Source organism: Noviherbaspirillum humi (assembly GCF_900188095.1).
GTDB classification, from domain to species: Bacteria; Pseudomonadota; Gammaproteobacteria; order Burkholderiales; family Burkholderiaceae_D; genus Noviherbaspirillum; species Noviherbaspirillum humi.
Window position 1 is genome coordinate 55,718 of sequence record NZ_FZOT01000017.1, and the last position, 56,825, is coordinate 112,542.

Annotated in this window: 54 protein-coding genes and 2 tRNA genes (2 of these 56 running past the window's edge); 49 read left to right on the plus strand and 7 right to left on the minus strand. The window is 60.3% G+C overall.

Annotation, left to right across the window (positions count from 1 at the left end):
- The 22 genes from rpsO to CHB88_RS19800 all read left to right on the plus strand — a co-directional run.
- Window positions 1-33, plus strand: the 3' end of a protein-coding gene (gene rpsO, locus CHB88_RS19695) for a 30S ribosomal protein S15 (protein WP_089401052.1). The gene continues 237 nt to the left of window position 1, outside the view; the window shows 33 of its 270 coding nt (coding positions 238-270); its start codon lies beyond the left edge, outside the window; the stop codon is at window positions 31-33.
- 184 nt (window positions 34-217) lie between these two features.
- Complete coding sequence (pnp, locus tag CHB88_RS19700) at window positions 218-2,341, plus strand: polyribonucleotide nucleotidyltransferase (protein ID WP_089401053.1); 2,124 nt, start codon at window positions 218-220, stop codon at window positions 2,339-2,341.
- Window positions 2,342-2,455: 114 nt separating this feature from the next.
- A complete protein-coding gene (locus CHB88_RS19705; protein WP_089401054.1) occupies window positions 2,456-3,439 on the plus strand; it encodes an NAD(P)H-quinone oxidoreductase in 984 nt (327 codons plus the stop codon).
- Between the two features lie 110 nt (window positions 3,440-3,549).
- Complete coding sequence (gene tpiA, locus CHB88_RS19710; protein WP_089401055.1) at window positions 3,550-4,299, plus strand: triose-phosphate isomerase; 750 nt, start codon at window positions 3,550-3,552, stop codon at window positions 4,297-4,299.
- Window positions 4,300-4,346: 47 nt separating this feature from the next.
- A complete protein-coding gene (gene secG, locus CHB88_RS19715; protein WP_089401056.1) occupies window positions 4,347-4,736 on the plus strand; it encodes a preprotein translocase subunit SecG in 390 nt (129 codons plus the stop codon).
- 86 nt (window positions 4,737-4,822) lie between these two features.
- Window positions 4,823-4,907: transfer RNA gene (locus CHB88_RS19720), tRNA-Leu, on the plus strand.
- Between the two features lie 118 nt (window positions 4,908-5,025).
- Entirely contained in the window at window positions 5,026-5,385 is a 360-nt protein-coding gene (locus CHB88_RS19725) for an NADH-quinone oxidoreductase subunit A (RefSeq protein ID WP_089401057.1), read from the plus strand.
- 3 nt (window positions 5,386-5,388) lie between these two features.
- Window positions 5,389-5,865: a NuoB/complex I 20 kDa subunit family protein gene (locus tag CHB88_RS19730; protein WP_089401058.1), complete on the plus strand. Its 477-nt coding sequence runs from the start codon at window positions 5,389-5,391 to the stop codon at window positions 5,863-5,865.
- A gap of 17 nt (window positions 5,866-5,882) precedes the next feature.
- Window positions 5,883-6,479, plus strand: a complete 597-nt coding sequence (locus CHB88_RS19735; RefSeq protein ID WP_089401059.1) for an NADH-quinone oxidoreductase subunit C — start codon at window positions 5,883-5,885, stop codon at window positions 6,477-6,479.
- Window positions 6,479-7,732, plus strand: a complete 1,254-nt coding sequence (locus tag CHB88_RS19740; RefSeq protein ID WP_089401060.1) for an NADH-quinone oxidoreductase subunit D — start codon at window positions 6,479-6,481, stop codon at window positions 7,730-7,732. The genes CHB88_RS19735 and CHB88_RS19740 overlap by 1 nt, the downstream gene beginning before the upstream one ends.
- A 26-nt stretch (window positions 7,733-7,758) precedes the next feature.
- Window positions 7,759-8,238, plus strand: coding sequence for an NADH-quinone oxidoreductase subunit NuoE (nuoE, locus tag CHB88_RS19745; protein WP_089401061.1), 480 nt, complete (start codon window positions 7,759-7,761; stop codon window positions 8,236-8,238).
- A complete protein-coding gene (nuoF, locus tag CHB88_RS19750; RefSeq protein WP_089401062.1) occupies window positions 8,235-9,530 on the plus strand; it encodes an NADH-quinone oxidoreductase subunit NuoF in 1,296 nt (431 codons plus the stop codon). The genes nuoE and nuoF overlap by 4 nt, the downstream gene beginning before the upstream one ends.
- A 106-nt stretch (window positions 9,531-9,636) precedes the next feature.
- The gene (gene nuoG / locus CHB88_RS19755; RefSeq protein WP_089401063.1) at window positions 9,637-11,970 is read left to right on the plus strand and encodes an NADH-quinone oxidoreductase subunit NuoG; all 2,334 of its coding nucleotides are present in this window, start codon (window positions 9,637-9,639) and stop codon (window positions 11,968-11,970) included.
- A complete protein-coding gene (gene nuoH / locus CHB88_RS19760; RefSeq protein WP_089401064.1) occupies window positions 11,970-13,037 on the plus strand; it encodes an NADH-quinone oxidoreductase subunit NuoH in 1,068 nt (355 codons plus the stop codon). Before nuoG ends, nuoH begins: the two co-directional genes overlap by 1 nt.
- Window positions 13,038-13,054: 17 nt before the next feature.
- Window positions 13,055-13,543, plus strand: coding sequence for an NADH-quinone oxidoreductase subunit NuoI (nuoI, locus tag CHB88_RS19765; RefSeq protein WP_089401065.1), 489 nt, complete (start codon window positions 13,055-13,057; stop codon window positions 13,541-13,543).
- Between the two features lie 68 nt (window positions 13,544-13,611).
- On the plus strand, window positions 13,612-14,253 hold the full coding sequence (locus tag CHB88_RS19770) for an NADH-quinone oxidoreductase subunit J (RefSeq protein WP_089401066.1): 642 nt from the start codon (window positions 13,612-13,614) through the stop codon (window positions 14,251-14,253).
- A gap of 7 nt (window positions 14,254-14,260) precedes the next feature.
- A complete protein-coding gene (gene nuoK, locus CHB88_RS19775) occupies window positions 14,261-14,572 on the plus strand; it encodes an NADH-quinone oxidoreductase subunit NuoK (RefSeq protein ID WP_176442568.1) in 312 nt (103 codons plus the stop codon).
- A gap of 35 nt (window positions 14,573-14,607) precedes the next feature.
- Window positions 14,608-16,659 (plus strand): NADH-quinone oxidoreductase subunit L, encoded by a 2,052-nt coding sequence (nuoL, locus tag CHB88_RS19780; RefSeq protein ID WP_089401068.1) that lies wholly within the window; start codon window positions 14,608-14,610, stop codon window positions 16,657-16,659.
- Window positions 16,660-16,685: 26 nt separating this feature from the next.
- On the plus strand, window positions 16,686-18,173 hold the full coding sequence (locus CHB88_RS19785) for an NADH-quinone oxidoreductase subunit M (protein WP_089401069.1): 1,488 nt from the start codon (window positions 16,686-16,688) through the stop codon (window positions 18,171-18,173).
- A gap of 43 nt (window positions 18,174-18,216) precedes the next feature.
- Window positions 18,217-19,701 (plus strand): NADH-quinone oxidoreductase subunit NuoN, encoded by a 1,485-nt coding sequence (gene nuoN, locus CHB88_RS19790; RefSeq protein WP_089401070.1) that lies wholly within the window; start codon window positions 18,217-18,219, stop codon window positions 19,699-19,701.
- A 24-nt stretch (window positions 19,702-19,725) separates the two neighbouring features.
- The gene (locus CHB88_RS19795; RefSeq protein WP_089401071.1) at window positions 19,726-20,037 is read left to right on the plus strand and encodes a DUF2818 family protein; all 312 of its coding nucleotides are present in this window, start codon (window positions 19,726-19,728) and stop codon (window positions 20,035-20,037) included.
- A gap of 72 nt (window positions 20,038-20,109) precedes the next feature.
- Window positions 20,110-20,670 carry an NUDIX domain-containing protein gene (locus CHB88_RS19800; protein WP_089401072.1) on the plus strand — a complete coding sequence of 187 codons (561 nt, stop codon included), beginning with the start codon at window positions 20,110-20,112 and terminating at the stop codon, window positions 20,668-20,670.
- A 90-nt stretch (window positions 20,671-20,760) separates the two neighbouring features.
- Here CHB88_RS19800 and CHB88_RS19805 read toward each other — a convergent pair whose 3' ends face one another.
- Window positions 20,761-22,443, minus strand: coding sequence for an electron transfer flavoprotein-ubiquinone oxidoreductase (locus CHB88_RS19805; protein ID WP_089401073.1), 1,683 nt, complete (start codon window positions 22,441-22,443; stop codon window positions 20,761-20,763).
- A gap of 180 nt (window positions 22,444-22,623) precedes the next feature.
- On the opposite strand from CHB88_RS19805, the gene CHB88_RS19810 reads away from it, so the two are divergent.
- Together CHB88_RS19810 and CHB88_RS19815 are read left to right on the plus strand one after the other, a co-directional pair.
- Complete coding sequence (locus tag CHB88_RS19810; protein WP_089401074.1) at window positions 22,624-23,400, plus strand: SDR family oxidoreductase; 777 nt, start codon at window positions 22,624-22,626, stop codon at window positions 23,398-23,400.
- Window positions 23,397-23,831: an acyl-CoA thioesterase gene (locus CHB88_RS19815; RefSeq protein WP_245845091.1), complete on the plus strand. Its 435-nt coding sequence runs from the start codon at window positions 23,397-23,399 to the stop codon at window positions 23,829-23,831. The genes CHB88_RS19810 and CHB88_RS19815 overlap by 4 nt, the downstream gene beginning before the upstream one ends.
- A gap of 9 nt (window positions 23,832-23,840) precedes the next feature.
- Here CHB88_RS19815 and CHB88_RS19820 read toward each other — a convergent pair whose 3' ends face one another.
- Window positions 23,841-24,404, minus strand: a complete 564-nt coding sequence (locus CHB88_RS19820; protein WP_089401075.1) for a PAS and helix-turn-helix domain-containing protein — start codon at window positions 24,402-24,404, stop codon at window positions 23,841-23,843.
- Between the two features lie 129 nt (window positions 24,405-24,533).
- On the opposite strand from CHB88_RS19820, the gene CHB88_RS19825 reads away from it, so the two are divergent.
- Both CHB88_RS19825 and CHB88_RS19830 read left to right on the plus strand, forming a co-directional pair.
- Window positions 24,534-25,232 carry a CoA transferase subunit A gene (locus CHB88_RS19825; protein ID WP_089401076.1) on the plus strand — a complete coding sequence of 233 codons (699 nt, stop codon included), beginning with the start codon at window positions 24,534-24,536 and terminating at the stop codon, window positions 25,230-25,232.
- A gap of 13 nt (window positions 25,233-25,245) precedes the next feature.
- The gene (locus CHB88_RS19830; protein ID WP_089401077.1) at window positions 25,246-25,899 is read left to right on the plus strand and encodes a CoA transferase subunit B; all 654 of its coding nucleotides are present in this window, start codon (window positions 25,246-25,248) and stop codon (window positions 25,897-25,899) included.
- A gap of 99 nt (window positions 25,900-25,998) precedes the next feature.
- On the opposite strand, the gene CHB88_RS19835 is transcribed toward CHB88_RS19830, so the two are convergent.
- Window positions 25,999-26,781, minus strand: a complete 783-nt coding sequence (locus CHB88_RS19835) for a 3-hydroxybutyrate dehydrogenase (protein ID WP_089401078.1) — start codon at window positions 26,779-26,781, stop codon at window positions 25,999-26,001.
- A gap of 104 nt (window positions 26,782-26,885) precedes the next feature.
- On the opposite strand from CHB88_RS19835, the gene CHB88_RS19840 reads away from it, so the two are divergent.
- The 12 genes from CHB88_RS19840 to CHB88_RS19895 all read left to right on the plus strand — a co-directional run bounded on the left by CHB88_RS19840 (window position 26,886) and on the right by CHB88_RS19895 (window position 38,653).
- Window positions 26,886-27,770, plus strand: coding sequence for an alpha/beta fold hydrolase (locus CHB88_RS19840; protein WP_089401079.1), 885 nt, complete (start codon window positions 26,886-26,888; stop codon window positions 27,768-27,770).
- Window positions 27,771-27,794: 24 nt separating this feature from the next.
- Window positions 27,795-28,145, plus strand: coding sequence for a RidA family protein (locus CHB88_RS19845; RefSeq protein ID WP_089401080.1), 351 nt, complete (start codon window positions 27,795-27,797; stop codon window positions 28,143-28,145).
- 15 nt (window positions 28,146-28,160) lie between these two features.
- Window positions 28,161-30,422: a RelA/SpoT family protein gene (locus CHB88_RS19850; protein ID WP_089401081.1), complete on the plus strand. Its 2,262-nt coding sequence runs from the start codon at window positions 28,161-28,163 to the stop codon at window positions 30,420-30,422.
- A 177-nt stretch (window positions 30,423-30,599) separates the two neighbouring features.
- Window positions 30,600-30,676: transfer RNA gene (locus CHB88_RS19855), tRNA-Val, on the plus strand.
- 225 nt (window positions 30,677-30,901) lie between these two features.
- Window positions 30,902-32,809, plus strand: a complete 1,908-nt coding sequence (gene thrS / locus CHB88_RS19860; protein ID WP_089401082.1) for a threonine--tRNA ligase — start codon at window positions 30,902-30,904, stop codon at window positions 32,807-32,809.
- A 3-nt stretch (window positions 32,810-32,812) separates the two neighbouring features.
- On the plus strand, window positions 32,813-33,409 hold the full coding sequence (gene infC / locus CHB88_RS19865) for a translation initiation factor IF-3 (RefSeq protein WP_089401083.1): 597 nt from the start codon (window positions 32,813-32,815) through the stop codon (window positions 33,407-33,409).
- A gap of 171 nt (window positions 33,410-33,580) precedes the next feature.
- Complete coding sequence (gene rpmI, locus CHB88_RS19870) at window positions 33,581-33,778, plus strand: 50S ribosomal protein L35 (protein WP_019141325.1); 198 nt, start codon at window positions 33,581-33,583, stop codon at window positions 33,776-33,778.
- A 20-nt stretch (window positions 33,779-33,798) separates the two neighbouring features.
- Window positions 33,799-34,158 carry a 50S ribosomal protein L20 gene (rplT, locus tag CHB88_RS19875; protein WP_089401084.1) on the plus strand — a complete coding sequence of 120 codons (360 nt, stop codon included), beginning with the start codon at window positions 33,799-33,801 and terminating at the stop codon, window positions 34,156-34,158.
- A 130-nt stretch (window positions 34,159-34,288) separates the two neighbouring features.
- A complete protein-coding gene (gene pheS, locus CHB88_RS19880; protein ID WP_089401085.1) occupies window positions 34,289-35,305 on the plus strand; it encodes a phenylalanine--tRNA ligase subunit alpha in 1,017 nt (338 codons plus the stop codon).
- Between the two features lie 71 nt (window positions 35,306-35,376).
- Window positions 35,377-37,803: a phenylalanine--tRNA ligase subunit beta gene (gene pheT / locus CHB88_RS19885; protein ID WP_089401086.1), complete on the plus strand. Its 2,427-nt coding sequence runs from the start codon at window positions 35,377-35,379 to the stop codon at window positions 37,801-37,803.
- A 99-nt stretch (window positions 37,804-37,902) separates the two neighbouring features.
- On the plus strand, window positions 37,903-38,268 hold the full coding sequence (locus CHB88_RS19890) for an integration host factor subunit alpha (RefSeq protein ID WP_483869947.1): 366 nt from the start codon (window positions 37,903-37,905) through the stop codon (window positions 38,266-38,268).
- Entirely contained in the window at window positions 38,261-38,653 is a 393-nt protein-coding gene (locus tag CHB88_RS19895) for a MerR family transcriptional regulator (RefSeq protein ID WP_089401088.1), read from the plus strand. Before CHB88_RS19890 ends, CHB88_RS19895 begins: the two co-directional genes overlap by 8 nt.
- Window positions 38,654-38,762: 109 nt before the next feature.
- Here CHB88_RS19895 and CHB88_RS19900 read toward each other — a convergent pair whose 3' ends face one another.
- A complete protein-coding gene (locus tag CHB88_RS19900) occupies window positions 38,763-39,755 on the minus strand; it encodes a response regulator (RefSeq protein ID WP_176442564.1) in 993 nt (330 codons plus the stop codon).
- Window positions 39,756-39,856: 101 nt separating this feature from the next.
- Window positions 39,857-41,227, minus strand: coding sequence for a nucleotide 5'-monophosphate nucleosidase PpnN (gene ppnN, locus CHB88_RS19905; RefSeq protein ID WP_089401090.1), 1,371 nt, complete (start codon window positions 41,225-41,227; stop codon window positions 39,857-39,859).
- 396 nt (window positions 41,228-41,623) lie between these two features.
- Here ppnN and CHB88_RS19910 point away from each other — a divergent pair, with 396 nt between their 5' ends.
- The 4 genes from CHB88_RS19910 (at window position 41,624) to CHB88_RS19925 (ending at window position 47,715) form a co-directional block, all read left to right on the plus strand.
- Entirely contained in the window at window positions 41,624-42,070 is a 447-nt protein-coding gene (locus CHB88_RS19910; protein ID WP_089401091.1) for a hypothetical protein, read from the plus strand.
- 316 nt (window positions 42,071-42,386) lie between these two features.
- Window positions 42,387-43,115, plus strand: a complete 729-nt coding sequence (imuA, locus tag CHB88_RS19915; protein WP_089401119.1) for a translesion DNA synthesis-associated protein ImuA — start codon at window positions 42,387-42,389, stop codon at window positions 43,113-43,115.
- Window positions 43,051-44,565 carry a Y-family DNA polymerase gene (locus CHB88_RS19920; RefSeq protein ID WP_089401092.1) on the plus strand — a complete coding sequence of 505 codons (1,515 nt, stop codon included), beginning with the start codon at window positions 43,051-43,053 and terminating at the stop codon, window positions 44,563-44,565. The genes imuA and CHB88_RS19920 overlap by 65 nt, the downstream gene beginning before the upstream one ends.
- A 12-nt stretch (window positions 44,566-44,577) precedes the next feature.
- Complete coding sequence (locus CHB88_RS19925) at window positions 44,578-47,715, plus strand: error-prone DNA polymerase (RefSeq protein WP_089401093.1); 3,138 nt, start codon at window positions 44,578-44,580, stop codon at window positions 47,713-47,715.
- A 55-nt stretch (window positions 47,716-47,770) separates the two neighbouring features.
- Here the strand turns inward: CHB88_RS19925 and CHB88_RS25260 are convergent, their stop codons facing one another.
- Window positions 47,771-47,935: a hypothetical protein gene (locus tag CHB88_RS25260; RefSeq protein ID WP_176442565.1), complete on the minus strand. Its 165-nt coding sequence runs from the start codon at window positions 47,933-47,935 to the stop codon at window positions 47,771-47,773.
- Window positions 47,936-48,297: 362 nt separating this feature from the next.
- Here CHB88_RS25260 and CHB88_RS19930 point away from each other — a divergent pair, with 362 nt between their 5' ends.
- The 7 genes from CHB88_RS19930 (at window position 48,298) to CHB88_RS19955 (ending at window position 56,440) form a co-directional block, all read left to right on the plus strand.
- A complete protein-coding gene (locus tag CHB88_RS19930; protein WP_089401094.1) occupies window positions 48,298-50,070 on the plus strand; it encodes a GspE/PulE family protein in 1,773 nt (590 codons plus the stop codon).
- Complete coding sequence (locus tag CHB88_RS19935) at window positions 50,070-51,134, plus strand: type II secretion system F family protein (protein WP_089401095.1); 1,065 nt, start codon at window positions 50,070-50,072, stop codon at window positions 51,132-51,134. The genes CHB88_RS19930 and CHB88_RS19935 overlap by 1 nt, the downstream gene beginning before the upstream one ends.
- A 44-nt stretch (window positions 51,135-51,178) precedes the next feature.
- Window positions 51,179-51,820, plus strand: coding sequence for a hypothetical protein (locus tag CHB88_RS24800; protein ID WP_143131382.1), 642 nt, complete (start codon window positions 51,179-51,181; stop codon window positions 51,818-51,820).
- A 209-nt stretch (window positions 51,821-52,029) separates the two neighbouring features.
- Complete coding sequence (locus CHB88_RS19940) at window positions 52,030-52,758, plus strand: toxin co-regulated pilus biosynthesis Q family protein (RefSeq protein WP_089401096.1); 729 nt, start codon at window positions 52,030-52,032, stop codon at window positions 52,756-52,758.
- On the plus strand, window positions 52,755-54,587 hold the full coding sequence (locus CHB88_RS19945) for a secretin N-terminal domain-containing protein (protein ID WP_089401097.1): 1,833 nt from the start codon (window positions 52,755-52,757) through the stop codon (window positions 54,585-54,587). Before CHB88_RS19940 ends, CHB88_RS19945 begins: the two co-directional genes overlap by 4 nt.
- 2 nt (window positions 54,588-54,589) lie before the next feature.
- Window positions 54,590-55,951, plus strand: a complete 1,362-nt coding sequence (locus CHB88_RS19950) for a type IV pilus inner membrane component PilO (protein WP_176442566.1) — start codon at window positions 54,590-54,592, stop codon at window positions 55,949-55,951.
- Between the two features lie 33 nt (window positions 55,952-55,984).
- Window positions 55,985-56,440, plus strand: a complete 456-nt coding sequence (locus CHB88_RS19955) for a hypothetical protein (protein WP_089401099.1) — start codon at window positions 55,985-55,987, stop codon at window positions 56,438-56,440.
- A gap of 205 nt (window positions 56,441-56,645) precedes the next feature.
- On the opposite strand, the gene CHB88_RS19960 is transcribed toward CHB88_RS19955, so the two are convergent.
- A protein-coding gene (locus CHB88_RS19960) for an ABC transporter permease (protein WP_089401100.1) crosses the window boundary here: on the minus strand, window positions 56,646-56,825 show its final stretch. Its footprint extends 588 nt past the window's final position; 180 of the gene's 768 nt are visible here — the last part of the coding sequence; its start codon lies beyond the right edge, outside the window; the stop codon is at window positions 56,646-56,648.

The following is a 56,825-nucleotide window of genomic DNA, read 5'->3' on the forward strand; positions in this document are numbered from 1 at the left end:
GCCCTGATCGAAAAGCTCGGCCTGCGCAAGTAAGTTTTGCGTTATCAGCCTTCAACGGTATAGCTGGATGCCTGCTTCAGTTCGCTGATGCAGGCATTTTATTTTTTATCGTTTGCAATTTGAAAATGTAAGACGGCAAGCCGTGAGCGGCGAGCCGTCAGTGGTGAGGTGAACGACAGCGCCTGAAATTCTGTCGGCAAAAAAGAAAGGAAACACCGTGTTTAACAAAGTTACCAAAACCTTCCAGTATGGCCAGCATCAGGTCACGCTGGAAACCGGCGAGATCGCCCGTCAGGCATCCGGCGCCGTGGTCGTCTCGGTGGAAGATACCGTCGTGCTGGCTACCGTAGTGGCTCGCAAGGAAGCCAAAGCAGGCCAGGATTTCTTCCCCCTGACGGTCGATTACGTTGAAAAGAGTTATGCGGCCGGCCGCATTCCCGGCGGTTTCTTCAAGCGCGAAGGCCGTCCGTCCGAGAAGGAGACGCTGACCTCCCGTTTGATCGACCGTCCGATACGCCCGCTGTTTCCCGAAGGCTATTTGAACGAAGTCCAGGTCATCGTCCATGTGTTGTCGGTGAACCCGGAAATCGATCCCGACATCCCGTCCATGATCGGCACCTCGGCCGCGCTGTGCGTCGCCGGCATCCCGTTCAACGGCCCGATCGGCGCCGCCCGCGTAGGTTATGTCGATGGCCAGTATGTCCTGAATCCGACCACCAGCCAGCTCGCCAAAACCGAACTCGACCTGGTTGTTGCAGGTACCGAGCAGGCCGTGCTGATGGTGGAATCCGAAGCCAACCAGCTGTCCGAGGAAGTCATGCTCGGCGCCGTTGTCTACGGCCATGAGCAGATGAAAGTCGTGATCGACGCCATCCATGAGCTGGTGCGCGACGGCGGCAAGCCGGAAGTGCAGTGGGCTCCGCCGGCGAAGAATGAAACCCTGATCGCCCGCGTGACCGAACTGGCCGAAGGCAAGCTGCGCGAAGCCTATCAGACCAAGGACAAGCAGGCTCGTACCGCCAAGCTGAAAGACGTCAGTGCCGAAGTCAACGCCACCCTGGCAGCCGAAGCCGCTGGTACCGGCGCGCCGGATTCCGCCGAAGTCGGTTCCATCCTGTTCGATCTCGAAGCGAAGATCGTCCGCTCCCAGATTCTGGAAGGCGAGCCGCGCATCGACGGCCGCGACACCCGCACCGTGCGCCCGATCAGCATCCGCAACAGCGTTCTGCCGCGTACCCACGGCTCCGCGCTGTTCACCCGCGGCGAAACCCAGGCGCTGGTCATCGCTACGCTCGGCACCGCACGCGACGAGCAGAAGATCGACGCGCTGATGGGCGAGTACTCTGACCGCTTCATGCTTCACTACAACATGCCTCCGTTCGCCACCGGCGAAACCGGCCGCGTTGGTTCGCCGAAGCGCCGCGAGATCGGCCACGGCCGTCTGGCCAAGCGCGCGCTGCAGGCCGCGCTGCCGGCGCCGAGCGAGTTCAGCTACTCGATCCGCCTGGTGTCCGAGATTACCGAGTCGAACGGTTCCTCTTCCATGGCATCGGTTTGCGGCGGCTGCCTGGCGCTGATGGATGCCGGCGTGCCGATGAAGGCGCACGTCGCCGGCATCGCCATGGGTCTGATCAAGGAAGGCAACAAGTTCGCCGTCCTGACCGACATCCTGGGCGACGAAGACCACCTCGGCGACATGGACTTCAAGGTTGCGGGTACCGCGAATGGCATCACCGCGCTGCAGATGGACATCAAGATCCAGGGCATCACCAAGGAAATCATGCAGGTCGCGCTGGCCCAGGCCAAGGAAGGCCGCATGCACATCCTGGCGAAGATGCAGGAAGCCATGCCTGTGGGTAACGTCGAGCTGTCGGACTTCGCGCCGCGCCTGATCACCATGAAGATCAATCCCGAGAAGATCCGTGACGTGATCGGCAAGGGCGGCGCCGTGATTCGCGCGCTGACCGAGGAAACCGGCACCCAGATCGACATCACCGACGAAGGCGTGGTCACCATCGCTTCTGTTGATGCCGCTGCCGGCCAGGAAGCCAAGCGCCGCATCGAAGAGTTGACCGCGACTGTCGAAGTGGGCAAGACCTATGACGGCACCGTGCTCAAGCTGCTCGACTTCGGCGCCATTGTCCAGGTGATCCCGGGCAAGGATGGTCTGCTGCACATCAGCCAGATCGCCAATGAGCGCGTCAACGCGGTGGCCGACTACCTGAAGGAAGGCCAGCAAGTGCGCGTCAAGGTCATCGAGACCGACGAACGCGGTCGCCTGAAGTTGTCGATGAAGGCGGCTGCGAACGAAGCTGCGGCCGAAGCTTCCTCGCAGCAGTAAGCAGCCTCCTTCCGCCTTTGATGAAAACGCCGGGTTCGCCCGGCGTTTTTTTTGGGCTCCTGCAGGGTCGCGTGCACCGGCATACAATGCGGGTTTTCATTCTTACATCGAGCCATGCGAGCCATTGAAATCAAGCAGCCCGGCGGTCCGGAGATGCTGCAGCCATGTAATCGTCCCATGCCGGAATTCAAGGCGGGCGAAGTGTTGATCAAGGTGCATGCCGCCGGCATCAACCGGCCCGATGTATTCCAGCGGCTGGGCAATTACCCGGTCCCGCCGGGTGCTTCCGATATTCCGGGCCTGGAAGTGGCCGGAGAAATCGTCTCCGGCGATCTCGCCGGATCGTCACTGAAGATCGGCGACCGGGTCTGCGCCTTGGTGCAGGGCGGCGGATATGCCGAATACTGCACTGCGCCCACGGCGCAGTGCCTCCCGGTGCCGGCGGGTCTGAGCATGGTCGAGGCGGCGTCGCTGCCCGAAACCTTTTTCACCGTGTGGAGCAATGTATTCGACCGCGGCGGGCTCGCGAAAGGCGAGACTCTGCTGGTCCAAGGCGGAACCTCCGGCATCGGCGTAACGGCGATACAAATGGCGCGGGCGATGGGACATCGGGTCTTCGCCACCGCAGGGTCCGATGAGAAGTGCCGGGCCTGTGAAGCCCTGGGTGCGGAGCGGGGCATCAATTACCGAACCGAGGATTTCGCCGACGTGGCGAAGCAACTGACCGGCGGCAAGGGTGTGGATGTCATCCTGGACATGGTGGCCGGCGATTATCTGCCGAAGGAAATCGGCTGCCTGGCTGACGATGGCCGCATCGTCATCATCGCGCTGCTCGGCGGCGCCAAGGCGCAGATCGATGCCAGCCAAGTGCTTCGCCGTCGACTGACCATTACCGGCTCCACGCTGCGGCCGCGACCGGTCCCGTTCAAGGCGGCGATCGCCGATAACCTGCGGCAGAAGGTCTGGCCGCTGCTCGAATCCGGGGCCATCAAGCCAGTGATCCATCGTGTTTTCAAGCTGGAAGAAGCGGCGGAGGCCCATGCGCTCATGGAGAGTAGTGCCCATGTCGGAAAGATAATGCTTTCGGTTGCCGACTGAGCATCGACATCCGGTTTCATCCGCAGCGCCTCATGGTTGGCACGACCTTGCGGTTTGACCGCGTATAGGGCGACGCGCTAGAATCGAGGGTTATTTAATTCTAGGCTCCTATGCGACGCAAACTCATCGCCGGCAATTGGAAAATGAATGGCAGCCTGTCTGGAAACCAGGCGCTGCTCAACGGCATCAAAGAAGAAATCGGACAGGCGAACTGCGACGTGGCAGTTTGTGTTCCCGCCCCTTATCTCGCTCAATGTCGCGACAGCCTGTCGGCCACGCTGATCGGCTGGGGCGGACAGGATCTGTCGGTGCATGAGTCCGGAGCCTATACCGGCGAAGTATCGGCGTCGATGCTGCGCGATTTCGGCGCGAAGTATGTGATCGTCGGTCACTCCGAGCGCCGCAGCTATCACGGCGAAAGCGATGACGCCGTGGCCGCCAAAACGGCGCGCGCGTTGCGCTCGGGCCTCGTGCCGATCGTCTGCGTCGGGGAACTGTTGTCCGAGCGCGAGGCAGGCCAGACGGCCGCAGTCGTCGGCCGCCAGCTCGATGCGGTGATGGCGGTCCTGAGCGCCGACGATCTCGCGAACATCGTCATTGCGTATGAGCCGGTATGGGCCATCGGCACCGGCAAGACCGCAACGCCGGACATGGCGCAAGAAGTGCATGCCTTGCTGCGCAAGCGCCTCGCCGCAAAGAGCCCGGCCGCGGCGGAAAAGGTGCAGATCCTGTACGGCGGCAGCATGAAGCCCGACAACGCGGCAGACCTGCTGCGCATGGCGGACATTGATGGCGGACTGATCGGCGGTGCTGCCCTCAAGGCATCCGACTTCCTGGCCATCATCAGGGCCGCGTCCTAACATCCGGCAGCAGCGCGCTTGCCATCAACCAGAAACGGATCATTTTCATGAACGCCATGTTCACCATCATCGTCATCGTTCAAGTCATCTCGGCGCTGGCCATCATCGGCCTGGTGCTGCTTCAGCACGGCAAGGGCGCCGACATGGGCGCCGCCTTCGGCTCCGGCGCCTCCGGCAGCCTCTTTGGCGCCAGCGGTTCCTCGAATTTCCTCTCGAAGTCGACCGCCATCGCCGCCGCTGTTTTCTTCGCCGCGACGCTGGCGCTGGCTTTCATCGGCAACCGTCCCTCGGGTTCGGGAGCCGGTGTCATGGACAATCTGAAAGCCGCTCCGACGCCCGCCGCACAGACGCCTGCAGCACCGGCGAAGCAGGGCGACGTTCCCGCTCCGGCCCCTGGTGCAGGCGCAAACGAACCGGCCAACCAGATCCCGAAATAAGCGCTTTTTCCCTCTGAAACACCCCTGGATGATTGCAATTGTGCATTGAACAAATTCAGGGAAACGGAGTACAATAACGGGCTATTGCCGACGTGGTGAAATTGGTAGACACGCTATCTTGAGGGGGTAGTGGCGCAAGCTGTGCGAGTTCGAGTCTCGCCGTCGGCACCAATCTGACGAAGCCAGCAAGGGGATACCTGAGCTGGCTTTTTGTCGAGGATGCGTTGCTTGTTGGGCAATCCCGTTGCGCTCTCCTGCAACTGAATCTTGAACTTATCTGCTTCCGGCCGTGAACCTCGAAAACTATTTCCCCATTCTTCTCTTCATCCTGGTAGGGATCGGCGTCGGCGTCGTTCCTCAAGTTCTCGGTCGCGTGCTCGCTCCGCACAAGCCGGATACGGCAAAGCTGTCGCCGTACGAGTGCGGCTTCGAGGCCTTCGAGGACGCGCGCATGAAGTTCGACGTGCGCTACTACCTGGTTGCCATTCTTTTCATCCTGTTCGATCTGGAGACCGCATTCTTCTTCCCCTGGGGCGTGGCGATGCGAGACCTTGGTTGGCAAGGTTTCGTCACCATGTTGGTATTCATCGTCGAGTTCATCGTCGGCTTCTGGTACATCTGGAAAAAGGGTGCCCTGGATTGGGAGTAAGTCATGTCTATTGAAGGCGTATTAAACGAAGGTTTCATCACTACCACTGCGGACAAGCTGATCAACTGGACCCGCACTGGTTCTCTCTGGCCGATGACGTTCGGCTTGGCTTGCTGCGCGGTCGAGATGATGCATGCAGGCGCGTCGCGCTATGACCTCGACCGTTTCGGCATCGTGTTCCGTCCGTCGCCGCGCCAGTCCGACGTAATGATCGTTGCCGGCACGCTGTGCAACAAGATGGCGCCCGCGCTGCGCAAGGTGTACGACCAGATGGCTGAGCCGCGCTGGGTCATTTCCATGGGATCCTGCGCCAATGGCGGCGGCTATTACCACTACTCGTATTCGGTGGTGCGCGGCTGCGACCGCATCGTTCCGGTCGACGTCTACGTTCCGGGCTGCCCGCCGACTGCCGAGGCTTTGCTGTACGGCATCATGCAGCTGCAGAACAAGATCCGTCGCACCAACACGATCGCGCGCTAAAGACGGTTTTGCAGAATATGACAACGAAACTTGAAACGCTTGAATCCGTCCTGCGCAACACGCTTGGCGATCATGTCCAAAGCCTCGAATCGGCGTTCGGCGAGCTGACGCTGGTCGTGAAGGCGGCGGATTATCTGTCCGTGATGCGCACCCTGCGGGACGACGCCGGCTTGCGCTTCGACGAGCTGATCGACCTGTGCGGCGTCGACTACTCAACCTACGCCGATGGCGCCTGGGACGGCCCGCGCTTCGCCGTGGTGAATCACTTGCTTTCCGTTGAGCACAACTGGCGCCTGCGGGTGCGCGTGTTCGCGCCGGATGACGACATGCCCGTGGTGTCCTCTCTGGTGGACATATGGCCGACCGCCAACTGGTACGAGCGCGAGGCGTTCGACTTGTTTGGCATCCTGTTCGAAGGCCACACCGACCTGCGTCGCATCCTGACCGACTACGGCTTCATCGGCCATCCCTTCCGCAAGGACTTCCCGGTGTCGGGCTACGTCGAAATGCGCTATGACCCCGAGCAGAAGCGGGTGATCTATCAGCCGGTGACGATCGAGCCGCGCGAGAACATCCCGAGGGTCATCCGCGAAGACAAGTACGGAATGAAATAATGGCAGAGATCAAGAATTACACCCTGAACTTCGGTCCGCAGCATCCGGCAGCGCACGGCGTGTTGCGCCTGGTGCTGGAGCTGGACGGCGAGGTCATCCAGCGCGCCGACCCGCACATCGGTCTGCTGCATCGGGCGACCGAAAAGCTGGCCGAGCACAAGTCCTACATCCAGGCCTTGCCCTACATGGACCGTCTCGACTACGTCTCCATGATGTGCAACGAGCACGCCTACGTGCTCGCGATCGAGAAGCTGCTCAATCTCGAAGTGCCGCTGCGCGCCCAGTACATCCGCGTCATGTTCGACGAGATCACCCGCCTGCTGAACCACCTCCTGTGGATCGGCGCGCACGCGCTAGACGTCGGTGCAATGGCGGTGTTCCTGTACGCCTTCCGCGAGCGCGAAGATCTGATGGATTGCTACGAGGCCGTTTCCGGCGCCCGCATGCATGCAGCCTATTATCGTCCGGGCGGCGTCTATCGCGACCTGCCAGACGCCATGCCGCAGTACAAGCCGTCGTCTGTGCGCAGCGAGAAAGCCATCCGCGAGCTCAACGAAACGCGTCAGGGTTCGCTGCTGGACTTCATCGAAGACTTCACCAACCGCTTCCCGGGCTACGTCGACGAGTATGAAACCCTGCTGACCGACAACCGGATCTGGAAGCAGCGCCTGGTTGGCGTCGGCGTCGTTTCGCCTGAGCGCGCCAAGGCGATGGGCTTCACCGGCCCTATGCTGCGCGGCTCCGGCATCCCCTGGGATCTGCGCAAGAAGCAGCCCTATGAGGTCTACGACCTGCTCGACTTCGACATCCCGGTGGGCGTGAACGGCGACTGCTACGACCGCTACCTCGTCCGCGTGGAAGAGATGCGCCAGTCGAACCGCATTATCAAGCAGTGCATCGAATGGCTGCGCAACAACCCCGGCCCGGTGATCACCGACAACCACAAGGTGGCGCCGCCGGATCGCGTCGGCATGAAATCGAACATGGAAGAGCTGATCCACCACTTCAAGCTGTTCAGCGAAGGCTTCCACATTCCGCCCGGCGAGGCTTATGCCGCGGTCGAGCATCCGAAGGGCGAGTTCGGCATCTACATGGTGTCCGACGGCGCCAACAAGCCGTACCGCATCAAGATCCGCGCGCCTGGCTTCGCTCACCTCCAGGGGCTGGACGAAATGGCGAAAGGCCACATGATCGCCGATGCCGTCACCATCATCGGCACGCAGGACATCGTTTTTGGCGAAATCGACCGCTGATGCGGTCGAGCATAGAGGCATAAAGAATGCTGTTATCAGAGCAGGCTTACAGAAAAATCGATCGCGAGCTCGCGAAATTTCCGGCGGACCAGCGGCAGTCGGCGGTCATGGCCGCGCTCGCCATCGCCCAGGATGAAAAGGGCTGGCTGGCGCCGGAAGTCATGGAAGACGTCGCACGCTACATCGGCATGCCACCGATCGCGGTGCAGGAAGTCGCCACCTTCTACAACATGTTCGATACCAAGCCGGTCGGCAAGGTGAAGATTTCGGTCTGCACCAACCTGCCGTGCGCGCTGTCGGGCGGTGAAAAGGCGGCTGCCTATCTCAAGGAAAAGCTCGGCATCGACTACAAGGAAACCACGCCGGACGGCCAAATCACACTTGTCGAAGGTGAGTGCATGGGCGCCTGCGGCGATGCGCCGGTCATGCTGGTAAACAACAAGCGCATGTGCAGCTTCATGACCGATGAACGCATCGATGCGCTGCTGGAGGAAGTGAAGAAATGACCAGTCTGCACAACCGTCACATCAAGCCGCTGATTCTGGCGGACCTGGACGGGTCCAACTGGCACCTGTCTGACTACGTCAAGCGCGGCGGCTACGAAGCGCTGAAGCGCATCCTGGACGAAAAGATTCCGCCGGAGCAGGTGATTGCCGAGCTGAAGGCTTCTTCGCTGCGCGGCCGTGGCGGAGCCGGCTTTCCCACCGGCCTGAAGTGGAGCTTCATGCCGCGCCAGTTCCCGGGCCAGAAATACCTCGTCTGCAATACCGACGAAGGCGAGCCGGGCACCTTCAAGGACCGCGACATCATCCGCTACAACCCGCATGCGCTGATCGAGGGCATGGCCATCGGTGCGTACGCCATGGGGATCACCGTCGGCTACAACTACATCCACGGCGAAATCTGGGCCGAGTACCAGCGCTTCGAGGAAGCGATCGACGAGGCGCGCGCCGCCGGTTATCTGGGCGACCGCATCATGGGCAGCGATTTCAGCTTCCAGCTGCATGCCTTCCATGGCTACGGCGCCTATATCTGTGGCGAGGAAACCGCGCTGCTGGAGTCGATCGAGGGCAAGAAGGGACAGCCGCGCTTCAAGCCACCTTTCCCAGCCAGCTTCGGACTTTACGGCAAGCCCACCACCATCAACAACACCGAGACCTTTGCAGCGGTACCGTTCGTGCTGCGCATGGGCGGTGAAGCCTATGCCGCGCTCGGCAAGCCGAACAACGGCGGCACCAAGATCTTCTCGATGTCCGGCGACGTCGCCCGACCCGGTAATTATGAAGTGCCGCTCGGCACGCCGTTCGCGACGCTGCTGGAGCTCGCCGGCGGCATGCGTGACGGCAAGAAGATCAAGGCGGTGATTCCCGGTGGATCCTCCATGCCGGTGCTGACCGGCGACGTGATGATGCAGACCGACATGGACTATGACTCCATCGCCAAGGCCGGCTCCATGCTTGGTTCCGGCGCAGTGATCGTCATGGACGAGACTCGCTGCATGGTGAAATCGCTGCTGCGCCTGTCCTACTTTTATTACGAGGAATCGTGCGGCCAGTGCACCCCGTGCCGCGAAGGCACCGGCTGGCTGTACCGGATGGTTCACCGCATCGAGCACGGCCAGGGCAGGGCGGATGACCTGGACATGCTGAATTCCATCGCCGACAACATTCAGGGTCGCACGATTTGCGCGCTGGGCGATGCAGCAGCGATGCCGGTCCGCGCGATGATCAAGAATTTCCGCGACGAGTTCGAGTACCACATCGAGAACAAGCGCTGCCTCGTACCGGCTTACGTTTAATGTCATTCCTCTTGCGAGAGGGAAGGCGAGGAGAGGGGCCAGGTTGTATCGAGAACCCTTTCCTCGGATATTCCCGATCGGGAGAGAGTGAAACGAGATCCAAGACATGATTGAAATCGAAATAGACGGCAAGAAAGTGGACGTGCAGGAAGGCAGCATGGTGATGGACGCTGCCAACAAGCTCGGCACGTACATTCCGCATTTCTGCTATCACAAGAAGCTGTCCATCGCGGCCAACTGCCGCATGTGCCTGGTCGAGGTCGAGAAGGCCCCGAAGCCGCTGCCTGCCTGCGCCACGCCGGTCACCAACGGCATGATCGTGCGCACTGCGAGCGACAAGGCGATCAAGGCCCAGAAGGGCGTGATGGAGTTCCTGCTCATCAACCACCCGCTGGATTGCCCGATCTGCGACCAGGGCGGCGAATGCCAGCTGCAAGACCTGGCCGTCGGCTACGGTCCTTCTTCTTCCCGTTATGCGGAAGAGAAGCGCGTGGTGGCGCCCAAGGATGCCGGTCCGCTGATCTCCATGCGCGAAATGGCTCGCTGCATTCACTGCACCCGCTGCGTCCGCTTCGGCCAGGAACTGGCAGGCGTGATGGAATTCGGCATGCTGAATCGCGGCGAGCACTCCGAGATCACCACCTTCGTCAACAAGACGGTCAGCTCCGAGCTGTCGGGCAACATGATCGACCTGTGTCCGGTCGGTGCGCTCACCTCCAAGCCGTTCCGCTACACCGCGCGCCAGTGGGAACTGTCCCGCCGCAAGTCGGTGAGCCCGCACGACAGCCTCGGCACCAACCTCATCGTTCAGGTCAAGAACAACAAGGTCATGCGCGTGCTGCCCTTCGAAAACGAAGAGGTCAACGAATGCTGGCTGTCTGACCGCGACAGATTCTCCTACGAAGGTCTCAACACCGACGACCGCCTGACCCGGCCGATGATCAAGCAGGGCGGCCAATGGCACGAAACCGATTGGCAGACCGCGCTCGAATACGTCGCTCACGGCCTGCGCAACATCCGCCACGAGCATGGCGCCGATTCCATCGCCGCCCTGGCTGCGCCGTATGCGACGCTTGAAGAACTCGGTCTGCTGCAGAAAGTCATGCGCGGCATCGGTTCCGACAACGTCGACTTCCGCCTGCGCCAGTCCGACTTCGCCATGGATGGCAAGATCGTTCCGTGGCTCGGCATGTCGATCGCCGACTTCTCGGCGCTGAAGCGCGTCTTCATCATCGGCTCGAACCTGCGCAAGGATCATCCGCTGCTGGCGCTGCGCCTGCGCCAGTCGATCAAACGCGGCACCAAGGTCAGCGCCCTCGTCAGCAACGACGACGACTGGCTGATGCCGATGGCGAGCAAGATGGTGCATGCACCATCCGGCTGGCTAAACGTGCTGCAGGAAGTGGTCGTCGCCGTTGCCCAGACGAAGAACATCGGCATTCCGGCCGGTTTCGAAAGCGTTCAGCCGTCCCAGCAATCCCGGGCCCTGGCCGACAATCTGCTGTCGGGCGAGCCGCGCGGCATCCTGCTCGGCAACGCCGCCGCATCTCATCCACAGGCTTCACAGATCCATGCCGCCGCACAATGGATCGCCGACAACACCGGCGCCAAGTTCGGTTACCTCACCGAGGCAGCCAACACCGTCGGCGGCTATATCGCCAATGCCGTGCCGGGCAAGGGCGCCAACGCGCAGCAAGCCTTCGCCCAGCCGCGCAAGGCCTATGTGCTGATGCACCTGGAGCCGGAACTCGACACCGCCAATCCGCAAGCGGCCCGTGCAGCCCTGGCCCAGGCTGAGATGGTGGTCGTCATGTCGCCGTACCAGCATGGTGCCGAGCACGCCGACGTGCTGCTGCCGATCGCGCCGTTCTCCGAAACCGCCGGTACGTTCGTCAGCGCAGAGGGCAGGGTGCAGAGCTTCAACGGCGCCACCAAGCCGCTCGGGGATACCCGTCCGGGCTGGAAGGTGCTGCGCGTGCTCGGCAACCTGCTGGGCCTCGACGGCTTCGAATACGAGACCTCGGAGCAGGTCCGCGCCGACATCCTCGGCACGAAGAACCTGGCAGAAGTCGACCTGACTTCCCGCCTGAACAATCGCGTCGAAGGCGGCTTGAAGCATGTCTCCACCCAGGAGGCGGATCTCGAGCGCGTTGCCGATGTCCCGATCTACTTCTCGGACGCCATCGTGCGCCGCGCGAACGCACTTCAGCAGACTGCAGATGCGCTGGCGCCGAAGGCCTGGATTGCACCGCTGCTGGCGCAAAAGCTGGGCGTTGCCGAAGGCGACATGGTGACGGTGAAGCAGGGCGGCGGTGTGGCGCGTCTTCCTGCCGGCGTCGATGCCGGCTTGCCGGTCAATGTCGTGCGCGTCGCGGCCGGCCATCCGAGCACCGCATCGCTGGGCGCGATGTTCGGCCCGATCACTGTGGAGAAAGCATAATGGATCAGCTGTTTACGACCATTCAGGCCGGCGGCCAGAGTGTGTTCGGCTTCTTCTGGCCAGCGCTGTGGAACCTGATCAAGATCGTCGCCATCGTCCTGCCGCTGATGGGGTGCGTCGCGTACCTGACGCTGTGGGAACGGAAGATGATCGGCTGGATGCACATCCGCCTCGGCCCGAATCGCGTCGGCCCGGCCGGCCTGCTGCAGCCGATCGCCGATGCGCTCAAGCTGCTGCTCAAGGAAATCGTGGTCCCGGCACGCGCCAACAAGGCGCTGTTCGTGATCGCACCTATCATGACCATCATGCCGGCGCTGGCTGCCTGGGCCGTGGTGCCGTTCGGCCCGGACCACGTGCTGGCCAACGTCAATGCCGGTCTGCTGTTCGTCATGGCCATCACCTCGATGGAAGTGTACGGCGTGATCATTGCCGGCTGGGCTTCCAACTCGAAGTACGCTTTCCTCGGCGCGATGCGTGCATCGGCGCAGATGGTGTCCTATGAAATCGCGATGGGTTTCGCCCTGGTGATCGTGTTGATGGTATCGGGCAGCCTGAACCTGACCGACATTGTCAATATCCAGAACCGCGGCTTTTTCGCCGACAAGGGCCTTACCTTCCTGTCGTGGAACTGGCTGCCGCTGCTGCCGATCTTCGTGATCTACGTGATCTCCGGCATCGCCGAGACCAACCGGCACCCGTTCGACGTGGTGGAAGGGGAGTCGGAAATCGTGGCCGGCCACATGGTGGAGTACTCCGGCATGTCGTTTGCCATGTTCTTCCTGGCCGAATACGCCAACATGATCCTGATTTCAACCCTGGCGTCGATCATGTTCCTCGGCGGCTGGGCGGCGCCTTTCAGCTTCCTGGATTTCATCCCGGGCTGGATCTGGCTCGGCATCAAGGCGTTCTTCGTGGTGTCGCTGTTCATCTGGGCGCGCGCTTCGTTTCCGCGTTACCGCTATGACCAGATCATGCGTCTCGGCTGGAAGGTGTTCATTCCGCTGACCCTCGCCTATCTGCTCATCGTCGCAGGCTGGATTCAGTCTCCTTGGAATATCTGGAAGTAAGAGAAGAGGCTAAGCAAATGCAAGCCATTAAAGAGTTTTTCGGCAGCCTGATGCTGCGCGAGCTGGTCAAGGGCCTGGCCCTGACCGGCCGCTACATGTTCGCCCGCAAGATCACCGTGCAATTCCCGGAAGAGAAGACCCCGCTGTCTCCGCGCTTCCGCGGCCTGCATGCGCTGCGCCGCTATCCGAACGGCGAGGAACGCTGCATCGCGTGCAAGCTGTGCGAAGCGGTTTGCCCGGCGCTGGCGATCTCGATCGATTCCGAAGAGCGCGAGGACGGCACCCGCCGCACCACGCGCTATGACATCGACCTTACCAAGTGCATCTTCTGCGGCTTTTGCGAAGAATCATGCCCGGTCGATTCCATCGTCGAGACCAATACGCTGGAGTACCACGGCGAGAAGCGCGGCGACCTGTACTACACCAAGGAAATGCTGCTGGCCATTGGCGACCGCTATGAAAAAGAGATCGCTGCCGCTCGTGCCGCGGATGCCCCGTATCGATAAACCGGCCGAGCGCGCCCGACAAGAGCCTGCCCCAAGAGCCACAAGACGAAGCGCCAAACTGAACCATCATGGAATTTAAAACTGCCCTGTTCTACGCGCTGTCGGCGATCCTCGTGCTCGCCGCCACACGCGTCATCACCGACCGGAACCCGGTTCACGCCGCGCTGTTCCTGGTGCTGTCCTTCTTTTCCGCCGCCGGCATCTGGCTGCTGCTGAAAGCCGAGTTCCTCGCCATCGTGCTGGTGCTCGTCTATGTCGGCGCCGTCATGGTGCTGTTCTTGTTCGTGGTGATGATGCTCGATATCAACCTCGACAAGCTGAGGGAAGGGTTCTGGGGCTACTTCCCATTGGCGGCGACGATCGGCGTGGTCATCGTGCTTGAAATGGCCGCCGTTCTTCTGCACGGCTTCTGGGCGCCGGAAGCGCAGGTCCCGGCCGCATCGAACACCATCGGCAACACCAAGGAACTGGGCAAGCAGATCTACACCAACTACATCTTCGGTTTCGAAATCGCCGCCGTGATTCTGCTGGTGGCCATCATCGCCGCCGTGGCGCTCACCATGCGCCGACGCAAGGACAGCAAGTACTTCGATCCGGCGGATGCGGTCAAGGTTCGCCGCAACGATCGCATCCGCATCGTCAGCATGAAGGCGGAATCCACGCGACCGAACGGCGATCAGCCGGCTGCGGCATCGGCGGAAAAACAGTAAAGGAAGCATCTTGGCCTTATCTCTCGCACATTACCTGATCCTTGGCGCCATCCTGTTCGCCATTTCGATCGTCGGCATCTTCCTCAACCGGAAGAACGTCATCGTCCTGCTGATGGCGGTGGAGCTGATGCTGCTCGCCGTGAACATGAATTTCATCGCCTTCTCGTATTACCTCGGTGATGCGGCTGGCCAGATCTTCGTTTTCTTCATTCTTACCGTGGCAGCTGCTGAGTCGGCGATCGGTCTGGCGATCCTGGTGGTCTTGTTCCGAAATCTGGACACCATCAATGTCGAAGACCTGGACGCTCTCAAGGGCTAATTACAAAACAAGCACAAACACGCATAAGGTTCACTATGGCGGGGCAACTTAACCCTAACCTCCTTCTGGTCGTACCGCTGGCGCCGCTCGCCGGCTCGGCCATCGCCGGTCTGTTCGGTACCAAGTTCTTCGGCAACCTGATCGGCCGCAAGGCGTCCCATTCGGTCACGATTCTTGGCGTGCTGGTGGCATTCGTCATCTCCTTCATGACGCTGCTGGATGTCATGAACGGCGCCACCTACAACGGCACCATCTACAACTGGATGACCGTGGGCGGGGTTAAGCTTGAGATCGGTTTCCTGGTCGACAGCCTGACAGCCATGATGATGTGCGTGGTGACCTTCGTGTCGCTGATGGTGCACATCTACACCATCGGCTACATGGAGGAGGATGAGGGATACAACCGCTTCTTCTCCTACATTTCGCTGTTCACCTTCTCGATGCTGATGCTCGTCATGAGCAACAACTTCCTGCAGCTGTTCTTCGGCTGGGAAGCGGTAGGTCTGGTGTCCTATCTGCTGATCGGCTTCTGGTACACCAAGCAGACCGCCGTGTTCGCCAACATGAAAGCTTTCCTGGTGAACCGGGTTGGTGACTTCGGCTTCATCCTTGGCATCGGCCTGCTGCTGGCCTATGCCGGTTCCATGAACTATGCCGAAGTCTTCGCCAAGCGCACCGAACTCGCCGGCCTGACTCTGGCGGGCAGCGATTGGATGCTGCTGACCGTCGCCTGCATCTGCCTGTTCATCGGCGCGATGGGCAAATCCGCTCAGTTCCCGCTGCATGTCTGGCTGCCCGACTCGATGGAAGGTCCGACCCCGATCTCCGCGCTGATCCACGCCGCCACCATGGTGACCGCCGGCATCTTCATGGTCACTCGCATGTCGCCGCTGTTCGAGCTGTCCGATACCGCGCTGTCCTTCATGCTGATCATCGGTTCCATCACCGCACTGTTCATGGGCTTCCTCGGCATCATCCAGAACGATATCAAGCGGGTGGTGGCCTATTCAACGCTGTCCCAGCTCGGCTACATGACGGTCGCGCTCGGCGCTTCCGCCTACCAGGTGGCGGTGTTCCACCTGATGACCCACGCCTTCTTCAAGGCGCTGCTGTTCCTCGGCGCAGGCTCCGTCATCATCGGCATGCACCATGATCAGGACATTCGCAACATGGGCGGCCTGCGCAAGTACATGCCGATTACGTGGCTGACGTCGCTGCTCGGTTCGCTGGCCCTGATCGGCACGCCGTTCTTTTCCGGCTTCTATTCCAAGGACAGCATTATCGAGGCGGTGCACAACACCCATATCGTCGGTGCCGGCTTCGCCAACTTCGCTGTCCTGGCCGGCGTATTCGTTACTGCTTTCTACTCGTTCCGGATGTATTTCCTGGTCTTCCATGGCAAGGAGCGCTTCGGACATGCCCATGCCCATGGCCACGACGAGCATCACGGCGACGACCCGCACGACGACCATGCCCATCACGGACTTGCTCCCGGCGAGAAGCCGCACGAGACGCCGCTGGTAGTGACGCTGCCGCTGATCCTGCTGGCTATTCCATCGGTCGTCATCGGCTATCTCGCGATCGAGCCGATGCTCTATGGCGATTTCTTCAACAACGTCGTTTTCGTCGGTGAAAACCATCACGCCATGGCGGAGATGAAGGAAGAGTTTCACGGCGCGCTGGCGATGGCCCTGCACGGATTCACCTCGATTCCGTTCTTCCTCGCGCTGGCCGGTGTGGTGTTGTCCTATTACTGCTATATGGTCAATCCGAAGGTGCCGGCCTGGTTCTATGCCCGCTTCCACGGCATCCATACGCTGCTGGACAACAAGTACTACATGGACAAGTTCAACGACGTCGTCATCGCCCGCGGCGCGCGCCTGCTCGGCCGCACCTTCTGGACAATAGGCGACCGCGCGCTTATCGATGGCCTGTTCGTCAATGGCAGCGCCAAGCTGGTAGGCTGGTTTTCCACTATCGTGCGCCATCTGCAATCCGGCTATATCTATCACTATGCGTTCGTGATGATCCTCGGCGTGCTGGCGTTCCTGGTCTATTTCATGCCGTTCCCCTCGTTTGCCAGGTAAGCAGGCGGGTTAAAACTACTACAACCATGATGCAGTCAACTATTCCTTACTTGAGCCTGGCGATTTGGTCGCCCATCTTTTTCGGCTTGCTGGTACTGGCGCTGGGGCGTGACAACAATCCCGGTCTGACGCGCTGGCTGTCGCTGATCGGGGCTGTCGTCAGCTTCGTGATCACGATTCCGCTCTACACCAACTTCGACCCCTCGACGCACGCCATGCAATTCGTCGAAAAGTCGGCGTGGATCGAGCGCTTCAACATCAATTACTACCTCGGCATCGACGGCATCTCGCTCTGGTTCGTGTTGCTGACCGCCTTCATCACCATCTTCGTGGTAATCGCCGGCTGGGAAGTGATCGAGAAGCGGGTGGCGCAGTATATGGGCGCCTTCCTCATCCTCTCAGGCGTCATGGTCGGCGTGTTCTGCGCGCTCGACGGCATGCTGTTCTACGTTTTCTTCGAAGCGACCCTGATCCCGATGTTCATCATCATCGGCGTCTGGGGCGGCGCCAACCGGGTGTACGCGGCGATCAAGTTCTTCCTCTACACGCTGCTTGGTTCGTTGCTGTCGCTGGTCGCGTTGCTCTATCTGTACTTCCAGTCGGGCGGCAGCTTCGAGATCCTGGCATGGCACAAGCTGCCGCTGCCGATGAATGCCCAGGTCCTGATCTTCCTGGCTTTCTTCATGGCCTTCGCCGTCAAGGTGCCGATGTTCCCGGTGCATACATGGCTGCCGGATGCCCACGTTGAGGCGCCGACCGGCGGTTCCGTGGTGCTGGCTGCCATCATGCTGAAGCTCGGCGCCTACGGCTTCCTGCGCTTCTCGCTGCCGATCGCGCCCGACGCGAGCCACTCGCTCTCCGGATTCATCATCACCCTTTCGCTGATCGCGGTGATCTACGTCGGCCTCGTCGCCATGGTACAGGCGGACATGAAGAAGCTGGTCGCCTATTCATCGATCGCGCACATGGGCTTCGTTACCCTCGGCTTCTTCGTCTTCAACGACATGGCAGTGCAGGGCGGCATCATGCAGATGATCTCCCACGGTTTCGTCTCCGGCGCCATGTTCCTTTGCATCGGTGTCCTGTATGACCGCATGCATACCCGCGAGATCGCGAGCTATGGCGGCGTCATCAACACCATGCCGCGCTTTGCCGCCTTCTTCGTGCTGTTCTCCATGGCCAATTGCGGCCTGCCGGCCACCTCCGGCTTCATCGGCGAATTCATGGTCATCCTGGGCGCGGTGAAATTCAATTTCTGGATCGGCCTGCTGGCCGCCACCGCCCTGATCTTCGGCGCCGCCTATTCCCTGTGGCTGGTCAAGCGCGTGATCTTCGGTACCGTGGGCAACCAGCATGTCGCCGAGCTGACCGACATCAGCTCCCGTGAGTTCTTCATGCTCGGCATGCTGGCCATCGCCGTGCTCGCAATGGGCGTTTATCCCGCGCCGTTCACCGACGTCATGCAGACCTCGGTGGCCGACCTGCTCAAGCACGTGGCGGTCTCGAAACTGTAATCCCTCTCCATGCGCCCCCGGGGGCGCGATCGAGTGAAACGACATGAACAATACGAATCTGGTCCCCCTTTATGCCGAGATCTTCCTGCTGGTCTCGGCGTCAGCGCTGCTGCTGATCGACATGTTCCTCAGCGATGCGAAGCGCAACCTGACCTATCTGCTGTCTCTGGTGATCCTTGCCGGCTGCGCCGCATTCAGTTTCGGCGACCTTGCCGCCGGCACGACGGCCTACACCTTCAACAACATGTTCATCTCGGATCCGATGTCCAACCTGTTGAAGCTGTTTTCCTATCTCGCCGTTGGCCTGACCCTCGTCTACTCCCGCCGCTACTCCGATGACCGCGGCATGATCACCGGCACCCTGGGTGGCGAGATGTACGTGCTGGCGCTGCTGTCGCTGCTCGGACAGATGATCATGATCTCCGGCAACAACTTCCTGGTGATCTATCTCGGCCTGGAGCTGATGTCGCTGGCCACCTATGCGCTGGTTGCCCTGCGCCGCAACTACGCGGTCTCCACCGAAGCGGCGATGAAGTACTTCATCCTCGGCGCCTTGTCCTCCGGTTTTCTGCTGTACGGTATTTCAATGCTCTACGGCGCCACTGGTTCGCTCGATTTGAACACCGTCGCCAAGGTGACCGCTTCCGGTACCGTCAACAAGACCGTGCTGGTGTTCGGCGTCGTCTTCGTTGTTGCCGGTCTCGCATTCAAGCTGGGCGCGGCGCCGTTCCACATGTGGGTGCCTGACGTCTACCAGGGCGCGCCAACCTCGATCACGCTCCTGCTGGGCGGTGCGCCCAAGCTGGCCACCTTTGCCATCTGCATCCGTCTGCTGGTGGAAGGCTTGCTGCCGCTGGCGGTCGACTGGCAGCAGATGCTGACCATCCTGGCGGTGCTGTCCATGGCGGTCGGCAACATCACGGCGATCGTGCAGACCAACATCAAGCGCATGCTGGCGTACTCGACGATCGCGCAGATGGGATTCATGCTGCTCGGCCTGCTTTCCGGCGTCGTCAACGGTAACCAGCTCTCTGCGGTCAATGCCTACAGCTCCTCGCTGTTCTACGCCATTGCCTATGTTCTGACGACGCTCGCATCCTTCGGCATGATCCTGCTGCTGGCTCGCTCCGGGTTTGAAGCTGAAAACATTGAGGACTTCAAGGGCCTGAATCAGCGCAGTCCGTGGTTCGCCTTCATCATGCTGATCCTGATGTTCTCGCTGACCGGCATTCCGCCGACGGTGGGCTTCTACGCGAAGCTGTCCGTGCTGCAGGCGGTGCTGGCGACCGGCCAGGTGTGGCTGGCGGTGGTGGCGGTGCTGCTGTCACTGATCGGCGCCTTTTACTACCTGCGAATCGTCAAGGCCATGTATTTTGACGAGCCGGTAGACAATTCACAGATCTTCGCCAATCGCGACATGAGCGTGGCGCTGAGCGCCAACGGCCTTGCTGTTCTGGTCCTTGGCGTGCTGCCGGGTCCGCTGATGAGCATCTGCGCTACCGCGATGCTCAAGACGCTCTCGTCCTGATCTGCCGCTGAGAATCGATCCACAGTGGATGTTTCGCTCTCAAGCTGGTTCGTGATCCTGTTGGCGGCGCTTGCCGCCAACCTTCCTTTCCTCAACGAGCGTCTTTTCGGCGTAGTTCCAACCGGACGTCCGTTGAAGCCGACCTGGATGAGGCTCCTTGAGCTGGCGCTTCTCTATGCCGTCGTGCGTGGCATTGCCTATGGGTTGGAGGCCAGCGCCGGCAATGCGTTTGTGCAGGGTTGGGAGTTTTACGCCATCACCCTCTGTCTGTTCCTGGTGCTGGCCTATCCCGGATTCGTCTATCGCTATCTGCGCCGTCGGCGCGACAAGGCTTGACGCTGCGCCTCTCGCCGCTTGGCGGCGAACGGTATCATGTCACCTTCATTTCCATTTTCTTAAGGCTTGTCCATGGATGCCCATCTTAGGGAAACCCATGTCAGCGGAGAGCTGGCGTTCGAAGGCAATTTCATCAAGGTCCAGCGTGACGTAGTGCGCCTGCCCGACGGCAAGGAGACCGAGCGCGAGTACATCCGCCATCCGGGCGCGGTGGTGATCATGCCGGTATTCGATGATGGCAGGGTGCTGATGGAACGCCAGTACCGCTATCCCCTCGATCGCGTCTTCATTGAATTCCCGGCCGGGAAGATCGATCCGAACGAAGCCTCTCTGGATTGCGCCAGGCGTGAACTGGAAGAGGAAACCGGCTACACCGCAACGCAATGGGATTTCGTCTGCACCATCCACAACGCCATTGCGTATTCGGATGAGCACCTGGACATTTTCATTGCCCGCGGCCTGAAGGCGGGCGACAGCAAGCTCGACGACGGGGAGTTTCTGGAAACCTTCACCACCACAGTGCCCGAAATGCTGCAAATGGTGAGGGAAGGGAAGATCACCGACGTGAAAACCGTGATCGGCACCTTCTGGCTGGAGAAGATCCTTGCCGGGCATTGGCAGCCCGGTTCCTGATTCGCAGGCGCCGTCCGCTTCGCGGCGATACAAATCAAAACGGCCTGGCTTCGCAGCCAGGCCGTTTTTCCTTGTGAAGATAATCCCGCGTTACATGTTCGGATAATTGGGACCGCCGCCGCCTTCAGGCGTCACCCAGACGATGTTCTGCGTCGGATCCTTGATGTCGCAGGTCTTGCAGTGCACGCAGTTCTGGGCATTGATCTGCAAGCGCTCGGCGCCTTCGTCATTCGTCACGTACTCGTACACGCCGGCAGGGCAATAGCGCTGCTCGGGGCCGGCATAGGTGCGCAGGTTGATATTGACCGGCACGCTTGGATCTTTCAGCGTCAGGTGCGCCGGCTGGTCCTCGCCATGGTTGGTGTTGGAAATGAATACCGAAGAAAGGCGGTCGAAGGTCAGCTTGCCGTCCGGCTTGGGATAGACGATGGGCTGAAACTCCGACGCCGGACGCAGGTACTCGTGGTCGGCGCGCTTGTGGCGCAGCGTCCAGGGCGCCTTGCCGCCGAACAGCATCTGATCCACGCCGACCAGGAAGGCGCCGGAATACAAGCCCCGGCCCATGAAGGGCTTGAAATTGCGGGCCTTGTGCAATTCCTCATGCAGCCAGGATTTCTCGAAGGCCTGCGGGAAGGCGGTGAGTTCATCCTGCTGGCGGCCGGCGCCGAGCGCTTCGAAGGCGGCTTCGGCGGCTAGCATGCCGGTCTTGATGGCGGCATGGCTGCCTTTGATGCGGCTGGCATTGAGGAAGCCGGCATCGCAGCCGATCAGCGCGCCGCCCGGGAAGGTCAGTTTGGGCAGCGACTGCAGACCGCCGGCGGTGATCGCCCGCGCGCCGTAGGAAATGCGCTTGCCGCCTTCGAAGAACTTGCGGATCTCCGGATGGGTCTTGTAGCGCTGGAATTCCTCGTAGGGCGAGAGATAGGGGTTTTCGTAGGCCAGGCCAACCACATAGCCCACGGCCACCTGGTTGTTATCCAGGTGATAGAGGAAGGAGCCGCCGTAGGTCGTGGAATCGAGCGGCCAGCCGGCGGTATGGATCACCAGGCCGGGTTGATGCATCTTCGGATCGATCTCCCACAGCTCCTTGATGCCGATGGCATAGGTCTGGGGATCGCGGCCGTCGTTGAGGTTGTACTTCGCCATCAGCTGGCGGCCGAGGTGGCCGCGCGAGCCTTCGGCAAAGAAGGTGTATTTCGCGTGCAGTTCCATGCCGAGCTGAAAGGCGTCGGTGGGATTGCCTTCACGGTCGATGCCCATGTTGCCGGTGGCGACGCCCTTGACCGAGCCATTCTTGTTATAGAGCACTTCGGCGGCCGGAAAGCCGGGGAAGATTTCCACGCCGAGCGCTTCGGCCTGCTGGCCCAGCCAGCGCACCACGTTGGCGAGGGAAATGACGTAATTGCCATGGTTCTGGAAACATTTAGGCAGTGCCCAGCCGGGGGTCTTGTAAGCCTTGCTTTCCGTCAGGAACAGAAAGCGGTCTTCGCTGACTTCCACCTCCAGCGGCGCGCCCATTTCCTTCCAGTTCGGGAAGAGCTCGTTCATGGCGATCGGGTCCATCACCGCGCCCGAAAGAATATGCGCGCCGACCTCGCTGCCTTTCTCGAGCACGCAGACCGATACCTCGCTGCCTTTTTCCGCCGCCAGCTGCTTCAGGCGTATCGCCGCCGACAGGCCGGCCGGACCGCCGCCGACGATCACGACGTCGTACTCCATCGCCTCGCGCGGACCGTATTGTTCAATCAGGCTCTGGGTCTGGCTTTGCGTCATAGTCTCACCATAGAATAATTATCGAACGAGTGTGCTAATTGTCCCGGATTTCAGTCTGGATTGCCAGCCTGCTTTTAGATGAACCGCTCGGCAATCCGGGCGGCATCATACGTGGGTTTGCGCTTTCGTGTAATCATATTGCTCATCACATCGACGTTATAACAAGGATAAGGAGATAGTGTGGGTACGGAATTCAATTTCGAAGGCAAGATCGCGCTGGTGACCGGCGCTTCCAGCGGCCTCGGCAATCGCTTCGCCAAGGTGCTGGCGCAGAACGGCGCCCAGGTGGTGCTGGCTTCCCGCCGCACGGAACGGCTGAAGGAGCTGCGGGCCGAAATCGAGGCGGACGGCGGCGCGGCCCACGTGGTGTCGCTCGACGTCACCGACTATGCCAGCATCAAGGCCGCCATCGCCCACGCCGAGACCGAGGCCGGTCCGATCGACATCCTGGTCAACAACTCCGGCGTGTCCACTACCCAGCGGCTGGTCGACGTCACCCCGGAAGACTATGCCTACGTCATGGATACCAACCAGCGCGGCGCCTTCTTCGTCGCGCAGGAAGCGGCCAAGCGCATGATCGCCCGCGCCAAGGGCGATCCGAAGAAGCAGCACCGCATCATCAACATCGCCTCCGTCGCCGGCCTGCGGGTGCTGCCGCAGATCGGCATCTACTGCATGAGCAAGGCGGCGGTGGTGCATATGACAAAGTCGATGGCGGTGGAGTGGGGCCGTTACGGCATCAACGTCAATGCCATCTGTCCGGGCTACATCGGCACCGAGATCAATGCCGAACATTTCGGCACGGAAAAAGGTCAGGCGCTGATCAACATGCTGCCGCGCCGCAGGCTGGGCGCGCCGGAAGACCTGGATGGCCTGCTGCTCCTGCTGGCGGCCGAAGAATCCCACTTCATCAACGGCGCCATCATCGCCGCCGACGACGGCATGAACGCCCAATGAGCTTTCCATCGAACGCGTCTCGCGAAGGCATGAAGCTGGTGCACGCGATGCGCATGCCGATCCGCTGGGGCGACATGGATGCCATGGGCCATGTCAACAACACCGTCTATTTCCGGTATTTCGAGACCGCCCGCATCGACTGGTTCCGCGAGATCGGCTGTGAACCGGTGCCCCGCGGCGAGGGGCCGGTGATCGTCAATGCGCACTGCACCTTCATCAGGCAGCTGCGCTATCCGGGCGAGATCGAGGTGCGCACCTATGCCGGCGCGCCGGGCCGTTCCAGTTTCGACACGGTGCAGGAAATCCTGCGGATGGACCAGCCTGAGGTGGTGAGCGCTTCCGGCGGGGCCCGGGTGGTGTGGATCGATTACGCGGCCGAGAAGTCGGCGCCCATCCCGGGCTGGCTGCGCGAGCTGCTGCCGGCGGAGTAGAGCGTGAGATCAGGCGCCGCCACCAATCAGGCGATGTACCAGTTCGCTGGAGGTGGAAGCGCTGAACTTCTTCATCAGCTTGGCGCGATGCATCTCCACCGTGCGCGGGCTCAGGCCCATCTGGCGGGCGATCACCTTGCTAGTCTTGCCTTCCACCAGCAGGGCGGCAATTTCCCGCTCGCGCGGGGTGAGGTCGGCGGTGACCGGCCGCTTGGCGCTCAGGTCCTCGAAGGTCCAGATGCCGGCGGCATGCGGGTCTTCATGCACCAGGCCGCGTCCGCTGACATGGCACCAGAACAGTTCGCCGCTGGCGCGCTTCATGATGCGCTCGTCGGAATAGTGGCCCTTGGCGTTCATGATCGGCACGATGCGGGCGCCGGTGCGCTCGAACTCGTCGTTGGTGGGGTAAAGCACGCGGAAGGACTGCCCGACCAGCTGCTCCGGACGATAGCCGAACATTTCCGCCAGCGCCCGGTTGCAGGCATGGATCACGCGGTGGCGCGAGACGCACATGCCGACCGGCGCCTGGTTGAAGATCAGCTCGTAATCGATGGACGACTGGACGTCGCTCATGGGGACGGGTTGCGGCATGACTGAGTTTTATCGCTTCGTATTTTTACGGTATTGTTCTCTGCAGGCCGTCATCTTATGCTGGGCCGGCAATTAAAACCATCATCAGAGCAATTCGAGAGAGGGATTGGTATGAATAAAGTGTACCCCGATGCGGCCGCTGCCCTGGCTGGCATCGTCAAGGATGGCCAGACCATCGCGGTCGGCGGCTTCGGCCTGTGCGGCATCCCGGAAGCGCTGATCGCCGCATTGCGCGATTCCGGCGTGACCAACCTGACCGCCATCTCCAACAATGCCGGCGTCGACGGTTTCGGCCTCGGCCAGCTGCTCAACACCCGCCAGATCAAGAAGATGATCGCGTCCTACGTCGGCGAGAACAAGGAGTTCGAACGCCAGTACCTCGCCGGCGAACTCGAGCTGGAGTTTACGCCCCAGGGCACGCTCGCCGAAAAGCTGCGCGCCGGCGGCTCCGGCATCCCGGCCTTCTTCACCAAGACCGGCGTCGGCACCATCGTCGCCGAGGGCAAGGAAGTGCGCGAGTTCGACGGCGAGCGCTATGTGATGGAGCGCTCCCTGGTGGCCGACGTGTCGCTGGTGAAGGCCTACATGGCCGACAAGGCTGGCAACCTGGTCTATCGCAAGACCGCCCGCAACTTCAACCCGAACGTCGCCATGGCGGGCAAGATCACCGTGGTCGAAGTGGAAAAGCTGGTCGAGATCGGCGAGATCGATCCGGACTTGATCCACACCCCCGGCATTTTCGTGCACCGGATTGTGGTCAACGCCACTCCGGAGAAGCGCATCGAACAACGCACCGTGCGTGCACAGTAAGGCGGAGACAACCATGGCATGGAATCGTGATGAAATGGCCGCGCGCGCGGCGAAGGAACTGCAGGACGGCTTCTATGTGAACCTCGGCATCGGCCTGCCAACCCTGGTGGCCAACCATGTGCCGAAGGATATCGAAGTCTGGCTGCAATCGGAAAACGGTCTGCTCGGCATCGGTCCTTTCCCGACAGAAAACGATGTCGACGCCGACCTGATCAACGCCGGCAAGCAAACGGTGACGATGCTGCCCGGTTCATCCCTGTTCAGCTCCGCCGACTCGTTCGCCATGATCCGCGGCGGCAAGATCAACATCGCTATCCTCGGCGCCATGCAGGTGAGCGAAAAGGGTGATCTCGCCAACTGGATGATCCCCGGCAAGATGGTCAAGGGCATGGGTGGCGCGATGGACCTGGTGGCCGGCGTCGGGCGCGTGGTGGTGCTGATGGAGCATGTGGCCAAGGCCAAGGATGGCACGGTTTCCCACAAGATCCTGAAAGAGTGCAACCTGCCGCTGACCGGCGTTGGCGTGGTCGACCGCATCATCACCGACCTCGGCGTGATCGATGTTACGCCGGAGGGATTGAAACTGATCGAATTGGCGCCGGGCGTGACGGTGGAGGAAGTCAAGGAAAAGACGGGCGCGCCGCTGGATGTGTCGGCTGTGCAGTAATCAGCTAATTCGCAGAGGGTAAAAGGCGCTTCACGAAGCGCCTTTTTTGATTGGATTAGTGGAACGAAGTCGTTCCGATCTTTACTTAATCAACTGAAGTTACTGCGCTACCCAGCCGCCATCCATATTCCAAGCCACGCCACGCACCTGGCTCGCAGCATCGCTGCACATGAAGACCGCCAGTTCGCCTAGCTGATCGGGCGTGACGAACTCACCCGACGGCTGCTTCTCGGCCAGCAATCCCTTCTTCGCTTCCTCGATGGAAACGCCGTGCTGCGCGGCGCGCGCATCGACCTGCTTTTGCACCAGCGGCGTCAGCACCCAGCCCGGGCAGATTGCGTTGCAAGTCACGCCGGTCTGAGCGGTTTCCAGCGCGGTCACCTTGGTCAGGCCGACGATGCCATGCTTGGCGGCGACATAGGCCGACTTCTGCGCCGATGCCACCAGGCCGTGGGCCGAGGCAATGTTGATGATGCGGCCCCAATTGCGCGACTTCATGGCCGGCAGCGCGAGACGGGTGGTATGGAAGGCGGAGGTCAGGTTGATGGCGATCACCGCATCCCATTTCTCGACGGGGAAATCCTCGATGTTGGCCACATGCTGAATGCCGGCATTGTTCACCAGGATGTCGACCGCGCCGAAACGCTCGGCGGCGAAGCGCATCATGGCTTCGATCTCCTGCGGCTTGGACATGTCGGCATTGTGATAGGCGGTCTGGACACCGTGCTGCTTGGCGACTTCCGCCTGCAGCGCCTCGATTTCCTTGGCGTCGCCGAAGCCGTTGAAGACGATGTTGGCGCCTTGCGCGGCGAGCTTGCGTGCGATGCCGAGACCGATGCCGGACGTGGATCCGGTCACCAGCGCTGTCTTGTTCTTGAGCATGTTGTCCTCCTCGGTGGTTTCTTGGTTATGGGCTCCAAGATTTTAAGCGCATCCACCAGTAAAATGTGAACACTTGTCCAACCCGAAAGCCGATCCGCTCAACCATGCGCGAACCCATCCTGAAGCAGGTCCAATGCCTTTCCCCGTCCGGACTGCACCACATGGCTTACAAGGAGTGGGGCGATGCGGACAATCCCGACGTGGTGGTGTGCGTGCATGGCGTGAGCCGGGTGGCGGATGACTTCGATGATCTGGCGCGCGATCTCAGCACCGACTTCCGGGTGGTCTGCCCCGACGTGGTCGGACGCGGTCGTTCCGGCTGGCTGCGCGATCCTCAGCATTACCAGTTGCCGCAGTACGTGAGCGACATGGTGACGCTGCTGGCGCGGCTCGATGCCGGCTCGGTGTGCTGGGTCGGCACCTCGATGGGCGGGCTGATCGGCTTGGGGCTGGCGTCGCTCGAAGGCAGCCCGGTGCGCAAGCTGGTGCTCAACGATGTCGGCCCCAGCATCAATGGCGCGGCCCTGGCGCGCATCGGCGCCTACCTCGGCGAGGATGTGCGCTTCGGCAGTTTCGACGAGGCGGCGGCTTACATCCGCTCCATCTCACAACCCTTCGGCCCGCACAGCGATGCGGAATGGCGCAAGCTGGCCGCCGATGTGCTGCGACAGGATGAGAAAGGCCAGTGGAAGCGGCACTACGACCTGCGGCTGGCCCAGCCGATCAAGGCCACGACGCCGGAAGCGGCAAAAGCGGGCGAGGCCTTTTTATGGGCATCCTACGATCGCATCTCCTGTCCGACGCTCCTGCTGCGCGGCGCCGAGTCCGATCTGCTGACGCCGGAAGTGGCGCGTGAGATGACGCAGCGCGGGCCGCACGCACGCTTGGTGGAGTTTCCCGGCGTGGGCCATGCGCCGACGCTGATGCATGCCGACCAGATTGAAACGGTGTGCGCATTCCTGATGGAAAGCCCACGATCCGGCCAATGAACCAATAAGGAAGACCGCACAATTATGGACATTCAGCGAATGCACGTCGGCAAGACGCTCTCCGAAGCCGCCATCTGCAATGGCGTGGTGTACCTTGCCGGCCAGATTGCCGAGGACGCTACCCAGAACATCGAAGGCCAGACGCGCGAAGTTCTCGGTCACATCGACCGTCTGCTGGCCGAGGCCGGCAGTGACAAGAGCCGCATTCTGATGTGCCAGATATATCTGGCCCACATGGGCGATTTCGCGGGCATGAACGCGGTCTGGAATGAATGGGTGGCCGATGGACACGCGCCGCCGCGCGCCACGGTCGAGGCGCGGCTGGCGAAGCCGGAGTGGCTGGTCGAAATGGTCGTGACCGCCGCGCAGAAATGAAGAAGCGATGAAGCCATGGTTTCAGTAGCAAGCAGCCAGGACGACGGCGTCAGCCAACTGGCATCGGGATTGAGCGAAGAGGACAGCCGCCGCGTGCTCGCCGCGCTGGACTTCGTTCGTCCTCTGTATGAGAACGAGCAGGTGGTCACCGGCCAGAATGCGCTCGTCTTCGCGCAGGGGGCGGCATCGGTGCTGGCCATGCTCAACAGCGATGCCGACACCCGCATCGCCGCCTTGCTGTGCGAGCTGCCGGTGATCGCGCCGGCGGCGGCCGAGGGCATGGAGCCGCGCTTCGGCAAGGACATCACCGACCTCGTCACCAATACCCGCCAGCTGATGCGGCTGCATGGCCAGACCTTCGGCCAGCAAGCTGCGGAAAAGGGGAAGAATGCCAGCCAGCAGGCGGCGGAGCAGCTGGAAGCGGTGCGCAAGATGTTGCTGGCGATGGCATCCGACATGCGGGTGGTCGTGGTGCGGCTGGCCTCGCGCGTGACCACGCTGCGCTATTTCGCCGAACAGAAGCTGGAGACGGATACCACCTTCCGCTATGCCCGCGAGACGCTCGATCTCTATGCGCCGCTGGCCAACCGGCTCGGCATCTGGCAGCTGAAATGGGAACTGGAAGATCTGGCTTTCCGCTTCCTGGAGCCCGAGACCTACAAGCGCATCGCCCGCATGCTGGAAGAGAAGCGGCTGGAGCGGGAAGGCTTCGTCAATGCGGCGATAGACCGGCTCAAGGCTGAACTGGCGGCCGCCGGCATCCAGGCGGAGGTGTTCGGCCGGCCCAAGCACATTTACAGCATCTGGAACAAGATGCGCGGCAAGTCGCTGGATTTCTCCGAGCTCTACGACGTGCGCGCCTTTCGCGTGATCGTCGACGATATCAAGACCTGCTACTCGGTGCTCAGCCTGGTGCACGACATCTGGACGCCGGTGCCGAAAGAGTTCGACGATTACATTTCCCGGCCGAAGCCGAACGGCTACCAGTCTCTGCATACGGTGGTGGAGGCGGAAGATGGCCGGCCGCTGGAGGTGCAGATCCGCACGAGGGAGATGCACCGCTTCGCCGAATACGGCGTGGCGGCCCACTGGCGCTACAAGGAAAGCGGCGGCTCGAACTTCTCGGCGCAGAAGTACGACGAGAAGATCGCCTGGCTGCGTCAGCTGCTGGCCTGGAAAACCGAAGTCACCGATGCGGTGCTGACCAAGGATGATGCCCGCCGCGAGTGGATGGAAAAGCTGAAGTCCGCCACCCTCGACGACCGCATCTACGTGCTGACGCCGCAGGCGCGGGTGATCGAGCTGCCGAGCGGGTCGACCCCGATCGACTTTGCTTACTATCTCCATACCGACCTCGGCCATCGCTGCCGCGGCGCCCGGGTGGACGGCATCATGGTGCCGCTCAACACCCCGCTGCGCAATGGCCAGACGGTGGAGATCATCAGCGCTCGCGGCAGCGCCCAGGGGCAAATGGGCCCGTCGCGCGACTGGCTCACGCCGGGCTACGCCGCCAGCCCACGGACCCGATCCAAAGTTCGGGCATGGTTCAACGCCATCGAACAACAGGAAACGCTGTCTCATGGCCGCAGCCTGGTGGAAAAGGCGCTGCAGCGGGAAGGGCGCACCGCCATCAATCTGGAGGACCTGGCGCACAAGCTGGGCTTCGCCAAGGTGGACGAGCTGTTCCTGGCGGCCGGCAAGGAAACCATCGGCCTGCGCCAGATCGAGCATGTGCTGCATGCCGACGACGAGGCGCGCCACGGCGCCAAGGCGGTGGAGCCGGAAGCGCTCATTCCCAACAAGAGCCGTTCATCCAGCGTGGCCCAGGGCGCCAAGTCGGGCGTGCTGGTGGTCGGCACCGAAGGGTTGATGACCCAGCTGGCGCGCTGCTGCAAGCCGGCGCCGCCGGACGACATCGTCGGCTTCGTCACCCGCGGCAAGGGGGTGGCCATTCACCGCATCAGTTGCAAGAACCTGGCACAGATCCGGCTGCGTTCGCCGGAGCGCATCATCCAGACCACATGGGGCTTGCCTGAGAAGGAAACCGTCTATCCGGTGGATGTCTTCATCCTCGCCAACGACAGGCAGGGCCTGCTGCGCGACATCTCGGAAGTGTTTTCGCGGGAGAAGATCAACGTCATTGGCGTCAGCACCCAGAGCGCCAAGGGCGTGGCCCGCATGTCTTTCACGGCGGAGATCGCCTCCACCGCTCAGCTGCAGAAGGCCATCGGCATCATCCACGAGGTCAGCGGGGTATTCGAGGTGCGGCGGAATTAGCGTTTTGCTAATGTCGCGCGGCGGGCGGGGAAAGCATGGCTTCATCAAGCCAGGGTTGCCGGAGGTTGTGAAAAGCTTGGTCTGCCTTGCAATAAAACGAATCTTGCAATGCAAGATTGCTATCTGCAAATTAGGGCTAGCGCGAAGGAAAAATCGCCGTTATAATTTCGCTTCTTTAGGCTCGTAGCTCAGCTGGTTAGAGCACTACCTTGACATGGTAGGGGTCGTTGGTTCGAGTCCAATCGAGCCTACCAACGAACAAAGCAGTTTCAATCTGGTTTTGTGTAAGAACGAGAAAGGCATCCGGTTATGACACCGCGAACTACCACTAACATGGTTTGGGAGCGACGCTAGTCGGGTTGTTTTTCGTCATTGCACTGAAAAAACGCGGCTAGTCCGCGTTTTTTTTCGTCCGTCATTTTCAGCAGTTTCCCTCATTCGAATTACTGTGCCGGTGCTCGTGCCGGCAGGAGCCCAACATGGTTTCAGTCCGACTTCCCGATGGTTCGCAGCGCCAGTACGAAGCGCCGGTCACCGTGGCCCAGGTGGCCGCCAGCATCGGTCCCGGCCTTGCCAAGGCGGCGCTGGCCGGCAAGGTCAATGGCAAACTGGTCGACACCGCCTACCTGATCGACGGCGATGTCGATCTGGCCATCGTCACCGACAAGGACCCCGAGGGTCTCGACGTCATTCGTCACTCGACCGCCCACCTGCTGGCCTATGCGGTGAAGGAGCTGTTCCCGGATGCCCAGGTAACCATCGGTCCGGTGATCGACAATGGCTTCTACTACGACTTCTCCTACAAGCGCCCCTTTACGCCGGAAGACCTGCAGGCCATCGAGAAGAAGATGGCCGAACTGGCGAAGAAGGACGAGCCGGTGACGCGCAAGGTCCTGCCGCGCGACGAGGCGGTGGCGTATTTCAAGTCGATCGGCGAGGACTACAAGGCCGAGATCATCGAATCGATTCCGCAGAATGAGGATGTCTCGCTTTACAGCGAAGGCGGCTTCACCGATCTGTGCCGCGGCCCGCACGTGCCGTCCACCGGCAAGCTGCGCGTGTTCAAGCTGATGAAGCTGGCCGGCGCCTATTGGCGCGGCGATTCCAAGAACGAGATGCTGCAGCGTATCTACGGCACCGCCTGGGCCAAGAAGGAAGAGCAGGAAGCTTATCTCCACATGCTGGAAGAGGCGGAGAAGCGCGACCATCGCAAGCTCGGCAAGCAACTCGACCTGTTCCACTTCCAGGATGAGGCGCCGGGCCTCGTGTTCTGGCATCCGAAGGGCTGGACCATCTGGCAGCAGGTGGAGCAGTACATGCGCCAGGTGTATCGCGACAGCGGCTACCAGGAGGTAAAGGCGCCGCAGATCCTCGATCGCTCGCTCTGGGAAAAGACGGGGCACTGGGAAAACTACCGCGAAAACATGTTCGTCACCGAGTCGGAGAATCGCAACTACGCGCTCAAGCCGATGAACTGCCCGGGCCATGTCCAGATTTACAACGCCGGGCTGCGCAGCTATCGCGACCTGCCGCTGCGCTACGGCGAATTCGGCCAATGCCATCGCAACGAATCCTCCGGCGCGCTGCACGGCATCATGCGTGTGCGCGGCTTCACTCAGGACGATGGCCATATTTTCTGTACCGAAGACCAGATCCAGGAAGAGTGCCGAGCCTTCCACCAGCAGGCGATGAAGGTGTACAAGGATTTCGGCTTCAGTGGCATCTCCATCAAGATCGCGCTGCGCCCGGAAAGCCGAATCGGTTCCGACGAAACCTGGGATCGCGCCGAGGACACGCTGCGCAATGCGCTGCGGGCCTGCGACGTGACCTGGGAAGAGTTGCCGGGCGAGGGTGCGTTCTACGGCCCGAAGATCGAATATCACCTGAAGGATTCGCTCGGCCGCCCCTGGCAAGTCGGCACCATGCAGGTGGACTTCTCCATGCCGGGCCGGCTCGGAGCCGAGTATGTAGCCGATGACAATACGCGCAAGGTGCCGGTCATGCTGCACCGGGCGATCGTCGGTTCCATGGAGCGTTTCGTCGGTATTCTGATCGAGAACCATGCCGGCGCCTTGCCGCTGTGGCTGGCGCCGGTGCAGGTGGCGGTGCTAAATATCTCCGACGCCCAGGCAGAATATGCTGATGCCGTAGCACAAAACCTGAAAAAACAAGGGTTTAGGGTTCAGCTGGATTTGCGCAACGAGAAAATAACCTATAAAATACGCGAACATTCCGTCCAAAAGCTGCCTTACATCGTCGTCATCGGCGACAAGGAGCGGGACGCGAACACAGTGGCCGTGCGTGCGCGGGGCAACGTCGATCTGGGTGTCATGCCGGTCGACGCCTTGGTGAACCGCCTCAAGACCGAGGTGGAAACCAAAGCCTGATGAATGTGCCCGGGAGTTTTCCGGGTGCTTTCAGCGCGAAAGCACGGCTTAATTATTTCTTTTTTGAAGGAAACGACAATAGCTACTGACAAGTCGCATCGCATCAACGGCGAGATCACTGCGCCACAGGTGCGTTTATCCGGGGTCAATAACGAACCGCTCGGCATTGTGAGCCTGAGCGAGGCGTTTCGTTTTGCTGAAGAGTCGAATGTCGACCTGGTAGAGATCGCGCCTAACGCCGCGCCGCCGGTCTGCCGTCTGATGGATTACGGCAAGTTCAAGTACCAGGAGCAAAAGAAGGCCCACGAAGCCAAGTTGAAGCAGAAGATCATCCAGGTCAAGGAAGTGAAGTTTCGTCCCGGCACGGATGAGGGTGATTACAACATCAAGCTGCGCAACTTGGTGAAATTCCTGGAAGAGGGCGACAAGACCAAGATCACGCTGCGTTTCCGCGGCCGCGAGATGGCGCACCAGGATATCGGCATGCGCGTGCTGGAGCGTTTGCGCACCGATCTCGAGCCTTATGGCCAGGTGGAACAGTTTCCCAAGATGGAAGGCCGCCAGATGGTGATGGTGCTGGCGCCGAAGAAAAAGAAATAAGCAAGGTATAAGAATTGCGAAGACGCCATGGCGCGAGCCAGAGGCGGCTTTGCACTGGCGATGAACCCGATTTCATCGCCCTAACAAGTGAGAGCAGGCATCCAAGAGCAGCGAAGTGCTGCCACCTGCAATCATGTTAAAAACGGAGCTGTCCGAAGGGACAGTATTGCTATGCCTAAAATGAAGACCAAGAGCAGCGCCAAGAAGCGCTTTCGCGTGCGTCCGGGTGGTACCGTCAAGCGTGGTCAAGCCTTCAAGCGTCACATCCTGACCAAGAAGACCACCAAGAACAAGCGCCAGCTGCGCGGTGCAGTGGATGTCCATGACACCAACATGGTATCCGTGCGCGCAATGATGCCGTTCGCCTAACCCTCACCTAAGGAGCTACTATGCCTCGAGTTAAACGTGGGGTTACCGCACGGGCCCGTCACAAGAAAGTCCTCGACCAAGCCAAAGGCTATCGTGGTCGTCGCAGTACCGTTTTCCGTATCGCCAAGCAGGCAGTCATGCGCGCTGGCCAGTACGCCTACCGCGACCGCCGCAACAAGAAGCGCGTGTTCCGCGCCCTGTGGATCGCGCGTATCAATGCCGCGTCGCGTTCCCATGGCGTTACTTACAGCGTCTTCATGAACGGCCTGAAGAAAGCCAATATCGAACTCGACCGCAAGGTCCTGGCCGACATGGCAGTCATGGACAAGCCGGCTTTCGCCGCGATTGTCAATCAGGTAAAGGCCCGCATCGCCGCTTGATGGTGGGTACCGGCTCGCGCCATGGCTGAATAGCGATGGCGCCTCCCAGCGGGGCAGAGGTCTTGAACCTGTGCCCCGTTTTATTTTCAGCCTTACAATTTTCGGCTTCGTCACGAAGCGGGAAAACTGCATGAACTTCCTAGAACAACTCGTCACTCAGGCACAATCCGATTTCTCCGCCGCGCAGGATGCCGCGGCGCTGGAAAATGCCAAGGCCAAGTATCTTGGCAAGACCGGACAAATTACCGAGCACATGAAGGGCCTCGGCAAGCTGGCGCCGGAAGAGCGCAAGGCGCAGGGCGCCGTCATCAATGCCGCCAAGGAGCGCATCGAAGCCGCGCTCAACGCGCGCCGCGACGCGCTGGCCAATGCCCAGATGCAGGCGCGCCTGAATGCCGAAGCGATCGACGTCACGCTCCCCGGCCGCGGCCGCGGCGTAGGCGGTATCCATCCGGTGATGCGTACCTGGGAGCGAGTGGAAGCAATCTTCCGTTCGATCGGCTTCGATGTGGCCGATGGCCCCGAGATCGAAACCGACTGGACCAATTTCACCGCCTTGAACAGCCCGGAAAACCACCCGGCCCGCTCGATGCAGGACACCTTCTACGTCGAAGGCAAGGACAGCCAGGGCAAGCAGCTGCTGCTGCGTACCCACACCAGCCCGATGCAGGTGCGCTACGCGCGCATGAACAAGCCGCCGATCAAGGTGATCGCGCCGGGCCGCACCTATCGCGTCGACAGCGACGCTACCCATTCACCGATGTTTCACCAGGTTGAAGGCCTGTGGATCGCCGAGGACATCAGCTTCGCCGACCTCAAGGGCGTGTACTTGAACTTCGTGAAGGCCTTCTTCGAGACCGATGACCTGCAGGTGCGCTTCCGTCCCTCCTATTTTCCTTTCACCGAGCCCTCGGCTGAGATCGACATCGCCTTCGGCAGCGGTCCGCTGAAGGGCCGCTGGCTGGAAGTGTCCGGCTCAGGCCAGGTGCATCCGACCGTCATCAGGAACATGGGCCTGGATCCCGAGCAGTACATCGGCTTCGCCTTCGGCTCCGGTCTCGAGCGCCTGACGATGCTTCGCTACGGCATCAACGACCTGCGCCTCTTCTACGAAGGCGACCTGCGTTTCCTGAAGCAGTTCAACTGACAAAAACCGCTGCCGGGCAAGGCGCCCACGCCGCCCGGCACGATCCGAATATCGCGCTGAAAGACTGAATCATGCAATTTTCCGAGAGCTGGCTCCGTACCATGGCCGATCCGAAGATGACTTCGGATGAGCTGTCTCATCTTCTCACCATGTCCGGACTGGAAGTGGAGGAAGTCGAGCCCGTAGCCCCGCCGTTCACCAATGTGGTGGTGGCGCGCATCGTCGAAATCGCCCGCCATCCTAACGCCGACCGCCTGAACGTGTGCCAGGTCGATGCCGGCACCGGCACGTTGTTCAACATCGTCTGCGGCGCGCCGAACGTGCGCGTCGGCATGAAGGCGCCGCTGGCCATGGCCGGCGCCAAGCTGCCGCCAGGCGAAGACGGCAAGCCGTTCGAGATCAAGGTGGGCAAGCTGCGCGGCGTGGAGTCGCAGGGCATGCTGTGTTCGGCGCGCGAGCTGAAGCTGTCGGAAGATCACGGCGGTCTGCTGGACCTGCCGGACGACGCGCCGGTGGGGCAGAACTTCCGTGACTACTACCAGCTCAACGATCTCAAGTTCACCATCAAGCTCACGCCCAACCGTGCCGACTGCCTGTCGGTGCTCGGTGTGGCGCGCGAAGTGTCGGCTTTGACCGGCGTGCCGCTGCATGCGCCGGTATCCAAACCGGTGACGGTGACGACGGACGAGAAGCTGCCGGTGAAGATTTCCGCGCCCGATCTGTGCGGCCGCTTTTCCGGCCGCGTGATCCGCGGCCTGAATGCCCGCGCCGCGACGCCGGAGTGGATGAAGCGCCGCCTGGAACGCAGCGGCCAGCGGTCGATCTCGGCGCTGGTCGACATTTCCAACTATGTGATGCTGGAACTCGGCCGTCCGACTCACGTGTTCGATCTCGACAAGATCCATGGCGGTCTGGAAGTGCGGTGGGGCCGGGGCGATGAAAGCCTGAAGCTCCTGAACGGCAATACCGTCAAGCTCGACGACTGGGTCGGCGTGATCGCCGACGAGCGTGAAGTGGAGTCGCTGGCCGGCATCATGGGCGGCGATGCCACTGCCGTCTCGCTCGACACCACCAACATTTATCTGGAAGCCGCTTTCTGGTGGCCGCAGGCGCTGCAGGGCCGTGCCCGCCGCTACAATTTTTCCACCGATGCCGCCCACCGCTTCGAGCGCGGCGTGGACTATGCCACCACGGTCGAGCACATCGAGCGCATCACCGCGCTGATCGTGGAGATTTGCGGCACACCGGAGACTAAGGTTGGTCCGGTGGACGACCAGATCACCAATCTGCCGCAGCGCAAGCAGGTCACCATGCGCAGCGCCCGCGCCAACAAGATCATCGGCGTGCCGCTGCCGGATGAGCGCATTGCCGAGATCTTTACCCGCCTCGGCTTGCAGTTCACCCAGGACGCGGGCCTGTTCCATGTCACACCGCCGTCCTTCCGCTTCGACATCGAGATCGAGGAAGACCTGATCGAAGAGATCGCCCGGGTCTACGGCTTCGAGAACATCCCGGCGCTGGCGCCGGTGGCGCCGAACGTCATGCGCATCGCGCCGGAGAATACCCGCTCGCTGTTCACCGTGCGGCATCAGCTGGCCGACCTGGACTACCAGGAAGTGGTCAACTTCAGTTTCGTCGACGAAGGCTGGGAAGCCGACTTCGCCGGCAATGCGAACGCGATCAAGGTGCTCAATCCGATTGCCAGCCAGATGAGCGTGATGCGTTCCACGCTGATCGCCAGCCTGGTCGCCAACGTGCGCTACAACCTGAACCGCAAGGTGGGCCGCGTGCGCCTGTTCGAAGTGGGTGGGGTGTTTCTGCGCGATGCTTCTTCCCAGGACGGTCCGCTGTCGGTGTCCGGCTACAGCCAGCCCAAGCGCGTGGCGGCGATCGCCTACGGCGGCGCCTTCGACGAGCAGTGGGGCCTGCCTTCGCGCAATGTCGATTATTTCGACATCAAGGCCGACCTCGAGGCATTGTTCGCACCCGCCAGCCTGAGTTTCGCCAAGGCTGACCATCCGGCCCTGCATCCGGGCCGAAGCGCCCAGGTCATCCTCGATGGCAAGGCGATCGGCTTCATCGGCGAACTGCATCCTCGCTGGCAGCAGAAATACGAGCTGCCGCTGGCGCCAGTGGTGTTCGAAGTCGATGCGGACGCGTTGACGGCGCGCCGCGTACCGGCCTACCAGGAGATTTCCAAGTTTCCAGCCGTGGTGCGGGATCTGGCAGTCGTGGTGAAACAATCGGTCGCTGCTCAGGAAGTGATGGATACTTTCCTGTCCGAGGGGAAATCCAATCCGTCTTGTGGTATCATGCAAGCCATTGTTTTATTTGATGAATATCGTGGCAAGGGCCTGGAAATAGACGAAAAAAGCCTTGCGTTCCGATTCACCTTGCAAGATACTCAAACTACTCTTCAGGACGATAAAGTCGATGCCGCCATGGCTGCCTTCGTCGCAGCAGTGGAAAGCAAGCTCGGCGCAAAACTGCGCGCTTGACGAGCGCAGATCCAGGGCAGGGTAGAGAAAACCACTATGAATGACGTGAACTCCGCCGAACTTCAATCCGTGCTGGCCGCCGACCTCAATCGTGCGGTCATGGAAGCTCAGGCCCGCTCGCAGGCAGCAAAAGGCCTGCCTACCTTGACCAAGGCGGAACTGGCCGAATTGCTGTTCGAGCAGGTCGGCTTGAACAAGCGCGAAGCCAAGGACATGGTCGAGACTTTTTTCGACGAGATCCGCGATGCGCTCGAGCGGGGCGAGTCGGTGAAGCTGTCGGGCTTCGGTAATTTCCAGCTGCGCGACAAGCCGCAACGGCCTGGCCGCAATCCCAAGACCGGGGAAGAGATTCCCATCACGGCGCGCCGTGTGGTGACCTTCCATGCCAGCCAGAAGCTCAAGGGCATGGTGGAAACCGCCGGCACCCAGCCCGTTTCCAATCGCCTCGGACTGATCCATGAATGATCGCGCCGGCAAGGCGGAATTGGCGGTGCTGCCGCCGATTCCGGCCAAGCGCTATTTCACCATTGGTGAAGTAAGTGAGCTGTGCGGTGTGAAGCCGCACGTGCTGCGTTACTGGGAACAGGAATTCACTCAGCTCAAGCCGGTCAAGCGGCGCGGCAACCGCCGCTATTACCAGCATCATGAAGTACTGCTGATCCGTCGCATCCGCGAACTGCTCTATGAACAGGGATTCACCATCAGCGGCGCCCGCAACAAGCTCGACAGCCGCGCACCGGTGGTGGAAGAAGCCGTGCCGGAAGTGTCGGTGCAGCCGTCTGGCTCCGAAACGGATATGACTGCCCTGCGGAACGAATTGATGGAAATCCTGAACGTGCTCAGGCGCTGACCTCCGCGCCGATTCAACGCTGACTCTGCCTGCGCCCGCATCCTGCGGGCGTTTTGCTTTGCGGGCCGGGTAGGGCGCGCTTCTCAGTGCCGCCGCTCAGTGCTGCCGCTCAGTGCCGGCGATCAAGCAACGAAGTCAGACGGGCGATGTCGATCGGCTTGGCAAGGTGATGATCAAAGCCGGCTTGCTGCGCATCGATGCGATCCCGTTCCTGGGCATAGCCCGTCACCGCCAGCAGCAGGGCCGTCGCCAGATTGGCGTCCGCGCGCAGCCGGCGCGCCACTTCATAGCCATCCATGGCGGGCAATCCGATATCGAGGATGACCACATCCGGACGCAGTCGGCTGGCTTCATCAAGTGCGTTCTGACCGTCATGCACGATGTGCACCTGGTGGCCGAAAGCGTTGAGCAGTTCCCCGAGCGATTCCGCAGCATCGACATTGTCGTCGGCGATGAGGATGTTGCAACCGGATGCCGAAGTTTCGCTGCTATCGGCCGTAGTCACATGCGTACCGTGAACATCGGTCTGGGAAGCGCTGCAGGGCAGGGTCAGCAGGAATTCCGGCGTGCCGCTCGAGCCGGCCCGCGCCTCCAGCGTGCCGCCTTGCAGGCCGATGAAGCTGCGGGCGCGGCTCAGCATCGATTCATCCACATGAGGCGGCAGGGGAAGTCGCATCGACTTGCCATGGATATCGGCGTCACCTGCCTGCAGCAATATATGCAGGCGGCCATTGTCCTCATGAGCAGATAGCGACAGCGGCACGTTTTCCGAAGCCGACGCGGCGATTGCCTGCAGCAGCTCGGCCAGCATATCGCGCATGCCTTCCGGATCAACGAAGAGCATCAGCGCTTGTTGCGGAATCGATGCCACGACGACGCGGCCATGCTCACCGGTGCGCAAGCGCGTGATATCCACGACTTGTTCTGTCAGCTTGGAAAGGCTGACGGATTCCATGTTGACCCTGAGCGTGTCAGACGGACTGGACGATGCAGCGCGCTGGTTTTCCATGGATTCGACGTCGAATGTACAGATCGTGCCTGCAGTCAATCCCGATGTCATCAAGACATGCCCTGATGACATTCGAGCCGGAACGAATTTCAAGCTGAAGATTAGACACTCCCGCACCACTACCTTTGGGCTAGATCAGGATTCGGGCAAATTGCCCACATCCCGACCAGCCTGACGGCATTTGGTGCCAGGCATCAGCTGACGATGCGGTAGCAGGGGTGATATTGCGTGCCGGGCAGCTTCATGCGGTGCTGCGCCACAAAGGAAGCGAGCAGCCCATCCATCGGATTCATAATGTCCTTGTCGCCATGGATTTCGAAGCAGCCGTGCTGCTCGATGGCGCGTATGCCTTGCTCCTTCACATTGCCGGCGACGATGCCCGAGAAGGCACGCCGCAGATTGGCGGCCAGCTTGTGGTTGGGCTGGTTCTTGTGCAGGTGCAGATTGCGCATGTTGTCATGCGTCGGTACGAAAGGCATCTGGAACTCATGGTCGATGCGCAGCAGCCAGTTGAAGTAATAAGCATCGCTCTTTTCCTTGCGGAATTCGCGTACCTGCTTGATGCCTGCCTGCATCTCGCGCGCCACCTGCACGGGGTCATCGACGATGATCTTGTAACGCTGCTGGGCTTCCTCGCCAAGCGTGGCGCCGATGAAATGATCGATCTGCTTGAAGTACTCGGCAGACCCGGCCGGGCCGGTGAAGATCAGCGGGAACGGTACGCCGGCATTCTGCGGATGCAGCAGGATGCCGAGGATGTAAAGGATTTCCTCCGCGGTGCCGGCGCCGCCCGGGAAGACGACGATGCCATGACCAAGGCGCACGAAGGCTTCCAGCCGCTTTTCGATATCCGGCAGGATCACCAGGCTGTTGACGATGGGATTTGGCGATTCGGCGGCGATGATGCCGGGTTCCGACAGGCCGATGTAGCGGCCGGTGGTAACGCGCTGCTTGGAGTGCGAGATGGCTGCGCCTTTCATCGGGCCCTTCATCGCGCCCGGTCCGCAGCCGGTGCAGATGTCCAGGCTGCGCAAGCCGAGTTCGTAGCCGACATCCTTCGAATAGTCGTACTCGTCGCGCGAGATCGAATGCCCGCCCCAGCACACTACCAGGTTGGGATTGGTCATGGGATGCAGCACGTCGGCGTTGCGCAGCATATGGAACACGAAGTCGGTCACGCCTTCCGTGGTGGTCAGGTTGAACTTCGAGCTGCCGCTGATCTCGTCGCTCATGTAGATGACATCGCGCAGCACGGCGAACAGATGCTCGTGGATGCCCTTGATCATTTTGCCGTCGACGAAGGCACGGGCCGGCGCGCCTTTCACGTCCAGCTTGATGCCACGTTCGCGCTGGATGATGCTGATGTCGAAGGAGCGGTAGCGCTCCAGCAGTTCCTTGCCGTCGTCGATGACGTTGCCGCAGTTCAGCACTGCGAGCGAGCAGTTCCGGAACACGTTGTAGAGACCGCCCTGGCTGGTATCGAGCAGCTTGGCGACTTCGGACTTGGCGAGGATTTCAAGCTGGCCTTCAGGGGAAATCTGGGCGTCTACGACATCATGCTGCATGGGAAGAAAATCTTCTTTGAGTGCGGGTTGAATCATGCGTACACCATGCCTTCCATAGAATTGATTGTGGCCACTCTATTATGCACCCCGGGCGGCGCTGGCGAGTCCCTCGGGCCGTCATATCGGCGTCACATCCTGAGATGAAGCAAGAAAGGCTGCTGGTGAACTTGCCTGTTGCGTACAGGGCAGATGTCAGCGCATGAGCGGCAAACAATCTTGTTGAAAGCACTAGTCACATTGCGTAAAATCGTGGTACTGTGTTTTTGTACAGTAATGAATTGGGCACGCCAAATGCCTCATTAATCCAGTGCCGAAACGGATTTGCCGGCCCAAGGTTTGATCAAGTGCCTCATGAATTCACTGACCCGTTCACTGCTTTCCTGCGAGGAGGTAGCCATGTTGAAGACAGGTACGCTGGTAGGAGCCGGCCGCTGGCCGAACCGCAAGGCGCATCCCGATGAATGGGAAAGGCCGGTGTCTGGACAGGTGCTGGAATTCTGCGACGTGCGGGCATGGGCCAATACCATTCACTTCCCGGTGGATGATCCCCATCCGGGAGATGTCATGGGCATGGCCTTGAAGCTGAAGGAGCAGGGCCTGCTGGAGGGACTGACGCCGGTGTGCTGGGACTTCGGCAGCCACAAGCAGGTGCTGTGGGAAAAGACCGCCAATTTGAGGCCATACGCTGAAGATATTCAGCTATGGCAGGCTTGCAAGGCGTTGCGCATGGACGAGATCGCCCACCCGAGGCGTCGCAAGCCACGCGAGCTTGGCGAATTTCTGCCACGCGAAATGCAGCATCTTGGCATGCAGAAGCTGCTGCCATTGCGGCCCATGCTCTGAGGCCAGGCTGCTCGGTTTTGCACAGCGCTCAGCAGTGTCTAGGGCGCTGTGCCGTCGTTTCCCTGCAATTCTTCCGGGCTGTGGCCTCGATTGCCACGCCGCTGTCTCGGCAAACAGCATGGTTGAGCTTTCAATCGCTTGTCGGCTCTCAAGGCAAAACAAAATCGCAATTTCTCTGATGTAATTTGCCAATTTATACTGTATATTTGTACAGTATATCGATTGCTCATCACTAGATTGCGAGGATCTCATGCCAGCCAGCCAGCTTTACACCTCCCCGTCCCCTTCCCAGGCTAATCAAGCTTTCTTGTCCCAAATGCCACATGCTTTGTGGCGCGGCGATGCTATCGGCAGCCATGTGTCGCCCAGCGTCTCCAGCGGCCATCCCAAGCTGGATAGAGAATTGCCGGGACATGGCTGGCCCTCTTCGGTTCTGACCGAATTGCTATGGAATCAGAATGGCAGCGGCGAATTCCGCTTGCTGGCGCCGGTGCTGAAGCAGCTTTCCCGCGCAGGCAAAACCATCATCCTGCTGGCACCGCCGCATCTGGTTTTCGCGCCGGCACTGGAGCAGCTCGGCATCGACATCGAGCAGGTTTTGCTGGTGCAATCGGAAAAGCCGGCGGATCGCCTATGGGCGGTGGAGCAGGTGCTCAAGAGCGCCAGCTTCGGCGCCTTGCTGTGCTGGCTGCCCCAGGCCCGGCCGGACCACCTGCGCCGCCTGCAACTGGCGGCTGCCGGCAGCGAGGGCCTGACCTTCGTCTTCCGCCCGGCGACGGCGCAGCAGGAATCCTCTCCAGCGCCGCTGCGTCTGCTATGCCAGGCTGGTCCGGAAGGACAAATTTCGGTGGAAGTCATCAAGCGACGAGGACCAGTGGCCAGTGCCCCGATCATCATCAGGCCGGAACTGCCGGCCATCATCGAGCGCAATATCGGCAAACTGCGTTTCTCCTCGTCCAATCCCTCCTTCGACTTCCCCCATGCTATGGATAGCCGTCTGCCTCTCCCAACTGCCGCTGGATCTCGCCTATCGTCGCTGGCCTGAAGCGCTGCGTGACAGCCTGATGCGGACCATGCCGCTCGCCGTGACCGAGTCGCGCCGCGTCGGCTGGGTCAATGACTGCGCCCGGGAGGCCGGCGTGCTGCCCGGCATGCACGAGAGCAGCGCCGCCGCCCGGGCTGCCGACATCGTGCTCATCGCCCGCGATGCCGGGCGCGAGGCAGGAGCGCTGACGGAAGTGGCCCTGTGGGCGTTGCACTTCACGCCGCAGGTCAGTCTAATGAGGCGCCAGCATGAAGGCTTGCTGCTGGAAGTGTCGGCCAGTCTGCGCCTGTTCAACGGGCGCGATGCGTTGATCGGCCAGTTGCGCCAGGGGGTGGAAGAGCTTGGCATGCAGCCATGCATCGCCAGCGCGCCGACCGCCAGCGCGGCTTGGCTGTTTGCCTGCCATCGCGACGATCTGCATGGCGGGCCGGACTCCTTTGCCGACCTGCTCGACGCCTTGCCGGTGCTGCTGCTGCCTTCGGTCCAGCCGCATGCCGCCAAGCTGGCCGCCATTGGCTGCGACACGCTCGGGCAATTGCGCCGCCTGCCGCGCGCCGGTCTGGTGCGGCGCTTCGGCAAGGAAGTGCTGCGGGAGCTCGATCGCGCCTTCGGTCTGGAGCCGGAAGCGCTGGCCTGGTTCGAGGCGCCGGCCAGCTTCCATGCGCGCATCGAACTGCCGGCCCGGGTCGATAGCGTGGAAGCCTTGCTGTTCGCCGCACGCAGGCTGCTGATGCAGATGACCGGCTGGCTGGTGGCGCGGCATGCGGCGGTCAGCGCGTTTGCCTTGATGCTGCACCACGACTCGCTGCGTTCTGGCGAAGCGTGCATCACCGAGCTGCCGATACGCCTGGCCAGCCCAAGCCGCGACCTGGCTCACCTCAGCCTGCTGCTGCAGGAGCACATGGCCAGGGTCACGCTCGATGCCTCGGTCATCGAGTTGTCCCTGAAGGCGGAGGACATCAGCGAACTGGCAGCTCCCAACACCGAACTGTTTCCGGCGCCGGCGAGCCAGGCAGAAACCACCGGCCGGCTCATCGAACGCCTCGCCAGCCGTCTCGGCGAGGAAGCCATCACTCGCTTGAAGGTGGTGGGCGACCACCGTCCGGAACGCTGCTCCATGGCGGTATCCGCCCATGCGGCCTTGCATGCTCGGATGCGTCAGTCCAATCGTGCCGGCTTCAATTTCCCGCCGCGCCCGGCCTGGCTGCTGCGGGAACCGGTTGCCTTGCTGGTCAAGCGCGACAAGCCGTTCTATCAGAGCTTTTTGACCCTGCTGGCAGGCCCGGAGCGCATCGAGGCCGGATGGTGGGACGATGCGCTCATCACCCGCGACTACTACATTGCCTGCAACGACGCCCACCTGCTGCTATGGGTATATCGCGAGCGCCATGGCGCGCAAGGGGAGAAAGAGGCTGAACCCGGCTGGTTCCTGCACGGCTTCTTCGCCTGAGCGGAGCACGCCATGTTCCTGGCCGACTATGCCGAGCTGCATTGCCTTTCCAATTTCACCTTCCTGCGTGGCGCGTCGCATCCGGAGGAACTGGTGGAGCGGGCCCAGCGGCTCGGTTATCGGGCGCTGGCGCTGACCGACGAGTGTTCCCTCGCCGGGGTGGTGCGGGCTCATGTGGAGGCGAGGAAGAGCGGCCTGCACTTGATCATCGGCAGCGAGATTTCGCTTTCCTGCGGCGTGAAGCTGGTGCTGCTGGCCACCGACATGGAAGGCTACGGCAATCTGTCGCAGCTGATTACTCTTGGCCGGCGGCGGGCGGGGAAGGGGCAGTATCTGCTGCATCGCGCTGATATCGACAATGCCGGCCCGGAAGCAGATGGGCGCCTGCACCGTATGCTAGGCTGCCTTGCAATCCTGATTCCCGATCGCCAGCAGGAAGACGCGCTTTTGCTAGAGCAAGCGCAGTGGACCGCCGTCACGTTCGGTGAACGCGCCTGGATTGCGCTGGAACTGCTGCAGGGAGCCGACGATGATGTCTGGCGTGAGCGGCTGTCCCGACTCGCTGCCACAACCGGCTTGCCGCTGGTCGCTGCCGGCGATGTGCACATGCATGTCCGCTCGCGCAAGCCGCTGCAGGACACCCTCACCGCGATCCGTCTCGGCCGCCCGTTGGCAGAATGCGGGCTGGCACTGCATCCGAACGCCGAGCGCCATCTGCGCCACCGCCTGCGTCTGGCCAGCCTGTATCCTGCCGAGGCGCTCAAGCAGACTGTGATCATCGCCGAGCGCTGCCGTTTTTCCCTCGATGAATTGCGCTACCAGTATCCGGAGGAAATAGCGCCGGCCGGCGAATCCCTTTCCGGTTACCTGCGCCGCCTGACTTACAACGGGGCGGACAGTCGTTTCCCGCGCGGCATTCCGGCCAAGGTGCAGGAGCAGATCGAGCATGAACTGGCGCTGATCGCCGAACTGTCCTACGAACCTTACTTCCTCACGGTGCACGACATCGTCAGCTTCGCCCGCAGCCAGGGCATTCTCTGCCAGGGACGCGGCTCAGCAGCCAATTCCGCCGTCTGCTATTGCCTCGGCGTGACCGAAGTCGATCCGGCGCGCATGAGCGTGCTGTTCGAGCGCTTCATCTCGAAAGAACGCAACGAGCCGCCCGACATCGATGTCGACTTCGAGCATGAGCGGCGCGAGGAGGTGATGCAGTACATGTACCGCAAGTACGGGCGCCAGCGGGCGGCCCTGGTGGCGGCTGTCATCACCTACCGGCCGCGCTCGGCGCTGAAGGATGTCGGCAAGGCGCTCGGACTGGAGCATGAATACGTCAATCGCCTGTCAGGCTCCCATCACTGGTGGGATGGCCGCAGCGTCAGCGCGGAGCGATTACAGGATGTCGGCCTCGATCCGGAATCGCCGCTGGTGCAGAAGCTGTTGCGGCTGGCGCAGACGCTGATCGGCTTCCCACGCCACCTGTCCCAGCACAGCGGCGGCTTCGTCATCGCCCGCGACAGCCTGGCGCGGCTGGTGCCGATCGAAAACGCGGCCATGGCCGATCGCAGCGTGATCCAGTGGGACAAGGACGACCTCGATGCCGTCGGCCTGCTGAAGATCGATGTGCTGGCACTGGGCATGCTGTCGGCCATCCGCCGGGCGCTGGATTTCATCGGCCTGCGCCGCGGGGAAGTGTTCACCATGCAGGACGTGCCGGCGGAGGATGCGCAGACCTATCGCATGATCTCCCGCGCCGATACGGTAGGCGTATTCCAGGTCGAATCCCGCGCGCAGATGTCCATGCTGCCGCGCCTGCAGCCTCGTGCGTTTTACGACCTGGTGGTGGAGGTGGCGATCGTGCGCCCCGGCCCCATTCAAGGCGGCATGGTGCATCCTTATCTGCGGCGGCGTCAGGGACTGGAACCGGTGGCCTATCCGAGCGAGGGCGTGCGCCAGGCCTTGGAGCGCACCCTCGGCGTGCCGATCTTTCAGGAACAGGTGATGCAGATCGCCATGCTCGCCGCCGGGTTCAGCGCCGGCGAAGCCGACAGCCTGCGGCGCGCCATGGCCGCCTGGCGGCGCAAGGGCGGCCTGGAAAAGTTTTACGACAAGGTAGTGCAAGGCATGATAGACAACGGCTACGAACCAGCATTCGCCGAACAGATTTTCCGTCAGATCGAAGGCTTCGGCGAATACGGTTTTCCCGAGTCCCATGCCGCCAGCTTCGCGCTGCTGGTGTATGTATCGGCCTGGATCAAATGCCACGAGCCGGCCGCCTTCCTCGCCGCATTGCTCAATGCCCAGCCGCTCGGTTTCTATTCGCCGTCGCAACTGGTGCAGGATGCGCGCCGACATGGCATCGAAATCCGGCCGGCCGATGTCGCTTTCAGTGATTGGGACTGCACGCTGGAGGAAACAGATGCCTCGCTGCGCAGCGACCGGGCTCAGCCGGCGGTGCGTCTCGGACTGCGGCTGGTCAAAGGGCTGTCGCCGCAAGCAGGGGAGCGCATCGAAGAAATGCGGGCCATCCGCCTGTTCGGCAGCATTGACGATCTTGCTCGCCGTGCCGGCCTCTCTTCCCATGATTTGCAGTCATTGGCACGGGCCAATGCATTGTTGTCGCTTGTCGGGCATCGGCGTCAGGCCGCCTGGCAGGTGAGCGGCATGCTGGTCATGCCCGAAATATTTCGAGACGCGCCATTGGCAGTGGACGAACTGGATTTGCCGGCGGCTTCCGAAGGACGGGAAATCATCGCCGACTATGCCAGCACCGGTTTGACCTTGGGCCGCCATCCATTGGCGCTATTGCGCAAACGCTTCAAGGCAATGAATTTGTCCACCGCGCTCGAGATGAAATCCTTCGGCAACGGCAAGCTGGCGCGCACCGCCGGACTCGTCACGGTACGCCAGCGTCCCGGAACGGCGAATGGCGTGCTTTTCGTCACGCTGGAAGACGAGACTGGCGTTACCAATGTCATCATCTGGCCTGGATTGCTGGAAAAGCAGCGCCGGGAAATTCTGAATGCCACGCTGTTGACCGTGTACGGCGTCTGGCAGCGGGAAGGACAGGTCACGCATCTGATCGCCAAGCGGGTGGTGGATCATTCCATGCTGCTGGGAAGGCTGAATGTGGAAAGCCGCGACTTCCACTGAAGCCTTTCGCCTGGGGCGCTAAAACGCGCTTGTCCCGGTCTCTGACGGTTCATCCTCAAAACCGCATCGGTAAAAGCATTTGAAAACCGTCCAGCGTTGATTCCCGCTGCTGGAATGAGAGCGCTTGTCTCCGCAAGCACGCTGCATTGCGAATTGTTTCAACAAACAGCGCGCCGGCTGCAGCCTTGCTGATTTCCGGAATAGGAAATTCAACCTTCATGGATTTGTAAAAGCCTCCAGGCGTTGGACCAGGCATGTCCAGCAAGTGTAGCGATACAAAAAATGAGGTTGTCGCATTACTGAGACGAGTCAAAAACTTGAAAACAAAGCGTAATAAGCAGGGGCTTAAAACCAGGCTCGTCTCCTCTTATCCATCATCTATTTTTGACTTTGGTTTTCCTTTTTTTGACCTGTACGGATGTAACTTTAATAACTACTCTAGCATTGCACAACTTGGAAAAATTCCAACGTCAAATGGTACAGAAAACGAGTTGTAGCTAAACCAGTACATCAAGCGAGCAAGCAAACACATCGGCAAGAAGTTGCAATCCAGCGCATAAAACTTATCAGGCACATTCAGCTATGTCTAGCGGAAAGATCATCGAGATCAATCTAGGGAAGGATGGAACCGAACTGCGCAGCCAGTCGGAAAACAGTCTGTCCGACAAAAAAGCCGAAGATGTGTCCCTGGCTCCGATAAAGGAGTTGAAGAGCAAGGCGATTCAGACCGCGCGGAACATGGAAGAGCTCGATCTGCCGGACGACATCGTCGTGCTGACGCCTGAAAAGCTGAAGGGTGTGTCGCTGGTGGAGTATGGGAAAAGCATTATCGTGATGCAATCTCTGGAAGAGCGGCGCAGCTATGTCGTCGCTCAGCCGAAGTATTTCGATGAGCGCAGGGTACTGATCTTCCGGCTCAGAAAATTGCTGGAAACCAGCGTCGGTACTCAGCCTGTTGTGTTTTACGGCGATCGCATGCTCATCCAGTCGCTTGCCCGGACCTATGACCTCAACGGACAGGACGGTGAGGATGAGGAGCCGCGTTCCGAGGAAATCAGCGAGTTCATGGAGATCGTCCGTGACGCGGTAAAGCGATCCACCTCCGACATTCACATATGCGCCCGCGATACGGGCTGCCAGATTCTTTATCGCACAAAAGGAACCCTGATACGTTCCGGCCGGACCATGACGCTGAACCGTGCAAAAGATCTGGTGCGAGCAGTGTATAACACCAAACCGGACAAGGGCTCCAATACCGGCTCCGTCATCACGTTTGAACGGCAGCAGCGAGCTGCCATTCCGTGCGTCATCCCAATCAATGGCAAGCAGGAGAACGTAAAGCTTCGCTTCGAGATCACGCCCGCCATCGGCGGCTTCGACGCGGTAATGCGGATCCTGCGGCAATCAAGCGAGACCTTCAGGCGTGGAGAAAGCTTGCAGGCCGATCTTGAGAAACTGGGATACCTCCCCGATCAAGCGCACATGATCGGCCTCGCGGCTCGAAAGACGATAGGCGGCATCGTGCTGTCAGGGCAAACCGGCTCAGGCAAGACAACAACGCTTTATTCAATGATGGCGCATATCGCTCACCGGGGCCGCAAATGCTATTCGGTGGAGGATCCGGTCGAAGGGCGGCTGTTCGGCGTGACGCAGATTCAAATCCAGGTCAATGAGGACATGGATGCGGACGAGGCCACCAGCGCCCTGGTGAAGTCCCTGATGAGGTTGGATCCGGACGTGGCCCTGGTGTCAGAGATTCGCGGCGTGGAAACAGCGTCTGCCTTCAAGCAACTGATCCAGACCGGACACCAAAGCCTGACCACGGTTCATGCCAACTCAGCGCTCGGGATCTTCGAAAGGCTATCCTCGCCGGAAATTGGCATTTCAAAGGAAGTCCTTGCGGCGCCCGACTTCCTGTCGATTCTCGTCTATCAAAAACTGCTGCGCAGGCTATGCGACGCATGCAAGATACCTTTGCTCGGTACGAACGAGGATCCGGGCCTTGTGCAGCGGGTGCACCGCTTCGTCGATCCGGCCAAGGTTTACGTGCGGCATGAAGAGGGTTGCGATGTATGCCGCGCATCGAGTCCAATACCCGGCATCGCGGATCTCACCGTCTGCGCGGAAGTCGTGATTCCGAATCAAGAACTGCTCGCCCTGCTTCAGGAGGGGAAACAGTTCGACGCCTACCGCCTATTGAGGGGGCAGAGAAAGCCCTTCGATCATCCGGACAGCCATGGCAAATCCGTGATGGATGTCGCCATTTACAAAATGAGCCAGGGATGGATAGATCCGAAAGAACTGGAGCATGAATTGGAGCCGCTCGACTTGTACTGGGAAAGGAACAAGTCCTGATGGAGAAGATGCTGAAAGCCATTGAGATGTTCCTTGGTCGCCTCGGCTTCCGCAGCAGCCTTGCCGACTTCTATGATGAATTGGCTGACCAGCTTCGGATGAACGTGAGCATCGGCCAGTTCATCGCGTCGAAGCAGGCGGCGGCGAAGCGCAGGAACCAGTCGCAGAGCGTCGTTTTTGCCGTGATGAAGAAGCGCCTCGGCATTGGCGGCGGCTTGTCAGATGCGCTGAGAGGTTTCATCCCTTCCGCCAACCTCATCATGATTCGCAGCGGCGAGCAGGTTGGGCGATTGATCGAAGGCGTAAGCTCGGCTGGTCTCGCCAACCGTTCCATGACGAAGATGCGGAACATGATGCTGGCGGTGCTCACGCCAGCGCTTACGCTCTTTCTCGGCCTGTTCGGCGTCTATCTGATGTTTGGCTTCATGATCGTTCCGCAGTTCCTTTTCATCGTGAAGCTGGAAAAGATGGGGGGCTCGTTTCAAATCGCTTATTTTCTGGCAGAGATCCTGACGAAATGGTGGTACGTCGTGGTGCCCGCATTCATAGGGTTCATAACGCTGGTAAGCATGAGCGTGCCCCGATGGACAGGGCGCCTCAGGCGGTGGATGGACTATATCCCGCCCTACAGCATTTATCGAAGCTATCTGAGTGCCGTGTTGCTGATCAACTTGTCGGCTTTATTGCGCAGCAATGTGACGTTCAGGGATGCACTGACCTTGATGAGCAAGGACGCCACTCCTTACATGCGCAGCCACCTGATGCGCATGCAAAAGAATCTGGCAAAAGGCGGCACTTTGGCCGCAGCCATGGATACCGGACTGATTCCAGCGCCGCTCATCGACTACCTTGTGAGTTTCGAGGCAAGCGGAAAGCTGGAAGAAGTGATGAAGCGGATCGGCTTTGAAAATCTTGAACGTGCATTGACTGCCATGGAGATCAAGCTCCGCGCGCAGGCGGCCGTCATCAAGGCTGTCACTGGCGTTTTTCTGGCGTGGATATTTTTGGATACGTTTTCGTTTGGAAGAGTGGTCGGGGCGGCCGCTCGATCAGGGGGTCTATAGAAATATAGGCAATTGCAGAAGCACTTTTATATAGGGAGTACAAATTGAAACCACTACTTTTTAAATCGAAATATAAGCATCAACCTAAAAATTTTCATGCACAGCAAGGCATTACAGCGGTTGATCTTGTAATTGTATTGGCCGTCGCTGCAGTCATCATTGCTGGCATCGGGCTTACCGCTAAAGCACTATTTTCTGATGCCAAGATAAATGCAGATGCAAACGATTTGCAGTACATCATGACCAAGTATCCTCAAACATTTGCAGCTGCCCCGGACACGTTGGCGGCCACTGCCCAAAATGTTAATTTAAGTGGGATTGCACCAACATCTTGGACACTAAACGGTGCAGGACCCGCCTCGTCACTTAGTATGAAGATTGGCCGAAATCTGAGTGTGGCACCTGCAACGATTACTGGTGCTGCCGCCAATGGAATAAGCTTTAATGTTTCCGCGGGAATGTCGGCAAATGAGTGTAACGCCTTCGTCTCACAACTGATGAATATTTCTTCAGCTGTCGTCGTTGGAGCAGGACCTAATGCCGTCGGTAACCCAGCGCCAGTTACAAATACGCCAGCCGGTACTGCTATCAAAGGCACTGACGGTACTACAAGTGCAGCGGCTATGACTGCACAGTGCGCTAACACTGCGACGAATCAGATCGTGTTCTACATGCCGAAGGGTTAAGTGTCTTACGGCTCTCAAGTCTATTGGGAGCCGTGAACATTTACAAATAAAATTATTCTGCTAAGTACGGGACCACACAATCAATTGAAATAAGTGTGAAAAAATAGCATTTGATTCCGCCTTCTGATTTGAACGGTGATGGGTACCATGATTTGGCAGTCAATGTGATACTCAACCATTTCATATGGGCTACAACTAAGGAATCTCCGATGGATTCGAAATTAAAGACATCAAGGTCGCCCGTTCTAATGATGTTGGTTGTTCTCGGTTTGACCTTTTCTGGCAGCGCCTCGTCTGTTGAAGAGAAAACTAGTTCAATGAGTGGCCGACCACTGACTTTGGCAATGGCACATCAGCTGAAGAATCAAGACTACGTAAAGGATGTGCCTGGTCAAAATAGCCTTTTTCAAAACTATCGGATTAGTGCTTATGACAGTAAGCCATCTGGCGGGACACCCTCGAAGGAAAAGGTAGTGAGTGCAAAAAGCCAACGAAGCGATCCTTCTTCCCATGCGGTTTTGGCTTTAGCTAAAGATGAAAAAGATGAAAAAGAGAACAGAAATGAAGCGGCTGATCTGAACAGGAAAGTCGGATCTGGGCAAAGTCCAAGGCCTGCCGGCATGAACCAATCATTGACTGCGTCTCATATTAGTTCCGCAGAAAAGATTTCACAGGACGCGACTCAATGCCCTTGGGAAGTAAAGCCCCAGGATGGAACATTACGCCGTTCGCTCGAAGCATGGAGCATCCGTGCCGGCTGGCAACCTTACTGGGATATGCCCGTTGATTTTCCTGTAGAGCTAAACGCCAAATTGTGCGGCACCTTCGAGACCGCCATTGAACAGGTGCTGGCCGGGCTATCCAGCTCCGACGCCCCTGTGCGTGCGCTGTTCTACAGCGGAAACCGCGTGATCCGATTCGTGAGCGGCTCAAAATGAAAAAACACACACTCTCTCTTGGCGCTGCAGTCATTGTTGCAGGGCTTGCCGGCTGCACGGCCTTGCAGCCCGATTTCTCCAGGCACAATGATTATGCGCCTGAAGAAATCCCGGTGGCGAAGGCCAAGCCTCAGCCAGAACAGTCGATCAACAAAAGGCCTGTCGAGTTTGTTGATGGCGTCTACATAGGCCGAAAGACGGTTCCCTTGGCAACGGACAAGGTGCTTCCACCAGTCTTTTCATCGCCTCAGAAATATTCCGTCACCTTGGTGGTGAACAGGGGCAGGGTAAATGTCAACGGCTTGGCCGAATGGGTGACGCGCACGACTGGAATCCCGGTTTCCGTGGCGCCGAATGTCCTGTTGACAGGCAGTAGTACTACGAACCTGGCGACGGCGAACTCGCCCGGCAATACGTTGACCCCCGTTTCCAATCCCTCTGGCGTTGCTCCTCTGTTCAGCCTGCCGCCATCCGCACAGGGAAGCGGGCCATTGCCGCCGAATCTGGCGGGCATGATGGAAGACGGGCCGCTGAAAGCCGCGCAGACTCTGCCTGGCATGCCCGAAGGTTTTCCGATCGAGTCATCGATGACCCTGGATTACCGCGGACCGTTATCCACCTTCCTGGACATTGCTTCTGCCAGACTGGGTATCTCTTGGGAATATATGGACGGGCGCATTCACCTGTATCGCTACAAGTCTCGTACCTTCGAGATCAAGGCGGTGGGTGGCGTAAAGACATTGACGACGAGCTATTCATCCTCCGGCAATGTGTCTGGCGGCGGGGGAGGGGGAAGCGGTGGCAGCGGGGGAAGCTCATCGGGTGGCAGTACTGGCGGCAGTTCCAGCACGACGGCCTTAAGCCAGTCACATACCGCCAATCTGAACTTCTGGGCTGATCTGGAAAATCAGTTGAAGTCCATGATCAGCCCGGGCGGCAAGGTGGCCTTCAACCAGGCGGCAAGCACGGTGACCGTGACTGACACGCCGCAGGTGCTGCAATCCGCAGAGGCCTTGATTGCGGATGCCAATCGTCGGGTAAGCCGTTCGATCTACCTGAGGGTGGAACTGGTGACGATCAGCGACATCATGGACAACGGCAAGAATTTCGACATATCGGCTGTGCTAACCAGCAGCAATGGCAAGTTCCGCCTGCTGTCAACGGGCATACCGAGCGTAAGCCAGCTTGGTGGCGGTATTGGCACTTTCGTGCTTGCGCCCGGCGCCGCTTCAGTACCGTCGGCAACCGCCGGTGGATATACCCCTGGCAGACAAGGCGACAACATCGCAAATGCCCAAGGCAGCAATGCCATCATTCAGGCGCTTTCCCGCGTGACCAAGGTGCTTGACCGGACCGGTGTCGATGCGTTGACCATCAACAATCAGCCCGTGCCGGTCACCATGGCAACCTCGCAGTCCTACATTGATTCGATCGGGTCAACCAGCACGACAACTTCAACGAGCACGACAGCGACTCAGGCAACGATCTCCTACGGCGTGTTCCTCGAATTGCTTCCCAAGGTTCTGGACAACAATCAGCTTCTGCTCCAATACACGGTTGACATATCCAACCTCGAAGCGCTTGAAGCGGCGAATACGGGGAACAATCCATCGGGAATCGTCGTCCGTTCGCCCAAGATTCCGCGCACCTCCACCACGCAGGTGGCCCGTGTACGACCCGGGGAGACGATCGTTCTTTCGCAGCTGGCGCAGAATCGTGACTCCGACCAGGAAGCAGGCGGGCTGACCGGGTTCTCAAACGCCAAATCCAAGAATCGCAAAACGACCCTGGTCTTCATCACCCCTGTATTGATTGACTCGGAGACTTGATCGTGACCGAAGATTTCGTGATCGAGGAAGTCGGCGGCCATACGCTTGCGTTTGGCGTCTCCTGGCTGAAGCTTTCCGGGCCGCGTGCGCAGCGCCGGCGTGAAGTTGGGGAGCTGGTCAAGAGTTTTGAGGCGACTCATTGGGTATCGCGTGCGAAAGATGAGATCGCGTCCGTTGGGGTTTTGAGCGCGCAAGCAGCAAGCCTCCCAGCGAAAACGCTTAGCCCCGGGGTTCTGCTTGCCCGATATTTCGCCGAGTTCGACGATAGGGCATTTGTCATCGTCCGTGCGCTGCGCAATAGCCAGCAATACTGGATTTGCGCTGTGCACAAGGGACTGGTTGAAGAAGCCGGGGAGCGTCTCTCAAGCGCAGCTGGCCTGGTGCAAGCCGTGGAGGAAGTCGTCTCATCGATAGACGACGATACGCAAATCGAACTGATCCTCGATGGCGTCGCTGAAGCAGAATTGAACAGTATCGGTGATGAGCGAATTGTGCTTCGTTCCGGTTCCCTCGCGATTCTCATCGATGGACAGCCCACGGGCGAAGCCAGGCTCAAGTCGGTAAGTTCACGAAGCGGGACGGTCGTTGTGGCCGCAGGCGTTCTGGCTGGCGTCATGCTGATCGCCGGGCTTGGCTATGCTGCTTACCAGATGCTATGGAATAAGCCGGTTGCGCAGCCCGTCGTGGCAGCAGCACCCCCGCCCGATCCTACCTATGCCAGCAGTGTCGTCGAAAACTTCAATAACGCGCGTCACTTCCCGGGCAAAGTGCTTGTCCGTGAGCTGGACCGTGTACTCAAGGATTATCCCGTCGTGAAGAATGGCTGGATGATTGCCTCTGCTCGTTGTGCCAGCGGCGGCGGATGTCAGATCACTTATCGCCGTCTGCCGTTCGCTGGCAGCCTGCCGCCCAATCCGGCACAGCCCGAAGGCGCCGCCTCGGTGGATCTGGAAGAAGGCAGCCATAGCTGGAAGATTGCGGCAGATCCCTTGCTCTTCAAGGAAGCGCCGTCAGCAAACAACCTCCGGGCCTTTCTGGCGCGCTATCCCGGAAAGGAGTCGATGCTCCCCTTTTTCTGGGGCGCGAAGGATTACGAGCTCAAGCTTTCATTCACCAGTCCTAAGCCGGTGGGGCAGCCGGTGAATGGCGCCACTTTCGGCGTCGAGGAACTGGGCTGGGAGCTTTCCGGCGACGTGTTCCTGCTTGGGCATCTCGAACAGCTCCCGGACAATGCCGTGCTTTCCGAAATCGCGTACAAGATCGAGCCGAATCAAACTGTGACGGTTGCTGCAAAAGGAATTTACTGGCGAGTCGGCGCACCCTTGCCCGTACCTGATAAAGGCAAGAATGGGAATCCATCATGAATGACGTCTTGACCATGCGTATGGAGTGAACAGATGAAATCGATATATGCCGTCCTGGCGAGTGGAATTCTCTTGGCAGCTTCATCCGCAAGCTGCATCGCTGCAGAGCCAACCTTCAATGAACTGGTCGCCAAGCAGCGCGAACTGGCCCAGACCAGAATTCAGCGGCAGATCAACGAGGAACGGAACAAGTCGTCTGCAGGCAGCCCTCCCGCAGAGAACATGGCGAAAATGCAGGTGCTGGTGGATGACAACGAACCGCAGCAGATCGATGCCGCTTATGGTGTCGGCTCGAGCCTGACCCTGCTGGTTCGAACCCCGTCAGGATTGAAGACCATGCGTTCCGGAGACCAGAATGGCATTTGGCGATTGAACAGCGTGAGTGGCAACACGGCCATGTTCGTCCGTACCGGGAAGAAAAACTGGCTTGGCCCCAAACAGGTTTTCCTGCAGATGCCGGGGTTGAGTGCTGCCTATCAAGCGCAATAGAACGACAGAGAGAGCATTCATCTCTCCTCGAATGAGGCGTACAGGCCAAACGCTTGGCCTGATTCGTTTCAGGCCTTCGCTCCGTGTAACGCCAAAGCGCAGAGCGCTGAAGTCTTTTCAGTAAGCTGGCGGTTCAGCCGCCAGCTCGCCAATCCAATACACGCCGAGTTGTTCTCACCTCCGCCTTGCTGAGGCTGGCAGTCGATCATTGCGCGCCAGCGCCGCGGTGCGCCCATCCCGTGGTGCGCTTTTCAATGATGGCGAACAGTTCGTACATGGCCATCGCCATCGCGCCGATGGTGACCAAGCCGGCAAAGGCGAGCGGCATGCGCATGGAGGAGCCTGCGGAAACCAGCAGATAGCCGATGCCTTCATTGGATGCCGT

Excerpts from the sequence above, each read along its gene's own strand:
- CHB88_RS19705 (WP_089401054.1), top strand. The coding sequence starts at position 2,456 with ATGCGAGCCATTGAAATCAAGCAGCCCGGCGGTCCGGAGATGCTGCAG.
- tpiA (WP_089401055.1), top strand. The coding sequence starts at position 3,550 with ATGCGACGCAAACTCATCGCCGGCAATTGGAAAATGAATGGCAGCCTG.
- secG (WP_089401056.1), top strand. The coding sequence starts at position 4,347 with ATGAACGCCATGTTCACCATCATCGTCATCGTTCAAGTCATCTCGGCG.
- CHB88_RS19730 (WP_089401058.1), top strand. The coding sequence starts at position 5,389 with ATGTCTATTGAAGGCGTATTAAACGAAGGTTTCATCACTACCACTGCG.
- CHB88_RS19735 (WP_089401059.1), top strand. The coding sequence starts at position 5,883 with ATGACAACGAAACTTGAAACGCTTGAATCCGTCCTGCGCAACACGCTT.
- CHB88_RS19740 (WP_089401060.1), top strand. The coding sequence starts at position 6,479 with ATGGCAGAGATCAAGAATTACACCCTGAACTTCGGTCCGCAGCATCCG.
- nuoE (WP_089401061.1), top strand. The coding sequence starts at position 7,759 with ATGCTGTTATCAGAGCAGGCTTACAGAAAAATCGATCGCGAGCTCGCG.
- nuoF (WP_089401062.1), top strand. The coding sequence starts at position 8,235 with ATGACCAGTCTGCACAACCGTCACATCAAGCCGCTGATTCTGGCGGAC.
- nuoG (WP_089401063.1), top strand. The coding sequence starts at position 9,637 with ATGATTGAAATCGAAATAGACGGCAAGAAAGTGGACGTGCAGGAAGGC.
- nuoH (WP_089401064.1), top strand. The coding sequence starts at position 11,970 with ATGGATCAGCTGTTTACGACCATTCAGGCCGGCGGCCAGAGTGTGTTC.
- nuoI (WP_089401065.1), top strand. The coding sequence starts at position 13,055 with ATGCAAGCCATTAAAGAGTTTTTCGGCAGCCTGATGCTGCGCGAGCTG.
- CHB88_RS19770 (WP_089401066.1), top strand. The coding sequence starts at position 13,612 with ATGGAATTTAAAACTGCCCTGTTCTACGCGCTGTCGGCGATCCTCGTG.
- nuoL (WP_089401068.1), top strand. The coding sequence starts at position 14,608 with ATGGCGGGGCAACTTAACCCTAACCTCCTTCTGGTCGTACCGCTGGCG.
- CHB88_RS19785 (WP_089401069.1), top strand. The coding sequence starts at position 16,686 with ATGATGCAGTCAACTATTCCTTACTTGAGCCTGGCGATTTGGTCGCCC.
- nuoN (WP_089401070.1), top strand. The coding sequence starts at position 18,217 with ATGAACAATACGAATCTGGTCCCCCTTTATGCCGAGATCTTCCTGCTG.
- CHB88_RS19800 (WP_089401072.1), top strand. The coding sequence starts at position 20,110 with ATGGATGCCCATCTTAGGGAAACCCATGTCAGCGGAGAGCTGGCGTTC.
- CHB88_RS19805 (WP_089401073.1), bottom strand. The coding sequence starts at position 22,443 with ATGACGCAAAGCCAGACCCAGAGCCTGATTGAACAATACGGTCCGCGC.
- CHB88_RS19815 (WP_245845091.1), top strand. The coding sequence starts at position 23,397 with ATGAGCTTTCCATCGAACGCGTCTCGCGAAGGCATGAAGCTGGTGCAC.
- CHB88_RS19820 (WP_089401075.1), bottom strand. The coding sequence starts at position 24,404 with ATGAGCGACGTCCAGTCGTCCATCGATTACGAGCTGATCTTCAACCAG.
- CHB88_RS19825 (WP_089401076.1), top strand. The coding sequence starts at position 24,534 with ATGAATAAAGTGTACCCCGATGCGGCCGCTGCCCTGGCTGGCATCGTC.
- CHB88_RS19830 (WP_089401077.1), top strand. The coding sequence starts at position 25,246 with ATGGCATGGAATCGTGATGAAATGGCCGCGCGCGCGGCGAAGGAACTG.
- CHB88_RS19835 (WP_089401078.1), bottom strand. The coding sequence starts at position 26,781 with ATGCTCAAGAACAAGACAGCGCTGGTGACCGGATCCACGTCCGGCATC.
- CHB88_RS19840 (WP_089401079.1), top strand. The coding sequence starts at position 26,886 with ATGCGCGAACCCATCCTGAAGCAGGTCCAATGCCTTTCCCCGTCCGGA.
- CHB88_RS19845 (WP_089401080.1), top strand. The coding sequence starts at position 27,795 with ATGGACATTCAGCGAATGCACGTCGGCAAGACGCTCTCCGAAGCCGCC.
- CHB88_RS19850 (WP_089401081.1), top strand. The coding sequence starts at position 28,161 with ATGGTTTCAGTAGCAAGCAGCCAGGACGACGGCGTCAGCCAACTGGCA.
- thrS (WP_089401082.1), top strand. The coding sequence starts at position 30,902 with ATGGTTTCAGTCCGACTTCCCGATGGTTCGCAGCGCCAGTACGAAGCG.
- infC (WP_089401083.1), top strand. The coding sequence starts at position 32,813 with ATGTGCCCGGGAGTTTTCCGGGTGCTTTCAGCGCGAAAGCACGGCTTA.
- rpmI (WP_019141325.1), top strand. The coding sequence starts at position 33,581 with ATGCCTAAAATGAAGACCAAGAGCAGCGCCAAGAAGCGCTTTCGCGTG.
- rplT (WP_089401084.1), top strand. The coding sequence starts at position 33,799 with ATGCCTCGAGTTAAACGTGGGGTTACCGCACGGGCCCGTCACAAGAAA.
- pheS (WP_089401085.1), top strand. The coding sequence starts at position 34,289 with ATGAACTTCCTAGAACAACTCGTCACTCAGGCACAATCCGATTTCTCC.
- pheT (WP_089401086.1), top strand. The coding sequence starts at position 35,377 with ATGCAATTTTCCGAGAGCTGGCTCCGTACCATGGCCGATCCGAAGATG.
- CHB88_RS19890 (WP_483869947.1), top strand. The coding sequence starts at position 37,903 with ATGGAAGCTCAGGCCCGCTCGCAGGCAGCAAAAGGCCTGCCTACCTTG.
- CHB88_RS19895 (WP_089401088.1), top strand. The coding sequence starts at position 38,261 with ATGAATGATCGCGCCGGCAAGGCGGAATTGGCGGTGCTGCCGCCGATT.
- ppnN (WP_089401090.1), bottom strand. The coding sequence starts at position 41,227 with ATGCAGCATGATGTCGTAGACGCCCAGATTTCCCCTGAAGGCCAGCTT.
- CHB88_RS19910 (WP_089401091.1), top strand. The coding sequence starts at position 41,624 with ATGTTGAAGACAGGTACGCTGGTAGGAGCCGGCCGCTGGCCGAACCGC.
- imuA (WP_089401119.1), top strand. The coding sequence starts at position 42,387 with ATGCCACATGCTTTGTGGCGCGGCGATGCTATCGGCAGCCATGTGTCG.
- CHB88_RS19920 (WP_089401092.1), top strand. The coding sequence starts at position 43,051 with ATGCTATGGATAGCCGTCTGCCTCTCCCAACTGCCGCTGGATCTCGCC.
- CHB88_RS19925 (WP_089401093.1), top strand. The coding sequence starts at position 44,578 with ATGTTCCTGGCCGACTATGCCGAGCTGCATTGCCTTTCCAATTTCACC.
- CHB88_RS25260 (WP_176442565.1), bottom strand. The coding sequence starts at position 47,935 with ATGAAGGTTGAATTTCCTATTCCGGAAATCAGCAAGGCTGCAGCCGGC.
- CHB88_RS19930 (WP_089401094.1), top strand. The coding sequence starts at position 48,298 with ATGTCTAGCGGAAAGATCATCGAGATCAATCTAGGGAAGGATGGAACC.
- CHB88_RS19935 (WP_089401095.1), top strand. The coding sequence starts at position 50,070 with ATGGAGAAGATGCTGAAAGCCATTGAGATGTTCCTTGGTCGCCTCGGC.
- CHB88_RS19940 (WP_089401096.1), top strand. The coding sequence starts at position 52,030 with ATGGATTCGAAATTAAAGACATCAAGGTCGCCCGTTCTAATGATGTTG.
- CHB88_RS19945 (WP_089401097.1), top strand. The coding sequence starts at position 52,755 with ATGAAAAAACACACACTCTCTCTTGGCGCTGCAGTCATTGTTGCAGGG.
- CHB88_RS19955 (WP_089401099.1), top strand. The coding sequence starts at position 55,985 with ATGAAATCGATATATGCCGTCCTGGCGAGTGGAATTCTCTTGGCAGCT.